General features: G+C 64.3%; 55 protein-coding genes and 1 tRNA gene. 29 read left to right on the top strand and 27 right to left on the bottom strand.

Annotation, left to right across the window (positions count from 1 at the left end; translation table 11 throughout):
- Positions 1 to 126 precede the first annotated feature (126 nt).
- From EKH81_RS03620 to EKH81_RS03610, 3 genes are all read left to right on the top strand, one after another.
- Positions 127 to 765, top strand: coding sequence for a helix-turn-helix domain-containing protein (locus EKH81_RS03620; protein ID WP_162224420.1), 639 nt, complete (start codon positions 127 to 129; stop codon positions 763 to 765).
- A 131-nt stretch (positions 766 to 896) separates the two neighbouring features.
- The gene (locus EKH81_RS03615) at positions 897 to 1,193 is read left to right on the top strand and encodes a DdfA family disk-determining factor (RefSeq protein WP_162224419.1); all 297 of its coding nucleotides are present in this window, start codon (positions 897 to 899) and stop codon (positions 1,191 to 1,193) included.
- 98 nt (positions 1,194 to 1,291) lie between these two features.
- Positions 1,292 to 2,854, top strand: a complete 1,563-nt coding sequence (locus tag EKH81_RS03610; RefSeq protein WP_162224418.1) for an amidohydrolase — start codon at positions 1,292 to 1,294, stop codon at positions 2,852 to 2,854.
- A gap of 20 nt (positions 2,855 to 2,874) precedes the next feature.
- On the opposite strand, the gene EKH81_RS19235 is transcribed toward EKH81_RS03610, so the two are convergent.
- A complete protein-coding gene (locus EKH81_RS19235) occupies positions 2,875 to 3,033 on the bottom strand; it encodes a hypothetical protein (protein ID WP_202935043.1) in 159 nt (52 codons plus the stop codon).
- A 163-nt stretch (positions 3,034 to 3,196) separates the two neighbouring features.
- Positions 3,197 to 3,877: a hypothetical protein gene (locus EKH81_RS03605; RefSeq protein ID WP_162224417.1), complete on the bottom strand. Its 681-nt coding sequence runs from the start codon at positions 3,875 to 3,877 to the stop codon at positions 3,197 to 3,199.
- A 201-nt stretch (positions 3,878 to 4,078) separates the two neighbouring features.
- On the opposite strand from EKH81_RS03605, the gene EKH81_RS03600 reads away from it, so the two are divergent.
- A complete protein-coding gene (locus EKH81_RS03600) occupies positions 4,079 to 4,402 on the top strand; it encodes a hypothetical protein (RefSeq protein WP_162224416.1) in 324 nt (107 codons plus the stop codon).
- Between the two features lie 6 nt (positions 4,403 to 4,408).
- Here the strand turns inward: EKH81_RS03600 and gpmI are convergent, their stop codons facing one another.
- Positions 4,409 to 5,983: a 2,3-bisphosphoglycerate-independent phosphoglycerate mutase gene (gene gpmI / locus EKH81_RS03595; RefSeq protein ID WP_162224415.1), complete on the bottom strand. Its 1,575-nt coding sequence runs from the start codon at positions 5,981 to 5,983 to the stop codon at positions 4,409 to 4,411.
- Between the two features lie 189 nt (positions 5,984 to 6,172).
- Between gpmI and EKH81_RS03590 the strand changes: the two genes are divergently transcribed.
- Positions 6,173 to 7,513 (top strand): KaiC domain-containing protein, encoded by a 1,341-nt coding sequence (locus EKH81_RS03590; protein WP_238392107.1) that lies wholly within the window; start codon positions 6,173 to 6,175, stop codon positions 7,511 to 7,513.
- A 177-nt stretch (positions 7,514 to 7,690) separates the two neighbouring features.
- On the opposite strand, the gene EKH81_RS03585 is transcribed toward EKH81_RS03590, so the two are convergent.
- Entirely contained in the window at positions 7,691 to 8,119 is a 429-nt protein-coding gene (locus EKH81_RS03585; protein ID WP_162224413.1) for a universal stress protein, read from the bottom strand.
- Positions 8,120 to 8,228: 109 nt separating this feature from the next.
- The gene (locus EKH81_RS03580; RefSeq protein WP_162224412.1) at positions 8,229 to 10,106 is read right to left on the bottom strand and encodes an ATP-binding protein; all 1,878 of its coding nucleotides are present in this window, start codon (positions 10,104 to 10,106) and stop codon (positions 8,229 to 8,231) included.
- Positions 10,107 to 10,334: 228 nt separating this feature from the next.
- Here EKH81_RS03580 and EKH81_RS03575 point away from each other — a divergent pair, with 228 nt between their 5' ends.
- Entirely contained in the window at positions 10,335 to 10,685 is a 351-nt protein-coding gene (locus tag EKH81_RS03575; protein WP_162224411.1) for a DUF7113 family protein, read from the top strand.
- A gap of 15 nt (positions 10,686 to 10,700) precedes the next feature.
- Here EKH81_RS03575 and EKH81_RS03570 read toward each other — a convergent pair whose 3' ends face one another.
- Positions 10,701 to 11,954 (bottom strand): DNA double-strand break repair nuclease NurA, encoded by a 1,254-nt coding sequence (locus EKH81_RS03570; RefSeq protein ID WP_162224410.1) that lies wholly within the window; start codon positions 11,952 to 11,954, stop codon positions 10,701 to 10,703.
- Between the two features lie 200 nt (positions 11,955 to 12,154).
- Between EKH81_RS03570 and EKH81_RS03565 the strand changes: the two genes are divergently transcribed.
- The 3 genes from EKH81_RS03565 (at position 12,155) to EKH81_RS03555 (ending at position 14,123) form a co-directional block, all read left to right on the top strand.
- Positions 12,155 to 12,898, top strand: a complete 744-nt coding sequence (locus tag EKH81_RS03565; RefSeq protein WP_162224409.1) for a DUF7537 family lipoprotein — start codon at positions 12,155 to 12,157, stop codon at positions 12,896 to 12,898.
- A 125-nt stretch (positions 12,899 to 13,023) separates the two neighbouring features.
- Positions 13,024 to 13,287 (top strand): hypothetical protein, encoded by a 264-nt coding sequence (locus EKH81_RS03560; protein WP_162224408.1) that lies wholly within the window; start codon positions 13,024 to 13,026, stop codon positions 13,285 to 13,287.
- On the top strand, positions 13,284 to 14,123 hold the full coding sequence (locus tag EKH81_RS03555; protein ID WP_162224407.1) for a PHP domain-containing protein: 840 nt from the start codon (positions 13,284 to 13,286) through the stop codon (positions 14,121 to 14,123). The genes EKH81_RS03560 and EKH81_RS03555 overlap by 4 nt, the downstream gene beginning before the upstream one ends.
- A gap of 9 nt (positions 14,124 to 14,132) precedes the next feature.
- On the opposite strand, the gene EKH81_RS03550 is transcribed toward EKH81_RS03555, so the two are convergent.
- The 3 genes from EKH81_RS03550 to EKH81_RS03540 form a co-directional block, all read right to left on the bottom strand.
- A complete protein-coding gene (locus tag EKH81_RS03550) occupies positions 14,133 to 14,999 on the bottom strand; it encodes a hypothetical protein (protein WP_162224406.1) in 867 nt (288 codons plus the stop codon).
- Between the two features lie 64 nt (positions 15,000 to 15,063).
- Positions 15,064 to 16,863: a S9 family peptidase gene (locus tag EKH81_RS03545; protein WP_162224405.1), complete on the bottom strand. Its 1,800-nt coding sequence runs from the start codon at positions 16,861 to 16,863 to the stop codon at positions 15,064 to 15,066.
- 196 nt (positions 16,864 to 17,059) lie between these two features.
- Positions 17,060 to 17,144: transfer RNA gene (locus tag EKH81_RS03540), tRNA-Leu, on the bottom strand.
- Between the two features lie 106 nt (positions 17,145 to 17,250).
- Between EKH81_RS03540 and EKH81_RS03535 the strand changes: the two genes are divergently transcribed.
- From EKH81_RS03535 to EKH81_RS03525, 3 genes are all read left to right on the top strand, one after another.
- Positions 17,251 to 18,045, top strand: a complete 795-nt coding sequence (locus EKH81_RS03535; RefSeq protein WP_162224404.1) for an inositol monophosphatase family protein — start codon at positions 17,251 to 17,253, stop codon at positions 18,043 to 18,045.
- Positions 18,046 to 18,116: 71 nt separating this feature from the next.
- Positions 18,117 to 18,575: an Lrp/AsnC family transcriptional regulator gene (locus EKH81_RS03530; RefSeq protein ID WP_162224403.1), complete on the top strand. Its 459-nt coding sequence runs from the start codon at positions 18,117 to 18,119 to the stop codon at positions 18,573 to 18,575.
- Positions 18,576 to 18,691: 116 nt separating this feature from the next.
- Positions 18,692 to 19,819 carry a DUF63 family protein gene (locus EKH81_RS03525; protein WP_162224402.1) on the top strand — a complete coding sequence of 376 codons (1,128 nt, stop codon included), beginning with the start codon at positions 18,692 to 18,694 and terminating at the stop codon, positions 19,817 to 19,819.
- A gap of 67 nt (positions 19,820 to 19,886) precedes the next feature.
- Here the strand turns inward: EKH81_RS03525 and tpiA are convergent, their stop codons facing one another.
- Positions 19,887 to 20,531: a triose-phosphate isomerase gene (tpiA, locus tag EKH81_RS03520; RefSeq protein ID WP_162224401.1), complete on the bottom strand. Its 645-nt coding sequence runs from the start codon at positions 20,529 to 20,531 to the stop codon at positions 19,887 to 19,889.
- A 68-nt stretch (positions 20,532 to 20,599) separates the two neighbouring features.
- Positions 20,600 to 20,797, bottom strand: a complete 198-nt coding sequence (locus tag EKH81_RS03515; RefSeq protein ID WP_162224400.1) for a hypothetical protein — start codon at positions 20,795 to 20,797, stop codon at positions 20,600 to 20,602.
- 336 nt (positions 20,798 to 21,133) lie between these two features.
- Between EKH81_RS03515 and EKH81_RS03510 the strand changes: the two genes are divergently transcribed.
- Positions 21,134 to 21,799, top strand: a complete 666-nt coding sequence (locus EKH81_RS03510; RefSeq protein ID WP_162224399.1) for a helix-turn-helix domain-containing protein — start codon at positions 21,134 to 21,136, stop codon at positions 21,797 to 21,799.
- Positions 21,800 to 21,881: 82 nt separating this feature from the next.
- Positions 21,882 to 22,256, top strand: a complete 375-nt coding sequence (locus tag EKH81_RS03505; protein WP_162224398.1) for a DUF7344 domain-containing protein — start codon at positions 21,882 to 21,884, stop codon at positions 22,254 to 22,256.
- A 43-nt stretch (positions 22,257 to 22,299) separates the two neighbouring features.
- On the opposite strand, the gene EKH81_RS03500 is transcribed toward EKH81_RS03505, so the two are convergent.
- From EKH81_RS03500 to hisC, 5 genes are all read right to left on the bottom strand, one after another.
- Positions 22,300 to 22,830 carry a multiprotein bridging factor aMBF1 gene (locus EKH81_RS03500; RefSeq protein ID WP_162224397.1) on the bottom strand — a complete coding sequence of 177 codons (531 nt, stop codon included), beginning with the start codon at positions 22,828 to 22,830 and terminating at the stop codon, positions 22,300 to 22,302.
- Positions 22,831 to 22,906: 76 nt separating this feature from the next.
- Positions 22,907 to 23,161, bottom strand: coding sequence for a hypothetical protein (locus EKH81_RS03495; RefSeq protein ID WP_162224396.1), 255 nt, complete (start codon positions 23,159 to 23,161; stop codon positions 22,907 to 22,909).
- Positions 23,162 to 23,249: 88 nt separating this feature from the next.
- Entirely contained in the window at positions 23,250 to 23,858 is a 609-nt protein-coding gene (locus tag EKH81_RS03490; protein ID WP_162224395.1) for a CDP-alcohol phosphatidyltransferase family protein, read from the bottom strand.
- Positions 23,855 to 24,379 (bottom strand): adenylate kinase family protein, encoded by a 525-nt coding sequence (locus EKH81_RS03485; protein ID WP_162224394.1) that lies wholly within the window; start codon positions 24,377 to 24,379, stop codon positions 23,855 to 23,857. The genes EKH81_RS03490 and EKH81_RS03485 overlap by 4 nt, the downstream gene beginning before the upstream one ends.
- Entirely contained in the window at positions 24,376 to 25,449 is a 1,074-nt protein-coding gene (gene hisC / locus EKH81_RS03480; RefSeq protein ID WP_162224393.1) for a histidinol-phosphate transaminase, read from the bottom strand. The genes EKH81_RS03485 and hisC overlap by 4 nt, the downstream gene beginning before the upstream one ends.
- 143 nt (positions 25,450 to 25,592) lie before the next feature.
- Here hisC and EKH81_RS03475 point away from each other — a divergent pair, with 143 nt between their 5' ends.
- Both EKH81_RS03475 and EKH81_RS03470 read left to right on the top strand, forming a co-directional pair.
- Positions 25,593 to 26,177: a hypothetical protein gene (locus tag EKH81_RS03475; RefSeq protein WP_162224392.1), complete on the top strand. Its 585-nt coding sequence runs from the start codon at positions 25,593 to 25,595 to the stop codon at positions 26,175 to 26,177.
- A 156-nt stretch (positions 26,178 to 26,333) separates the two neighbouring features.
- Positions 26,334 to 28,043, top strand: a complete 1,710-nt coding sequence (locus tag EKH81_RS03470) for an NADH-quinone oxidoreductase subunit D (RefSeq protein WP_162224391.1) — start codon at positions 26,334 to 26,336, stop codon at positions 28,041 to 28,043.
- A gap of 43 nt (positions 28,044 to 28,086) precedes the next feature.
- On the opposite strand, the gene sucD is transcribed toward EKH81_RS03470, so the two are convergent.
- Together sucD and sucC are read right to left on the bottom strand one after the other, a co-directional pair.
- Positions 28,087 to 28,956 carry a succinate--CoA ligase subunit alpha gene (gene sucD, locus EKH81_RS03465; RefSeq protein ID WP_162224390.1) on the bottom strand — a complete coding sequence of 290 codons (870 nt, stop codon included), beginning with the start codon at positions 28,954 to 28,956 and terminating at the stop codon, positions 28,087 to 28,089.
- Positions 28,953 to 30,095, bottom strand: a complete 1,143-nt coding sequence (sucC, locus tag EKH81_RS03460; protein ID WP_162224389.1) for an ADP-forming succinate--CoA ligase subunit beta — start codon at positions 30,093 to 30,095, stop codon at positions 28,953 to 28,955. The genes sucD and sucC overlap by 4 nt, the downstream gene beginning before the upstream one ends.
- Before the next feature lie 347 nt (positions 30,096 to 30,442).
- Between sucC and EKH81_RS03455 the strand changes: the two genes are divergently transcribed.
- Together EKH81_RS03455 and EKH81_RS03450 are read left to right on the top strand one after the other, a co-directional pair.
- Positions 30,443 to 31,012, top strand: coding sequence for a hypothetical protein (locus tag EKH81_RS03455; RefSeq protein ID WP_162224388.1), 570 nt, complete (start codon positions 30,443 to 30,445; stop codon positions 31,010 to 31,012).
- A 92-nt stretch (positions 31,013 to 31,104) separates the two neighbouring features.
- Positions 31,105 to 31,431 carry a DUF8000 family membrane protein gene (locus EKH81_RS03450; RefSeq protein ID WP_162224387.1) on the top strand — a complete coding sequence of 109 codons (327 nt, stop codon included), beginning with the start codon at positions 31,105 to 31,107 and terminating at the stop codon, positions 31,429 to 31,431.
- A 22-nt stretch (positions 31,432 to 31,453) separates the two neighbouring features.
- Here EKH81_RS03450 and EKH81_RS03445 read toward each other — a convergent pair whose 3' ends face one another.
- The 3 genes from EKH81_RS03445 to EKH81_RS03435 all read right to left on the bottom strand — a co-directional run bounded on the left by EKH81_RS03445 (position 31,454) and on the right by EKH81_RS03435 (position 33,146).
- Entirely contained in the window at positions 31,454 to 31,654 is a 201-nt protein-coding gene (locus EKH81_RS03445; RefSeq protein ID WP_162224386.1) for a hypothetical protein, read from the bottom strand.
- A 62-nt stretch (positions 31,655 to 31,716) separates the two neighbouring features.
- Positions 31,717 to 31,920, bottom strand: a complete 204-nt coding sequence (locus EKH81_RS03440; RefSeq protein ID WP_162224385.1) for a hypothetical protein — start codon at positions 31,918 to 31,920, stop codon at positions 31,717 to 31,719.
- A 32-nt stretch (positions 31,921 to 31,952) separates the two neighbouring features.
- Positions 31,953 to 33,146, bottom strand: coding sequence for a redox-regulated ATPase YchF (locus EKH81_RS03435; RefSeq protein WP_162224384.1), 1,194 nt, complete (start codon positions 33,144 to 33,146; stop codon positions 31,953 to 31,955).
- Between the two features lie 222 nt (positions 33,147 to 33,368).
- On the opposite strand from EKH81_RS03435, the gene EKH81_RS03430 reads away from it, so the two are divergent.
- Positions 33,369 to 34,628 carry a CDP-glycerol glycerophosphotransferase family protein gene (locus EKH81_RS03430; RefSeq protein ID WP_162224383.1) on the top strand — a complete coding sequence of 420 codons (1,260 nt, stop codon included), beginning with the start codon at positions 33,369 to 33,371 and terminating at the stop codon, positions 34,626 to 34,628.
- 25 nt (positions 34,629 to 34,653) lie between these two features.
- Here the strand turns inward: EKH81_RS03430 and EKH81_RS03425 are convergent, their stop codons facing one another.
- Positions 34,654 to 36,072: a cryptochrome/photolyase family protein gene (locus tag EKH81_RS03425; RefSeq protein ID WP_162224382.1), complete on the bottom strand. Its 1,419-nt coding sequence runs from the start codon at positions 36,070 to 36,072 to the stop codon at positions 34,654 to 34,656.
- 99 nt (positions 36,073 to 36,171) lie between these two features.
- Between EKH81_RS03425 and EKH81_RS03420 the strand changes: the two genes are divergently transcribed.
- Positions 36,172 to 36,588: a DUF8059 family membrane protein gene (locus EKH81_RS03420; protein WP_162224381.1), complete on the top strand. Its 417-nt coding sequence runs from the start codon at positions 36,172 to 36,174 to the stop codon at positions 36,586 to 36,588.
- Positions 36,589 to 37,020: 432 nt separating this feature from the next.
- Positions 37,021 to 37,551 carry a DUF5812 family protein gene (locus EKH81_RS03415; RefSeq protein ID WP_162224380.1) on the top strand — a complete coding sequence of 177 codons (531 nt, stop codon included), beginning with the start codon at positions 37,021 to 37,023 and terminating at the stop codon, positions 37,549 to 37,551.
- A gap of 445 nt (positions 37,552 to 37,996) precedes the next feature.
- Here EKH81_RS03415 and EKH81_RS03410 read toward each other — a convergent pair whose 3' ends face one another.
- Positions 37,997 to 38,257 carry a hypothetical protein gene (locus EKH81_RS03410; RefSeq protein ID WP_162224379.1) on the bottom strand — a complete coding sequence of 87 codons (261 nt, stop codon included), beginning with the start codon at positions 38,255 to 38,257 and terminating at the stop codon, positions 37,997 to 37,999.
- 205 nt (positions 38,258 to 38,462) lie between these two features.
- On the opposite strand from EKH81_RS03410, the gene EKH81_RS03405 reads away from it, so the two are divergent.
- The 4 genes from EKH81_RS03405 to EKH81_RS03390 all read left to right on the top strand — a co-directional run bounded on the left by EKH81_RS03405 (position 38,463) and on the right by EKH81_RS03390 (position 40,219).
- The gene (locus EKH81_RS03405; protein ID WP_162224378.1) at positions 38,463 to 38,774 is read left to right on the top strand and encodes a type 2 periplasmic-binding domain-containing protein; all 312 of its coding nucleotides are present in this window, start codon (positions 38,463 to 38,465) and stop codon (positions 38,772 to 38,774) included.
- 251 nt (positions 38,775 to 39,025) lie between these two features.
- Entirely contained in the window at positions 39,026 to 39,337 is a 312-nt protein-coding gene (locus EKH81_RS03400) for a HalOD1 output domain-containing protein (protein WP_162224377.1), read from the top strand.
- A 65-nt stretch (positions 39,338 to 39,402) separates the two neighbouring features.
- Positions 39,403 to 39,963 (top strand): hypothetical protein, encoded by a 561-nt coding sequence (locus EKH81_RS03395; protein ID WP_162224376.1) that lies wholly within the window; start codon positions 39,403 to 39,405, stop codon positions 39,961 to 39,963.
- A gap of 76 nt (positions 39,964 to 40,039) precedes the next feature.
- The gene (locus EKH81_RS03390) at positions 40,040 to 40,219 is read left to right on the top strand and encodes a hypothetical protein (protein WP_162224375.1); all 180 of its coding nucleotides are present in this window, start codon (positions 40,040 to 40,042) and stop codon (positions 40,217 to 40,219) included.
- 14 nt (positions 40,220 to 40,233) lie between these two features.
- Here the strand turns inward: EKH81_RS03390 and EKH81_RS03385 are convergent, their stop codons facing one another.
- The 3 genes from EKH81_RS03385 to EKH81_RS03375 form a co-directional block, all read right to left on the bottom strand.
- Positions 40,234 to 40,716: a PIN domain-containing protein gene (locus tag EKH81_RS03385; RefSeq protein WP_162224374.1), complete on the bottom strand. Its 483-nt coding sequence runs from the start codon at positions 40,714 to 40,716 to the stop codon at positions 40,234 to 40,236.
- A complete protein-coding gene (locus tag EKH81_RS03380) occupies positions 40,713 to 40,964 on the bottom strand; it encodes a hypothetical protein (RefSeq protein WP_162224373.1) in 252 nt (83 codons plus the stop codon). Before EKH81_RS03380 ends, EKH81_RS03385 begins: the two co-directional genes overlap by 4 nt.
- A 407-nt stretch (positions 40,965 to 41,371) precedes the next feature.
- Entirely contained in the window at positions 41,372 to 41,704 is a 333-nt protein-coding gene (locus EKH81_RS03375; protein WP_162224372.1) for a helix-turn-helix domain-containing protein, read from the bottom strand.
- A 589-nt stretch (positions 41,705 to 42,293) separates the two neighbouring features.
- Between EKH81_RS03375 and EKH81_RS03370 the strand changes: the two genes are divergently transcribed.
- Both EKH81_RS03370 and EKH81_RS03365 read left to right on the top strand, forming a co-directional pair.
- Positions 42,294 to 43,868 carry a spermidine synthase gene (locus EKH81_RS03370; RefSeq protein ID WP_162224371.1) on the top strand — a complete coding sequence of 525 codons (1,575 nt, stop codon included), beginning with the start codon at positions 42,294 to 42,296 and terminating at the stop codon, positions 43,866 to 43,868.
- Between the two features lie 82 nt (positions 43,869 to 43,950).
- Positions 43,951 to 44,322 (top strand): rhodanese-like domain-containing protein, encoded by a 372-nt coding sequence (locus EKH81_RS03365; RefSeq protein WP_162224370.1) that lies wholly within the window; start codon positions 43,951 to 43,953, stop codon positions 44,320 to 44,322.
- A gap of 77 nt (positions 44,323 to 44,399) precedes the next feature.
- On the opposite strand, the gene EKH81_RS03360 is transcribed toward EKH81_RS03365, so the two are convergent.
- Positions 44,400 to 45,779, bottom strand: coding sequence for a uracil-xanthine permease family protein (locus EKH81_RS03360; protein ID WP_162224369.1), 1,380 nt, complete (start codon positions 45,777 to 45,779; stop codon positions 44,400 to 44,402).
- Positions 45,780 to 46,110: 331 nt separating this feature from the next.
- Between EKH81_RS03360 and EKH81_RS03355 the strand changes: the two genes are divergently transcribed.
- Together EKH81_RS03355 and arsB are read left to right on the top strand one after the other, a co-directional pair.
- Positions 46,111 to 46,569: an ArsR/SmtB family transcription factor gene (locus EKH81_RS03355; RefSeq protein ID WP_162224368.1), complete on the top strand. Its 459-nt coding sequence runs from the start codon at positions 46,111 to 46,113 to the stop codon at positions 46,567 to 46,569.
- Complete coding sequence (gene arsB / locus EKH81_RS03350; protein ID WP_162224367.1) at positions 46,562 to 47,722, top strand: ACR3 family arsenite efflux transporter; 1,161 nt, start codon at positions 46,562 to 46,564, stop codon at positions 47,720 to 47,722. The genes EKH81_RS03355 and arsB overlap by 8 nt, the downstream gene beginning before the upstream one ends.
- Positions 47,723 to 47,833: the final 111 nt, after the last annotated feature.

Below are 47,833 nucleotides of genomic sequence, written 5' to 3'. Positions count from 1 at the left end.
TGTGGTGCCGACGGGGCCGGGGGGGGGGGCCCCCCCCGGGGGGGGGCGGGGCCCCCCCCGCGGGGGCCCCACGGCCGCGCTCGGTCGCCAAAACCTCCTTACGTAATCGCCCCGAACGTCACCGAAATGAGCGTCATCGCGGAGTTGGCGGTTCCCGTCGATGACTTCCCCCTCGGGCAGACTCTGTCCGCAACCCCGGAGATGCAGGTCGAACTCGAACGCATCGTCCCGACCGGAAACGGCGTGATGCCGTTCTTCTGGGTGTGGGGCGACGACATCGAGGCGTTCGTGAAGTCGGTCGAGACGAATCCGGGAATCGACCGCATCGCGGTCCTCGACCGGGTGGAAAACGGCGCGCTGGTCGAGGCGGTCTGGACCACCGAACCGGGCCTGATAGACGGCATTCTGGCGTCGGACGCCACCCTGCTGGAGGTCCGGCGACAGGACGGCATCTGGCTGTTCCGGCTCCGGTCGCCCGACCACGAGGCGGTCGCCGCCCTCCAGCAGTACTGCGCCGACAACGACATCGACCTCCGCCTCAACTGGATTCACACCCTCATGGAGTTCGAGGCGGGCGAGCAGTACGGCCTGACCGACGAGCAGCGCGAGACGCTTCTCCGGGCGTTCGAAGCCGGATACTTCGACGACCCGCGCGGGACGACGCTCGAAGCCCTCGGCGAGGAGTTCGGCATCTCGTCGCGAGCGGTCTCGAAGCGCCTCCGCCGGGGGCTTCGAAATCTGGTCGGGGCCGCGCTGGTCGAATAACGGAGTTCGAGACACGTCCGACGAGGCATTCCTTATAAACCCGTTCAGCAGCGAACCGTCGGGGGTAGGCCGGTCGGTACCGAACCTCCGGCGAGGACTCTCCGGCGGCTTTCGACCGTCCGTGGAAATACATGATAGAGAACGAAACGACAGGTCACAGTACCGAATCGACGCTCAGATACGACGTTGCGGACGGCGAACGCGTGAGCGAGGCCGTAATCGCGGCGGTCGCCGACGCGGCGAACGCCGACCCCGCGAGGATGGACCCCCTCGCGGACTTCGTGGACCCCGACGCGCTCGACGCCATCTTCGCCGACAGATACGACGGCACTCCGCGAATCGGCGGCACGACGAGATTCCCCTTCTCCGGCTACGAGGTCGAGGTGACCGACGGCCGGTACGTCACCCTCTCGGCGGTGACGCGGTAGGCCGCCGTTCACACCGTCCCGTCTATTTCGCTCGTCTCGACTTTCCTGCGGCCGCCGGTTCCCCAACGGTTATCGCCTTGCCACCGCACGTCTCGGGTATGACAGCGGCAGCAGACCTCCTACTCACGAACGCGGCGGTTCACACCCTCACCGACGGCGACGACACCGCGGAGGCGGTCGCGGTCCGGGACGGGGAAATCGTCCGAGTCGGAGACGCCTACGAACTCGACTTCTTGAACGGTGTCGAGACTGATGTCATCGACCTCGGCGGGCGCGTCCTCCTGCCGGGGTTCATCGACGCCCACACCCACCTCCGGAACGTCGGGCGGTCGCTCGTCCACGCCGACCTCTCGGCGGCCGAGTCGCCCGACGACTGCGTCGAACTCCTCGCGGACGCCGCGAACGAGGACCGCGACTGGATTCTCGGCTTCGGCTACGACGAGAGCACGTGGGACGAGTCTCGGTATCTCACCCGCGAAGACTGCGACCGGGTGAGCGAGTCCCGGCCCGTCGCGGCGTTCCGCGAGGACCTCCACACCGCGGCGGTCAACTCCGTCGCGCTCGACCGCCACGCCGACGCGATGCCCAACGAGGACGTCCAGACCGAGGGGGGCGAACCCACCGGCGTCATCGTGGAGGAGGCGCTCGACGTGCTCTACGACGCCATCGAACCCGACGCGGCCGAGACCCGAGACCTCCTCGAAGCCGCTCAGAACGACGCCAACAGCAGGGGCGTCACGGGCGTCCACGACATGGTCCGGAACTCCCGCGACCCCGAAGTGTACCGCCAGATGGAACTCGACGGCGACCTCTCGCTCCGGGTCCGCATCAACTACTGGTCGGATCACCTCGACGCGCTCACCGAAATCGGTCTCCGAACGAATCACGGGTCGGAGTTCGTCCAGATGGGCGGCGTCAAGACGTTCACCGACGGGAGCTTCGGCGGCCGAACCGCGAAGCTTTCGGAACCCTACGCCGACGCCCCCGAGGCCGAGAATGAGAGTGATACCGACGGTGACGCGACCGGCCAGTGGGTCGTCGCACCCGACGAACTCCGGGAGTTCGTCGCCGCGGGCGACGACGCCGGGTTCCAACTCACCGCCCACGCCATCGGCGACGAGGCGGTCCGGGAGGTGCTTTCGGCCTACGACGACACCGACGACCCCGGCGCGGCCCGCCACCGGGTCGAACACGCCGAACTCACCGACGACGACGCGCTCGACTACTTCGCCGAGTCGGGCGTCGTCGCGTCGGTCCAGCCCAACTTCCTCAAGTGGGCCGACGAGGGCGGCCTCTACGACGCCCGACTCGGCACCGAGCGCCGCGAGCGGTCGAACCGCTTCGCCGACTTACTTGAGGCGGGCGCGAACCTCGCGTTCGGGAGCGACTGCATGCCGCTCGACCCGCTGCTCGGCGTCCACTGGGCGGTCAACGCGCCCGCCGAGCGCCAGCGCCTCTCGGTCACCGAGGCGCTCCGCGCGTACACGCTCGGCGCGGCCTACGCGGGCTTCGACGAAGACCGACTCGGAACCATCGAGACGGGCAAAAGGGCCGACTTCACGGTGCTGGAGCGGTCGCCGTGGGAGCATCCCGACGACATCGAGAACATCGACGTGGCGCTGACCGTGGTGGACGGCGACGTGGTGTACGACCGTCGGTGAGACGACAGCGAAAAGGGCGGCTACTCGGCCTTCTTCTCGGGAGCGGACGGCGCGGGCGCGTCGTCGCCCGACGACCGGTAGAGATTGACGACGAGACCCGCGACGAACGCGAGTATCGCGCTCGCGGCTATCCAGACGAGGCTCGGGTGTCCGATTCCGACGTGAAGTGGCAAGAGCATACCGCGTTGTTCGGTCCCGGTCGAACAAATGCGTTCGGACTCGAATCGAGGGCTATCGGTTAGATTATAATCCATAGAGTTGGAACTTCTCTCCTTGAGCTACCAAATCCCTTCAGAGATACAAAAATAATAAAACGGTGTGAACAGACTGGTTCGTGCTATTCTACTTTTGCCACGGATTGTCGTGGGCTATATCATCACTGATTTCGTGGTCACCGCCCATGTGAACGTCCGGGACGAACGCGATGTCCGTAGTTGACGATGCGGAAGCATCGTAGCTGTTGGCGACGACGCCGTTGATCTGCGGCGAGTAGCCACCTTCCCAGTCAATGTACCCGTCTTTCGCGCAGACAGTGTAATTTCGACCGGTGAACAGCGAGAGAATGGCTGCCGCCGCGATGGCTGCCAACGAACTGATAAGGGCACCGACGGGGCCCGTTCCGAGATAGTACAAACCGAGGGCACCGATGGCTTCTGAAATTGTTGCCTTACCGACAACATCAGCAGGCTCACTCAGAGTAAATGTGATACCGTTGTACTGGTGACGGTAGTCACTGTCAGTCTTACAACCGCCGATGGTGCGGTCAATTTCCTTAGACCGATCAACGACTGACACGCCTGGGCCCTGCGTCGTCACGTCTTGTGTACTAACACTCTGAGTCTGAACGTCGGACCATTCGACATCAACCGTCTTTGTGTCTGATGCAGTGATTGACTCTATGTTGGTAACATCACCAACTGGTGTCTTGATAACTTGACCACCCTTGGACTCGTCAATCCGATAGATGGTGATTTCGTTTTCGCTTTTTGCTGTGTAGAGTCCAGATTGGCTATCTTCAGCCAACACAGAAAACTCGGGTCTGTTAGCCCGTGTCCCTTTTTTCTTTTCGCCTTTTGCGAGAGCCGTTCCAGTAAAACCAACCCCACCGATTGCGAGACCAGTCGTTTTTAATATTGTCCGCCGAATTAATTTTATTATAAATAATATAATATTATAATATTATATGGGGTAAGAGATTTATGCTTCTGGCGTGGATATCATGGTATGATAAAACGAGATATCTATCTATCCGCCATCTTAAGTATCGTACTTATACTACTTGGCAACTACTATATATGGACTACTTCTAAACATATCTCAATATTTTACCTGTTTTTAGCAATAATTGTTCTCCTTCTATCCATAAAAATCTCCCATTATTTAGGATTTTATTCGGAGCATCCACAGTTTGCAGCTACTACACCAATTCCTATATTAATAATGATAGTGGTTGCCACCCTCGAAAATGGTGAGAGTGCTGTCGCATCAATCGCTATTGGGAGTGGACTTGCTGGACTCTTCGCATTATTAGCTTTGTACCTAAAATAATCCCTTTTAGTTCAACAGCGTCCGGCCGGTCATCGCCTTCGGCTGTTCGACCCCGAGGAGTTCGAGCATCGTCGGCGCGATGTCACAGAGCGACCCGCCCTCGCGAACCGTCTTGCCGCCGGAGCGGTCGCCCTGCGTGCGCTCGGCGTCTCCGCGCGCAGAGCGCGCGGAGACGCCGTCCTCGTCCTCGGGTGCGAGATACACGAACGGGACCGGGTTGTACGTGTGGGCGGTGTGGGGGTCGTCGGGCGTCCCCATGTCGTCGGCGTTGCCGTGGTCGGCGGTCACGAGGACATGCCCGCCAGCATTTTCGATAGCGTCCACGAGACGGCCCAGTTGGGCGTCCACGGCTTCGACGGCTTCGACGGCGGCGTCGAAATCGCCCGTGTGGCCCACCATGTCGGGGTTCGCGTAGTTCAGCACCAGCACGTCGGGGTCGTCGCTCTCGACGACCGAAATCGCGGTGTCGGTGACTTCCGGCGCGCTCATCTCGGGCTTCAAATCGTAGGTCGGCACGTCGGGCGACGCCACGATTTCGCGGCGTTCGCCTTCGAACTCGACTTCGCGCCCGCCGTTCAGGAAGTAGGTCACGTGGGCGTACTTCTCGGATTCGGCGATGCGGAGTTGGGTCAGGCGGTTCTCCGAGAGGACTTCGCCGAGCGTGTCCTCCGGCTGGTGAGGGGCGAACGCCACGGGGAGGTCGAACTCGGCGTCGTACTCGGTCATCGTGGCGAGCAGAATCTCGGGCGGGTCGGTGTCGAACTCCCAGACGGGGTCGATGTCGGCCAGCATCCGAGTGAGTTGGCGCGCGCGGTCCGACCGGAAATTGAAGAAGAGCGCGCTGTCGCCGGCATCGAGTGCGGGACCGCCCGCCACGAGCGTCGGGTCCACGAACTCGTCGGTGTCGCCCCGGTCGTAGCTCCGCTCGACCGCTTCGACCGCGGTTTCGGCGGTGTGGTCGGCCTCGCGCTCCACGATGGCGTCGTAGGCGCGCTTGGTGCGCTCCCAGTTCTGGTCGCGGTCCATCGCGTAGTACCGCCCCGAGACGGTCGCCACGTCGCCGGTGCCCTCGCGGTCGATGACTTCCCGTAACTCCGCGAGGTAGCCCGCGCCGCTCTTGGGCGGGGTGTCTCGTCCGTCGGTGAAGGCGTGAGTCACGGCCTCGACGCCACGCTCGGCCGCCAACTCGATGAGCGCGTAGAGGTGCTTCTGGTCGGAGTGGACGCCGCCATCGCTGACGAGACCCAGGAAGTGGACCCGGCCGTCGTTCTCTCGGGCGTACTCGAACGCCGAGTCGATGGCCCGATTGTCGCCGAGTTCGCCCGCCTCGATGGCGTCGGTGATTCGGGTGTACTCCTGTCGAACCACCCGGCCCGCGCCGATGTTGAGGTGGCCGACCTCGCTGTTGCCCATCTGGCCCTCGGGCAGGCCGACTCGCCGACCCGACACCGTGAGGGTGCCGTACGCCCCGGTCTCGGCCAGTCGGTCGAAGTTCGGCGTTTCCGCGGCCTCGACGGCGTTTCGGCCGCCGTCGTCGCTTCCGAGTCCCCACCCGTCGAGTACGATGAGCGCGGCTTTCATATGCGTCACGTCGGCGTCGTTCCGTAACTACCCTTCGCTTGTCGTGACAGTGATTCCAATTGCGACGGCAACGCGCGGGCGCTCGAATCGCTCGCGATTCGAGCGCCCGCGCCGAGAAACATTCAAATGCGGGGGGTCCGAGGTGTTCCACATGACGACGCGCGCTCGACTCCCGCGGAGGTGGACGACGTGAGCGACGACGACTGGTTCGAGCGTGCGCTCCGAGAAGACGAGGACGACGAAACGGACGCAAAATCCGACGACGCGAAAGCGGAGTCGGGCGATTCGGAGTCCGAACCGGCGGCGAGCGACGCCGAAGCCGACTCGGAACTCGAAGCGGATGCGACGACCGACCTCAAATCCGAATCGGAATCCGAGGCGACGACCGAATCACCGAGCGAGACCGACGATTCGGATACCGCCGGGGATTCGACCGACCGCGGATTCTCCGATGAGGACTCCGCCCCCGACTTCGACACCGACGACGATTTCGACCCCGAACCCGACGACGGCGACGACGAACTGTTCGAGGACGACTTCGCCACCGCGTTTCAGAACGCTCCGAGCGGCGGCACCCCGAGCGGCGGGTCGAGCGCCGATTCGGACGCCGGATTCGGGATGGGGGAGGCCGGTGGGGACGACGACTTCGGAATGGGCGGCGGCGACGATTTCGGAATGGGCGGCGGCGACGATTTCGGAATGGGCGGTGGCGATGACTTCGGAATGGGCGGCGGCGATGACTTCGGAATGGGCGGCGGTGACGACTTCGGGATGGGAGGTGGCCAGCCGTTCGAGGAGACCGAGTTCGACGAGGAGGAGTTCGAGTCGGCGATTCCGCGCATCGACATCGGCATCGAAGGTCTCGACAGCATGATTCAGGGCGGGGTGCCCGAGCGGTCGCTCATCACGACCGTCGGGTCGGCCGGGACCGGCAAGACGACGTTCGGGCTTCAGTTCCTCCACGAGGCGCTCGAAGCGGGGGAGAGCGCGGTGTTCATCACCCTCGAAGAGAGCCGCGACCGCATCGTCAACACCGCGACTGAGAAGGGGTGGGCGTTCGACGAGTACGAAGCCGACGGGCGACTCGCGGTCATCGATTTAGACCCCATCGAGATGGCGAACAGTCTGACCAGCATCCGGAACGACCTGCCTCGACTGGTCGAGGAGTTCGGGGCGTCTCGACTCGTCCTCGACTCCGTCTCGCTGCTGGAGATGATGTACGACGACCGAGCCACCCGGAGAAACGAGGTGTACGACTTCACCAAGAGCCTGAAACGGGCGGGCGTGACGACGATGCTCACCAGCGAGGCCAGCGAGGACAGCGCCTACGCCTCCCGACACGGCATCATCGAGTACCTCGTGGACGCGGTGTTCATTCTGCGCTACATCCGGGCGGGCGACGACTTTCGAGAGACGCGACTCGCGGTCGAGATTCAGAAGATTCGGGACGCGAACCACTCCCGGGAAATCAAGCCCTACGCGATTACGAACGAAGGCATCAGCGTCTATCGGCAGGCGAACATCTTCTGAGACCACCTTTTTACGCCTCGGGTTCTCGGAGCGGTCGAACGTCGTTCGACCGCTCCGAGAACCGCTCGGCGCAAAAATCTGGACCAAAAAAGTCGCTCGCTTCGCTCGCGGTACAATCGGTAGTGCGCGCGCTTCGCGCGCTGTCTCGCTATTAGACCATCCTCCCGAAAAGTGGTCTTACCGAACCACCGTCACGGGCATCGTCGCGCGCCGGACCACCGTCTCGGCCACGCTCCCGAGCAGGATTCGGGAGACGCCCGACCGACCGTGACTCCCCATGATTATCTGGTCGAACTCCTCCTCGCCCGCGTACTCCACGATGACGCCTGCCGGGCGGCCCATCTCGGTCGCGGTGTCGAGGGTCGCGCCGTGTTCGTCGGCGGTTCGCTGGGCGTTCTCGAACAGCGCCTCGCTCTGCTCTTTGGCGTTCTCGTACCACTCCTGAGACCCGCCGGGCATCCCGACCGGCGCGTCGTACCCCGCGTCGATGGGGTCGAAGACGTTCAGCACGGTGATGTCGGCGTCGGGGAACTCGGAGAGCGCGTATTCGAGCGCGGTCTCGGACTGCTCTGAGCCGTCGATGGGGACGAGTATCGTCTTACCCATGCGCGAACGTACGCACGTCCGTTGTTTAAGTGTACAGGCAGTTCTCGAAATCTGAGAACTTCGGCGACTCGTTCGCGATTCGGGCGGCGCACGCGCCGCCCGAATCGCGTTACTCCCGACCGTGTTTCGTCACGCACTTCGGCAGGCCGGTGATTTCGACCGGTTCGGAGTTGTCCGGCGAGTAGACCACCATCTGGCCCTTCTCCATGTACGGCACCTTCCCCTCCAGTTCCGAGGGGATGTTGACGCTCTTGATGGCGTCCTCGTCACCTAGATTCAACACGACAGTGGTATTTATCTGCTTGAACACCGCGTCGTGGATGTCCTGGGGGTCTTGGGTGATGAGGAACAGGCCGAGTCGCTCCTTGCGGCCCTGCTTTGCGGCTTCGGTGAACTTCCCGATGACCTTCCGGGCCTGCACGCTGTCGGCGTCGGTCAGGAAGTTGTGGGCCTCGTCCATCCCGACCACGAGGGGCGTCTCCTTGATGCGGTCGTAGTGGGGCGAGTTCGACAGTTTCTGGTCTACGAGCAGACTCGACAGCGCCAGTACGACCACTTCGGTCGCCCGCGAGTCGTTGAGGTGGTAGGTCGGCACCACGGTCAGACCGCCCGCCCGCACGAACTTCTTTATCTGGTCGGTGATGGGCCGGGCGTCCTGGTCGAAGACGTTGCTGAACGTCGTGCTGATGACGCGGCGCTTGACCGCGTCGTAGGTGGCTTCGTGGACGCGCCCCGACTCGTCGAGTTCCTCGCGGAGCGCGGGGTCGTCGATGAAGTTCACGAAGTCGCCGTACGCACCCGACCTCCCGTACTGGTCGAAGAAGCGTTCGAGCAGCAGTTGGAGCGCATTGTACTGATTGTCGTTGAGGCTCGCGCCAGCGATGAGCCACGGTGCGCCCTGCACCATCGAGAACGGGATGGTGAACTCGACCTGCTCGGCGCGGTGGTGGCTGGCGTTGTAGTCGCTCCCGTCGATTTTCGGCACGAACGCCACGGTGTCCTCGTGGCCGCCGTGGGCGACTCCTTCTCGCTCCCACGCTCGGCGGTCGGCGTCGGTCACGTCTGGATTGTCGTCGTGCATCTGGGCGTACTCGTCCTGCGGGTCGAACTGGACGACGGCGGCCCGGCGTTCCGCGCCGTCCTCCATGTCGTACCGGCGCTCCTCGGCGAGGAACTGCCGGAGCACGTTCTTCGCGCCGTGGGTTTTCCCCGACCCCGTGCCTCCGGCGACGAGTGTGTGACGGAACACGAGCGGGTCGCCGTCGGCGTAGTCGTCCTTGAGTCGGTAGTCGATAGTCGGCGGTTCGGCGGCGGTCCGGACCTTCTCACCCCCGACCGAGAGGTGACCGAGAAACACGCCGTCCTCGGGCATTTTGAGGCCGGTCTTGATTTCGGCCTTGTCGTCGGCCTGCCGGACGACCGTCTTGGGCTTGGGTACGCGGTCGGTCATCCGGCGCTTGAGTTCGCCGTCGTCGGAGTAGAGAACCGCCACGGGTTCCAGCGTCGCCAGCAGTTTGTAGTCGGTCTCTTCGATGTCGTCGCGGCGCATCGCGCGCTTCGAGTGGATTTCGGTCGCGTCGTCCACGAGGTACTCCTGCTCGTACGCGAGTCCGGAAATCCGACAGAACAGCTTCTCGCCGTCCGGATACGGCGCGAGGAGATACTTGCCGACGCGCACGTCCTCACGGTTGTCCGCGGTCACGTACGCCCGGATGCGGGTGTCGTCGTCGTCCTCCCCGATTCGAAGGCCGTCGGCGGCCGAGAGCGTGCCGATGCCCCGGTCGGTACCGACCGGTTCGGGGTCCATCCGCTCGAAGCGGTCGTCGTCCGCAGTCGAACTCGCGACTGCGGAGTCGCCGTCAGCGGTGTTCGGTGTCGCGCCCTCGGAAGCGATGTCGTCGGCGTCGGGGGCGTCCGGAGTCGGGTCGTCGGCTTCGGAGGCGTCGGCGTCGCCCTCGAAGCTCTCGAAGTCGCCGAGGTCGGTCATCGTTTCCGGGCAATGCGCGCCTGCGACAAACACGTTTCCCTCCCGTCCGGTCGCGTTCGTCCGGGGTCGGTCTGTTCATACTGTCGGCTGTAAGTACGTGAGAATCACCGCCGGAGACTAGACGTTCCCTCGGCTCTACTCCTCGTCTTCTGCGTACTGCTATTCAAAGGATTACAGCCGACAGTATCAGTCGCACGCCTTTTACCTCCTGACATCCTATCGGCGTCCATGCTACTCATCCGTGGCGAAGCCGGAGGGACGACCCTGACCGGGACGCTGTACGAGCGTGGCGAGCGCGCGCCGCGGTTCAAGGGTGCGCCCGACGAGGACGCCCCCTACGTCTGGGTCTGCGATGAGTTCTATCAGGTCGAGAGCGGCGGGACCATCCAGAAGGTCAACGGCGAGGAGGTCAACGTCGCGTTCGAGACCCCGATGCCCCGCGGCTTCGACACGAAGGACCAGGCGACCGAGGCGGCCCGCGAACACGTCAGGACCCAGTTCGCGCGCATCGGCGTGGACCCCGTGGACGTGGAGCTAACCGTCGAGAAGTCCGAAACCGAGACCGCGGAACCGCAGTAACGGAGACGGCAATCGTCAGTAATTTTTCCCCCAGCGAATCGCGTTGTAGTTGTCGTCCAACTCCGTGTCGAGCGACTCCTCGAACGACTTGACGAGCGAACTCGCGCTCCCGCGGTCGATTTTGGCGAGTTCGTCGGCCTTCGAGATGGCGAGTGGCGGGCCGCGACGGGTCGCTATCTCCTTGAGAATCTGGCGCTCGATTTTCCGGCGCGTCTCCTCGTCCTCGGTGAAGGCGTAGGGGGCCTCGATTTTGAACACGAGGTCCCGTCGGGGGTCGTACACGATGCAGAACGTGACCCGGTACTGGTCGGGGTCGAGGGTCCGGTCGATGAGACCCTTTTCGGGGTCGGCGAAAAAGTCGTCGGCCCCCGCCGTCGAGACGAACCAGTTCGTCAGCGTGAGTTCGTCGGTCAGGCGCTCGTACTCGTCATCGACGAGCTCCCGGCGCTCTAACACCTGTGAGAAGAAGCCCGCGTCGTGGGCCCACGGAACTGGGCCAACTCCGTTCCGCTTGAGCGTTCGAATCACCGACTTCGCGGAGACGTTCTTGACGAACCCCGCGAGTGGAACGCCGCGCTCGACGAACGACTCGACCAGTTCGACGTAGTTGTCGAGGATTCGGCCGACGTGGTCGGATTCTTCGAACAGGCGAGTCAACACGGAACTCCGGTAGTACCACCGGAGGACGCCCTTCGGGTAGAGGGGACCGTCGAGCAGGAGGAAGTCCGAGACCTCGGCGGCGTGTTCGAGCGCGTGATGACTCTCCGCGAGGTAGAGCGCGAGCGCGTGGACCACGTCCTCCTCGTACTGATTTTCGGGAAGGTGGGTGTGGACGATTCGGCGTTCGCTCCCGTCGTTGTACGAGTCCCACTCGGTTTCGAACTTCTCGGTGGTGTCGTTCGAGTGGACCGCCTTCACCACGGTTCGACAGTCGTGGAGCGCGAGGTCCGAGGGCGTGGCGCTCATCGCGGCGTGGGCCACGTCGAGGACGAGACCGTTCTTGAACACCTTCGGGTTCAGGGTTCCGGAGTCGAGACCGTGAACCGTCGGAAATTCGGCTTGCGCGAGCGCCACGTCCTCGACGTTCACGCGCTTGCGAGCGAGGTCGTCGAGCGGTTCGAGTATCGGGCCGTCGTCGCCGTAGAGCGGGTCGAGGTAGTTCTCCCAGACGGTCTCGGCGAACTCCCGGTGGTCGCGGTCCTCGGCGTCGTAGTCGATGTGGTCGGCGAGGCCCGCGATGCCGTCGAAATGCACCGGGTCGAGGGTCATGGCCGAGGGGTTCGCGGGAGGGTCTGAAAAAGTGTTGGGTTCGACTCGGGAGATGGATTTAGGTGTATGGCGCTGTCGAAATCCTTCGGGTCCGACAGTAATTGACGTGAGCAGTTCGTGGTGCGAATTTCTCGGTCGTTCTTAACTCAAACAGGACTACCCACAAAGATATATAATTAGATATTCAACATTATTGTGCTATGACACGCCTGTCTCGACGTTCGCTCCTCCGGTCCGGTACTACGCTCGTGCTTGCAACGACGATAGCGGGGTGTTCCGGCGCTACTGACAGCATTGCGATGGCGAACGGCGATATTCCAGGTGTCGAAGACGGCGAAATCGTTGACCATCACACCTTCGCCAACGCTCATGGCGACCAACTCGCTACGCGTACCGGAACGCTTGAGTGGGCCAGAACATCTCTCGACCGCGAGACCGGCGACTCCGAGCGTCATACTGTATGGACTGTTCGCGTCGAAGGCAACCACGTCCATGCCGTCGTGTCCGGGCGAACGTTGATTGGAAAACCCGATGTAGACCGACTTGAAATCTATTTCAACGACGACTCGACCATTTTCTTGCGGACGCGAACCGATGGCGAATGGACGACAACTTCGGGTGAACCGCACGAGATAGCCCTCTCCAAAGGCAGTTTCACGGGGACATCACGACTCGAAGAGGCCAGTATGCGCAAGGTCGGTGCGGAAACCGTCAACGACGAGGAATTGTATCGGTTCAGCAACATGGAGGGGGGCACGGGTGATGAGGAAGTAGAGTGGTTCGATGTTCACGCGTTCGTCGATGAAGACGCACTCGTCCACCGTTACCAACAAACACTCGCTGGAACCGAACGGAACACGCACACGTCTGAGGAGTGGTATCTGACAGACCTCGGTTCGACGACTGTGGAACGACCAGACTGGGTTGCCGAAGCCGACGCGTAACCGTCGAGTGACGTAATGTATGAATGAGACTGAGAGACGTGAGTCGTAATCCGCGGAGTGACGAAACCGTGTCGTCCTCGAAAGCCCCGCCCGGTTATAAGGCAGTCCCGACCGAACGACGTGGTATGCTGAATCTCATCCTCGACGACTTCATGGTCGAACTCAAGGACGGAGCCATCAAGAACGTCGGTCCCTCGAACAAGACCGGGACTGCGAAACTGTTCGACGTGGAGACGGCCGAAGCCCGCGAGTTCGGCGACAAGCGCGTCAAAATCGTCTGCGAGGACGCCGAAGGAAACGAGGTGCAGGTCGCGCTGTTCCCCGAGCAGGTCCGGTCGCTCGCGCGCGACATCGAAGCGATGGAAGACGACAGCCCGGTCTTCGAATGACCGACGCGCCCCGGAGCGACGCCGCCGTCGCTCACGACTACCACGTCCACTCGAACTACTCCGACGGTACGGCCATGCCCCGGATGGTCAGGGCCGCGGCCGACGCCGGACTCGACGCCGTGGGGTTCGCCGACCACTGCAACGTCTCCGAGCGCGACCGGATGATTCGCGCGAAGTACGAGTACGGCATGACTCTCGACCGGACCTACCCGCTCCGGCGCGAGGGAATCGAGAGCCTGCGCGAGAGATACGACCTCGAAATTTACGACGCGGTCGAACTTGACTACGCGCCCGACGACGAGGCCGAAATTCGGGCGTTCCTCGCCGATTCGGGCTTCGACTACGCCATCGGGAGCGTCCACCGCGTCGAGGGCGAGAACGTCCAGAGCCACAGCACCTTCGCGGACCGCTCGGAGTCCGAACGCCGCCGAATCGTGGACGACTACTACGACGCGCTCGCCGACCTCGTGGAGTCGGAACTGTTCGAAATCGCGGCCCACGCAGACCTCATTGAACGCACGCCCGACCTCCGCGGGTACACCACCTCGGACCACTACGAACTGATAGCCGACGCCTTCTCGCGGTCCCGAACCGTCCCCGAACTCAACGCCGGACGCGCGCTCGGCGACTACGGCGCGTTCCACCCCGCGAGCGACTTCCGGGAGGCGCTCGCCGACCGCGGCGTCGAGTTCGTCGCGGGGTCGGATTCGCACGCGCCCGACGAACTCCGCGACCGGATTCCCGCAATCGAGGAGGCGTTCGACTCGTGGGGACTCGACCCCGCGAAGCTCGCTTCCGTCGAGAAGTCCGCGAGACTGAGTCCTGCCGAGGAGTGACGACTCGCGCTACCCGCCCTCGCCGAGGAAGCGATTCGTTCGGGCCGCGATTTCCGACCGAAACGCGCCGAAGTCGAGGTCGGCTGCGTCGTCGAACAGTCGGTCGTGCTGCTCGCGGACGATGTCATCGACCACCCGCTCGTAGAGCGCGTCGAACGTGACCGGGCGGTCGCGGTCGCGTAGTTCGCTTGCGATTTTCTCGAATCTGCGGTCGGTCGCGTACTGCTCTGCGAGGTCTTCGGCGGACGCGGCGCTCGGGAGCGCCGCGTCCGCCGAGCTATCGGGCGTCTCGGACCCCTCCGTCTGCTCGAGCCGAGAATGCGAGATTTCGGCGCGGTCGCCCGTCTTGTTCCGGACGACGACGCCCGCGGCCGGACCGTCGTACCAGTTCGACTCGGGAATCTCGTACTCTTCGGGGTCGAAATCGACCGCCCGGACCTCTTTCTCGAAGGCGTGTACCGGGTCGAGGTCGAGTCGCCGGTAGATTTTCTCGACCGAATCCGGCGGGAGGAACGCCCCTCTGCTCGCCGACCAGACGTCGAAGCCGAGAACCGACGGCGTTCGGTCCCAGTCGTAGTCGATTGTGCGCTTGTGCATCGCCGCGCCGAAGAAGACGACCGATTCGGGGTCGCCGACCGCCTCGCGGAGCGCCGTCCGGTCGAGGCGTTCGCGGACGTGCCGGACCGCGTGGCGGTACGCTTCGGGAACGTCGTCGCGGAAGACGCGAGTTCGGTCGCCGAACCGAATCAGCCCGGACTCCCGAAGCTGAAATCGAAGCGGTGCGCCGTCTGGCTGCTCCTGAATCCAGAGGTGGCCGCGCTCGAACAGGTCCGGCGGGGCGTCGTCGGCGCGGGGAACCGAGGGAAAGTCCTTCATCGCGGATAGGTCGTGTGGTTGGTCGGGAGCCGCCTTGAATGTGGCGCGAGGTATCCCCGCTCGACTACAGCCGTCGGTCGAGATACTCCTCTACGAGTCGGAACGACCGAATCTTCTGGTCGATGTCGGTGCTTCCGTGGCCCTCGTCGACCAGTTCCTCGTACTCGAAGTCGCCGTCTTCGCCTTCGGTCCAGCCCCGGTCTTCGAGCGCGTCCCGGAAGCATCGGGCCTGCGAGACCGGACAGCGCGGGTCGTTGACGCCGTGAATCATCAGGATTGGAGCCTCCATATCCTCGACGTGGGTGATGGGGCTTCGGTCGCGCCACAGGTCGGCGTTCTCGTCGGGGTCGCCCATCTGTTCTTCGAGCACGGCCTGGAAGTGGGGCATCGACTCGTCGTAGAGCGCGCGGAGGTCGGTGATGCCGACGCGGGCGACGCCCGTCGCCCAGCGGTCGGGTTCGGTCGTGAGCTGCACGTACGCGCTGTAGCCGCCGTACGACCCGCCGATGACTCCGATTCGGTCTCCGTCTATCCAATCTCTCGCCGCGAGCCACTCAGCGCCCGCGGCGATGTCGTCCTGCTCGCCGCCGCCCCAGTCGCCGTGGATTCGGTTCTTGAACTCTCGACCTCGTCCGAGCGACCCCCGGTAGTTCGGCCGGAGGACGGTGTAGCCCCGATTCACCAGAAACTGGGTGTACACGTCGAACTCCTTTTGCGTCTGGGAGTGCGGGCCGCCGTGGACTCGGACGAGCGCGGGAGAGGGTCGCTCGCCCGAATCGTAGAGGAGTGCGCCGATTTCGAGTCCGTCCCGCGATTCGTAGGTGACGTACTCGGCCGAGACGAACGAGTCGGGGTCGATGTCGCCGTACTCGGCGTCGAGCAACACGTCCCGGTCGTCGGTCGAGAGGTCGTATCGGTACAACTGCTTTCGGGAGTCGGTCGTCGCGTGGGCGACGACGAGCGAGTCCGAGGAGCGAAACACGTTGTCCGGAAATCGCGGAAACGACGCGACGCCATCGGGGAAATCGAGTTCCCGGCCGCCGCCGTCAGCGTCGTACAGAACCGGGACGACGCCCGCGTCGCGCGTCCGGGTCGCGACGAATCGCGACCCATCGGGCGAGAACTCCACGGCCTTCTCCTCGTAGTCGCCCGACCCGTACCACGTCACCCCGTCGTCGCGGAGGTCGTACACGCCACATCGCCCGAGGTCTTCGGTGTTGTCCGAGACTAGCAGGCGGTCGCCTTCGGGACCGAACGACGCGGGGTAGACCTCCGACCCTCGGTCGCCGACCGGGAGCTTTCGGGGATTCGACCCGTCGGCGGCCGCAACGTAGGTGTCCTTGTTTTCGAGGTCCTCGGACTCGTTGGTCGCGTACGCGACTCGGTCGCCGTCGGGTGAGAACACGGCGACGAGGACCGGCCGCTCGTGGGCGGTCAGCTTCTCGACGCCGCTTCCGTCGAGCGCGCACCGGTAGAGGTTCATCTGCTCGTCGGCGTCGCTCGTGAACAGCAGGTGGTCGTCGCTCACGTCCTGCAGGAGACACTGGCCGTCGAGACCGACTACCTGCTCAACTACGCCGTCGAGACCGATGGCGTGGATGTCGTTCTGCTCGTCGCCGCCCTCGTCGCGGTGGAAGAACACGCGGTCGCCGTCGGGTCCCCACTGGATGTGCCAGCGCGCGCTCCGGGGGACCTCACCGTCGCTCACTTGTCGGATTTCGCCTGTTTCGGCGTCGATGACGTGGAGTTCGTTTCGACCGCTTCCGTCCCAGTAGACCGCCACGCGCTCCCCGTCGGGTGACGCAGTCGGGTGGTAGAACTCGGGAAGGCTCGCTATTTCAGTCAGCGGGAACTCCTCGCTCATACGAACTAACTCCTGTCTGATTTGTTAAAATTTTGGATTTCTTGCTGGCGGATGACCGAAGAAACTACGAGTGAACCGTCTCCGAACGTAACGTCGCGTCAGAATTTGCGAGGGGAAGAGCGCTCCGAAGCGGTCTTCCCGCACTCGTTTGGCGCGGTTGGCCGCGCCGTTCTGCGTGGCAGAGCCACGCGGTGAGTGCGAGGGAAGGGATTCGAACCCTTGGACCCCTACGGGAGCGGATCTTGAGTCCGCCGCCGTTGGCCTAGCTTGGCTACCCTCGCACGCGACCGTGAGTTAGAGCGAATCGCTTTAATATCCTGCGTTTGGCGGTCGGGGACTGCTACTCGAATCGACAACCCTTTTCTGTTCACACCCCACTGGCGCGACATGAGCAACGACGCCGACCGTCTCGCGGTGGTCCAGCGCGCGGCGGCCGCCGGGAGCGAAGTCGCGGCCGCCCACTTTCGACAGGGCATCGACGTGGAGACGAAGTCCGGCAAGACCGACGTGGTGACCGAGGCCGACCGGGCGGCCCAGCGCCGGGTCATCGAGGTGGTGACCGAGAAGTTCCCCGACGACGCAATCGTCGGCGAGGAGGAGGACGAACGCAAGGCGGTGCCCGAGACCGGCGACGCGTGGGTAATCGACCCTATCGACGGGACGAACAACTACATCCGGTCGATTCCGATGTGGACGACGAGCGTGGCGGCGGTCCGGGACGGCGAACCCATCGCAGCCGCGAACGTCTGTCCTGCACTCGGCGACACCTACGTCGCGGACTCGACGGGCACACGACTCGGCGGCGAACCGGTGTCGGTCAGCGACCGCACCGACCCCGAGACGTTCACGGTCGCACCGACCATCTGGTGGGACTTCGACCACCGCGACGAGTACGCCGACATCTGCCGGGAAATCGTCGAGCGATTCGGCGACATGCGCCGATTCGGATGCGCGCAGATAACCCTCTCGATGGTGGCTTCCGGGGCGCTGGAGGGCACCGTGACCAACGTCGCACCAAATCCGTGGGACTCGGTCGCTGGCGTCTACATGGTCCGGCAGGCCGGTGGCGTCGTGACCGACCTCGACGGAAATCGCTGGCGACACGACAGCGAGGGACTCGTCGCGTCCAACGGCGAAGCGCACGACGAACTGTTAGCCACCGCGAAAAGCGTCGGGAAGTAAGGGACAGAAACCCCCGACCCCGTCGAGGTGAATTCTAAGGATATATAGGCTGAAAGAATTTGATGTTAGGTATGGAACTCGATGAGACCGACTACGCGATTATCGAAGCGCTCCAAGAGGACGCGAGGACCCCGTTTAGCGAGATTGCGCGTCGAATTAATATGTCGAGCGCGACCGTTCACGACCGCGTCAACCGGATGGAAGACGCTGGCGTTATCGAGGGCTATCACGCGAAGGTCGACCCGAAGATGCTCGATTACGACATCTCCGCAGTCGTGGGTCTGCAGGTCGAGCAGGGACAGGAACAGGACACGCTCGACCGACTCAGGGACATCCCGGGCGTTCAGGAGGTCCACCTCACGACCGGGTCGTGGGACGTGATGATGAAAGTGTACGCCGAGGACGCGGACCGACTTCGAAAGCTGATGTTCGAGAACGTCGCGCAGATGGACGGATTCGCGCGGTCTCAAACGATGGTCATTCTCGGAACGTCGTACGAGACGCAGGAACTCCCCATCGAAGTCAAGTGACCGTCGTTCGACGGCGACCGCAGGGGCACGGAACCTCGCGCGCGCCAGCCTCGATTTCGGCGGGGATTCCGACCGATACCGGAACCGTAAAACCGCCCGGTTACACCACGTAAGGTATGAGCACCGCAGTCGAGAGTATGGACCCCGAGCGCCTGTGGGGCGGGACGGTCGTGGCGCTGCTGGCCGCGCTGGTCGGCGGTGCGCTCGTGTTCCCCGACCGAGTCTACTACGGTTTCATCTGGCACTACTTCTGGGGTCCCGTGTTGGCCGACGCCAAGAGCGCGACGTGTGCGGTCTACGCCGACGGTTCGACGACGTACCTCTACGACACCGCGGCGTGTCAGGCCGCGGCCGAACCGGTCGCGTACCCCGGCTACACCGTCGTCTCCGAAATCGGCTACGCGCTCACGCTCCTGCTCGCGCTGGTCGGCGTCGTGTTCCTCCTCCGCCGACTCGACGTGGGCCAAGACCGCGGGCTGTTCTACGCGCTGTTTCCCTACATGCTGGTCGGCGGCGCGCTCCGCGTGGTCGAGGACGCCTTCGACGGCCTCTCGGCCGCCGAAGCCGCCATCACGTTCCCGTGGAACACGCTCATCATCAGCCCGGTCATCTACTTCACGATGTTTGCGATTACGCTGGTCGCGCTCGTGGTGAGCGTCAGACTCGCCGATTCCGGCCGGGTGTCGAGCTACACGTACCCGGTGGCGGCCATCGGAACCGCGCTGTTGGCCGCGATTCTCGGCTATCTGGGGTTCCTCGCGTACACGACCGAGTACGTCGAGTTCTACCCGCAGATTGCGGGGGTCGTCCTCGCGGCCTCGACCGTACTCGCCGTGCTGATTTGGTGGACCGTCGAGCGCTACGCGCCCGAAATCAACCGCGGCACGCGAGCGATGGGCATCGTCGTCCTCTGGGCGCATCTCGTGGACGGCGTGGCCAACGTCGTGGGTCTCGACTGGGCGACCGAACTCGGCCTGCCCGCCGACCTCGTGCCGAAGCACCCGGTCAACCGGGCGTTAGTACAGGTGGGCGAGCAGTTCCCCGAGGCGGTCCAACACTTCATCGGGACGGCGTGGCCGTTCCTGCTCGTGAAAATCGTCGCCGCGGTGTTCGTCGTCTGGGTGTTCGACGAGCAGATTTTCGAGGAGAGTCCGCGCTACGCGATTCTGTTGCTCATCGCAATCGTGGCGGTCGGACTCGGTCCCGGAACGCGCGACATGCTCCGGGCGACGTTCGGGGTCTGAGTTCCCGGCGGATTCTTCCACCCGGAGTCGAATTCGGTCTCAAAATCGCGTCCGTCCGTCGCTAAATCTACAACGGCGCGACCAGATTCTCCAGCGCCGCCTTGGGGTCGTCGGCCTTCGCCACGCCGCTCGCCAGCAGGACGCCCTCCGCACCCAAATCCTGGGCCGAGGTCAAGTCCTCGCCGGTCGAGATGCCAGCGCCGCAGTAGACCGCCACCGAGTCGTCCACCGACTCGGCGGCCGCCACCGCGTCGGTCACGACGTCGGGGTCGGCCTGACTGACCGGAGTGCCCGTGCCGATGAGTTCCGGGGGTTCGACCGCGACCGCGTCCGGACCGAGCGCGGCGACCGCCGCGATTTGGTCGGGGTTGTTCGCACAGGCGCACGTTTCGAGACCTGCGCGCTCGGCCGCGGCGAGCGCGGCGTCGATGTCCGCGAGCTTCAGGCGGCGCTCGGAGTGGTTCAGCAGGGTTCCGGTCGCGCCCGCGTCGGCCGCGGCCTCCGCGAGCGTCGAACCGGTGTGGCTCCCGTGTTCGACCGGGCTGACGTGCTGTGCCCACGTCTCGACGCCGGTGTCGGCGACCGCCCGGAGGTGGGCGGCCTGCGGCGCGACCGCAATCGGGACGCCCGACTCGTCGGCCACGTCGCGGGCGGCCGTCGCGATTTCGACCGGGTCGCACGGGTAGGCTTTGAGATTGACGACGGTTTGCATGTTCGAATCGTCCGCCGGGCGCGACTAATAGATTGCGAGACCGGAAGCCGTTGCGAGTCCGCTCGAAGTCAGTCCTCGTCGTCGGTCGCCGGAGGCGGTTTCTCGACCACCGTGACGACCACGTCCCAGTCGGGAGTGCCGTCGCCGTTGCGGAGTTCCCATCCGCCTCGGACGGGAACGTCGTTTTCGTGTGCTGTCCGGAAGAGCGCTTCGAGCGCTTTTTCGAACATCTGTTCGGTCGTAACGTCGTCTGAATTCGTGGTCATGGTGTCCCCTTCGGCCGTCGAAACGAGCGACTCGCGGAGGCCAAGCGAATACGCCACAGTACAAAGGGGACGCCAGTTCACCCACAGGGTAATGCCGAGGCAACTTCGCGATTCGGAATCGCCGTTTCTGTTTATAAAGGGGGCCGTAGGCTTAAGTATCTGGTGCTGATTTCGGAGTTTTTGCATGGTATACCAGGGTAGTCTGTATCCGGTGGGGGACGGGCCTTCAGTGTCGTGATTCGGACGCACTTTCGAGCTAAATCAGCCATTTTACTTGGTACACCAAGCCCACCTGCTTTGTTCGTGCATTGTCTACCAAGTCGTACGAAGACTACTATGAGTGTGATTGCTGAACTCCGGATTCCGGCCGGGGATTTCGAACTGGGGAGGGTACTGGAGGTGGTCGGGACCACGACGGTCGAACTCGAAACGATGGTTCCGGCCGGCGAGAAGGCGGTTCCGTTCTTCTGGGTATACGAGGCCGACCGCGCCGACTTCGAGGAGAGCGTACAAGACCACCCGAGCGTCGAGAATCTCACGGAAGTCGATACGGTGGAGGGCCGGACTCTCTACGCGCTCGACTGGACGCTCGAACGTGACCTCGTGTTGGAAGGGGTGATGGACCAACAGGGCCAGATACTCGCCGCGACCGGCACGTCGTCGTTCTGGGAGTTCGAACTCAGATTTCCGTCGCACGACGCGCTCGCGGGGTTCAAACAACACTGCGCGGCCGCCCACATCTCGCTCGACCTGCGACGGATTTACAATCCCACCAAACCGGACGCCGGACCGTGGTACGGGCTGACCGCGCGCCAGCGCGAAGCGCTCTTGCTCGCGGTCCGGGAGGGCTACTACGAGATTCCGCGGGGCCGCTCGACCGTCGAAGTCGCCGACATGCTCGACATCTCCGACCAGGCCCTGACCGAGCGACTCCGGCGCGCGATAACCACGCTCGTCGAAAATTCGCTCATGCTCGACGAGAGCGACGTGGCCGCCGAATGAGACGACGGCCAGCACGCGCACCCTCGCACACCAAGCTAAACGGGTATGAGCGTGCCGGTCCATTTGTTACTCGGTAAATGTGATGCGTAACGACAATACTCTCGGTAGCAATGGCACCCTGACTGACGCATCGCTCGACGTCCTCTTCGACTCGCTGTCCCACGAGTATCGGAGGCGACTCCTCTATCTCCTCTCGGACACCGACGAGCGAGTCGCGGTCGAGTCGCTCGCCGAGCGACTCGCCGCGACCGAACTCGACGTATGGAACGACGACCCCGCCAGAGTCGCCGCGGCGCTCCGTCACCAACACCTCCCGAAACTCGCCGACGCGAACCTCGTCGCGTACGACCCCGGCGCGCGGACGGTGGCCTATCGAAGCAACGGCGACCTGGCGACGTTTCTGAACGCGGTGGCAAAAATCGAGACGGGGGCGTCCGAAGACGCCGACATCGAGTGATAGCGATTGCCGTGACTCGTTACTGCTCGGCAGTCACGAGGAGTCAGTCCTTGCGCTTCACCACGTCGCCGAGAGTGTAACTCCCGGTGGAGTTGCCGCCGCTCCACTCCTCGTCGTCGGCGGAGCCACCCTCGGTCAGCGTGATGTCGAGTTTGCTTTCGAGTTTCTTGCGGACCTCGTCGCTCGGGAGCATGCTCCCCTGTTCGAGTTTCCGGATGAGGCTCGCCTTCTCGCTGAGGCTTTTGGCGAGGTCCTCCTGACTCAGGTCGGCGGCCTCACGCGCGTTCCGAATCCGGTCGTCGTAGTCCTGGGCGATTTCGTCCATGTCGTCGAACATGTCCGAGCGCCGCGACCGCGAGGAACTCGACGCGCCCGACGAACCCGTCGCGCCCGACCCGGAACTCGAACTCGACGACGACGAAGTCGAGTATTTCGTGGACGTGGACCCGGCGTCTTGGGTCTTGACCTCGGTTCCGAAGTCGGCACAGTTGTCACAAACTTCCAACTCGGCACCCTCGACCTTGATGGTCGTGGGCGACCCCGTCTCGGCACCGCACATCTCACACTGAACCATACCCGGAGGTAGTCTGTCCCCGCTCTTAAATGACACGCCGCGAGCGGCGTCCCGACACCGCGTTTCGGGTCGATTCCTACGGAATTCGGTCGTCGTTGCGCTTCGACCGTAGGTAGCCGAACCCCTGTTCGATTTCGTCGCTCCGCTCGAAGTACTTGAGAATCCGGCGACACTTCTCTCGGGACAGTCGCGTCTCCCTGCTCAGTTCGAACAGCGAATCGACTTCCTCGGCCGTTTCGAGGAACTCGTCCATCGTGAGGTGGCTGTTGGCCGGAAGGATATCTTCGAGTTCGACGTTGATTCCTGATTCACCTGGTCTTTCATTACTCATGGCACGTCCTCGTCCGTGCTTCGTTTCAACGAGAGAGAGGGTGAAAAAGATAACTGAATCGAACTGTTCCGTGAGACAACTCGAATCGTCAGGCGAGACTCCGCCACGAGTAGTAGAACCGCTGGAGCGCCGTGACGTGACCCACGACCGCGAACACCACGAGGAGCCACGAGACGACCGACAGACCCGCGGGCGTCGCGGTCACGACCGACGCGAGCGCGCCCGTGAAGCCGATGAGCGCGAGTCTGTCGGCCCGGCCGAGCAGGCCGCCGTACACCCGGTCGAGACCGACGGCTTGGGCCTGCGTCCCGAGGTAGGAGGTCATTAGCACGCCCGTCACGGCGGCGAGACCGAGCGCGAATCGGCCCACGCCAGCCGCGAGGCCCGCGATAATCACGATGTCGGCGTATCTGTCGAGCACGTGGTCGAGCAGGTCGCCCGCGAGCGAGTCGGTGCCGAGTTCCCGCGCGAGCGCGCCGTCGAGCAGGTCGAGCCACCCGTTCAGAAAGACGAGCAGCCCCCCGACGAGATACCAGATGGGGTCGGTGCCGCCGAGGTAGAACGCGCCGCCCGCGCCTCCGGCCAGTACGAACGCGACCACGCTGACCACGTCGGGGGTCACGCCGAGTCGGACCGACGCCGAGACGAACGGCCCGAGCAGGCGGTCGGCGACCGGGCGGAGTTGGTCGAGGGTCATAGGTAGTCGAGGAAGTCAACGTCCCCGGCGCTCGGTTCGCGCTCGCCCGCGAGGACCGCCGAGATGTCGGCGGCCACCGCGTCGGGCGAGCGGTCGGTCGTGTCGATTTCGTAGACGCGCTCGACGCCGTGTTCGCTTACAGCCTCCGAGAGAATCACGTCGAGGGCTTCGCTTTCGGCGTTTTCCCGCGCTTTCGCTTCGGACTCGCCGCGCTCGCTGAGCCGGCGTTCGAGTTCCTCGGGGTGACACCGGAGGACGACCACCCGGTCGGCGTCGAGGTGGTGAGCGAGGTGGGATTCGACCAGCAAATCGCCGCGGTCCGCGAGTCGCTCGCGGACCGCCTCAAGGTCGGCCACTAAACTGTCGCGGTCCTCGTCGCGCTCGTTCCAGAGGTCTTCGTCGCGAATCAGGTCGTTGAGGTGGACGACTTCGAAGTCGCGGTCGAGGCGCTCGTCGCCGACGAGCGCCTCGATAGCCGTAGTCTTGCCCGTTCCGGGCGTGCCGGTGACGGCGACTCTCACTCGGCCAGCACCTCGTTGCACTCGGCGACCGCCGTTCGAGTCTCGGCCTCGGTCCCGCAGGTGATGCGGACGCACTCGGGGAGACCGAAACTCGTGCAATCGCGGACGATGATACCCCGGCGCTGGAGTTCGTCGGCGACGGCCGAGCCGTCGCCGACCTCCGCGAGCACGAAGTTGGCGTGGCTCTCCCACGTCGGCGCGTCGAGATTTTCGGCGATGTACTCGCGCGCCCACGCCGCGGTCTCGACCGTCTTCTCGGCGTGGTCGCGGTCGTCGAGGGCGGCGAGTCCCGCCCGGCACGCGATTTCGCTCGCGGCGAAGGGGGTGTTTACCCGACCGTAGGCGTCGGCCCACTCGTCGGGCACGATACCGTACCCGAGCCGGACGCCCGCGAGACCGTACACCTTCGAGAACGTTCGGAGGACCGCGATATCGTCGCGACCTTCGAGGAGTTCGACCGCGCTCGGGGCGTCGGCGAACTCGCCGTAAGCTTCGTCCACGACGACGAGCGTCTGGTCGTCTGTCTCGTCGGCGATTGTCTCGACCGAGCCGAGCGAGAAGCGACCGCCGGAGGGGTTGTGGGGGCTGGTGAGGTAGACGACGCGCTCGCCGTCGTAGGCGTCGAGGACCGTCTCGGCGTCGAGCGCGAAGCCGTCGTCCTTCGAGAGTTCGTACTCGGCGACCTCGCCGTGGTGGAAGCGCGCGCTCATCCCGTAGTAGGCGAAGCCGGGCGTCGGCACGAGGACGGTGTCGCCGGGTTCGAGCGCGGCGCGAGCCAGATAGTCGAGGACGCCGTCGCCGCCGTTTCCGAGCCAGACTTGTTCGGGGGCGACCGACCATCGGTCGGCCAGCTTCTCGCGGAGGTCGGCGTGGGACGCCTTCGGGTAGGAGTTGGCCGACGCGGCGGCCTCCCGGATGGCCTCGACGGCGGCCGGACTCGGGCCGAAGGGGTTCTCGTTCGACGCGAGTTTCACGAGGTCGTCGGGGTTCAGCCCGAGTTCGCGGGCCACCTCCTCGACGCCCCGTCCGGCCTGATACACGGTGTGTGCAGAGAGGTCCCGTGGTTCCATGTCCGGGAAGTGTGTGCGCCGCGCCTTAAGAGTGCCCAACTGCGCCGAAGAAGCGCTTCTCGCCGCCGTCGGGCGATTCTGTCAGCCTCCGCCCAGTACACCTAAGGAAAGTCGCGGCGAGTAGTTCGACGGGGGAGAGACTAATGACACAACAGAATCCGAACCGAGAGCAGTGGCGCAACCGCGACCAAGAGAGCCAACAGGGGAGCCAGCGAGACCGGTACTCCTCAGGCGGACGAGAGCGAGGACGAAGCCAGCAGCAGGGCCAGCAAGGTCAGCACGGACAACACGGTCAGCAAAAACAGCAGGGTCAGCATGGCCAACAGAGTCAGCAGGGCCGCCGATACGGAAGTCGGCGGAGACGCGGCCAGCAGGGCCAGCAAGGTCAGCAAGGTCAGCAGAGTCGCCACCAGCAAGGTGGCGAAGGAGGTCGGTATCAGCAGTCGGGCCAACAGCACCAGCAATCCGGCCAACAACAGGGCCAGCGCGAGCAGAACCAGTACGGCGGAAGCTCCGAGGGGAGTTTCAGCCCGGTCCAGCAGACCGCGATGCGCGGCGAGAGCCAGCAGGGCGGCGAACGCCACTCCCAGCAGGGCCAGCACGGGAGCCAGCAGGGCCAACAGCACGAACAGGGCCAACAGAGCCAGTCGCAGGGCCGGGGCTACGAGGAACAGCGCCACGGCGGCCGGGCGCGCGGCCAAGAGCGCGAGCAGACGCCCCAGTACTGAGCCCGACGACCCGATTCCGCGCTTTTTTCGACGGACCGTCAGAAGATGACAAGCGGTAGTCCTATTGCCGTCAGTCGGGTACTCCAGACGGGGGAATGGGGGCGCGTACGCGACAGTCGAGGACCGCCGAGTCGCGCTACCCCCGTGTGAGTTACAATGAGCGAGACATCGGAATCAGAACCGGGAGTAGCCGAACAGACGCAGGTCGAGCACGTCGATTTCGACGCACTCGAAGCCCTGCTCGGCGACCGGGTGACGAGCAGGGAGAACCACATCAACGCCGAGGGATTCGTGATACGACCGAACGAGGTCCAGTCGGTCCTCGGGACGCTCAAGCGGGAGGCGGGGTTCGACCACCTCTCGCTTCTGACTGCCCAGGAGTACGCCGACCGCTACGAGAGCATCTACCACCTCACGAAGTACGCCGACCGGAGTCAGGAACTCAGCGTGGTCGTTCCGGCGGACAAGGAGAACCCGGTCAGCGAGTCGGCCGCGCCGATTTACAAGACCGCCGAGTGGCACGAGCGCGAGGCGTACGACCTCGTGGGTATCGAGTACGTGGGCCACCCCGACCTCCGGCGGATTCTCCTGCCCGAGACGTGGCAGGGCCACCCCCTCGGCCTCGATTACGACCAAGACAAGCCCCAAATCGTCACCCTGAAAGAGCACGTGAATCCACTGACCGACACCCAGCACCGGACCGAATCCCAGTCGAAAGCGGACGAGAATTCGAATTCGGGGTCGGACACGATGTTCCTCAACATCGGGCCACACCACCCAGCGACCCACGGTGTCCTCCACCTCAAGACCGTCCTCGACGGCGAGCAGGTCGCCGACGTGGAACCAGACATCGGCTACCTCCACCGATGTGAGGAACAGATGTGTCAGGACAAGAACTACCGGTACGAAATCATGCCGTACCCCGACAGGTGGGACTACACTGCCAACATGCCCAACGAATGGGCGTACGCCCGGACCGCCGAGGCGCTGGCCGACATCGAGGTGCCCGAGTACGCCCAAATCCTCCGGACGATGGCGGTCGAGTTCGGCCGCATCATGGGCCACATGCTCGCGCTCGGGACGTTCGCGCTCGACGTGTACGGCGACTTCACCGCCATCTTCATGTACTCGGTTCGGGACCGCGAAATCGTCCAGAACATCCTCGAAGACCTGACGGGCCAGCGCATGATGTTCAACTACTTCCGACTCGGCGGGGTCGTCTGGGACCTGCCCGAACCCCGCGAGGAGTGGTTCGACAAAGTCCGGGACTTCCTCGACGAACTCCCCGAACACGTCGAGGAGTACCACGACCTGATGACCGGCAACGAAATCTTCCAGAAGCGGACGGTCGATACCGGCGTCATCAACGCCGAAACCGCCAAGGCGTACGGCTGTACCGGCCCGGTCGCTCGCGCGTCGGGCATCGATTACGACCTCCGGCGCGACGACCCGTACGGCTACTACGACGAACTCGACTGGAACGTCGTGACCGAACCCTACGGCGACAACTACGCCCGCCTGCTGGTCCGAATGCAGGAGGTCGAAGAATCCGCGAAGATAATCGAACAGTGTCTCGACCTGCTCGAAGACTGGCCCGAAGACGAACGCACCATCCAGAGCAACGTCCCTCGAACTATCAAGCCCGACCCCGACACCGAAGTGTATCGCGCAGTCGAAGCCGCGAAGGGCGAGATGGGCGTCTACATTCGGTCGGACGGTACCTCTCAGCCCGCTCGGTTCAAGATTCGGAGCCCGTGTTTCAACAATCTCCACTCGCTGGAGGCGATGGCGACCGGCGAGTACGTCCCCGACTTGGTGGCGTCGCTCGGCAGTCTCGACATCGTGTTGGGGTCGGTGGACCGATAAAACCGCAGAACGAGAGAAACGGAAAACGGAAGAAACGAGCGCGCTACAGGAAGTCTTCTATGTGGTCGGCGACCTCGTTGGGGGTGTCGCCCACCGGAACGCCAGCGTCGTTCAGCGCGTCGATTTTGCTTTCTGCTGTGCCGGTGCCGCTTCCAGAGACGATGGCTCCGGCGTGACCCATGCGTTTGCCCGGCGGCGCGGTCCGGCCCGCGATGAAGCCAGCGACCGGCGTGTCCATGTTCTCCGCGATGAATTGAGCGGCGTCTTCTTCGTCCTCGCCGCCGATTTCGCCGCACATCACGACCGCTTCGGTGTCCTCGTCGGCCTCGAACAGTTCGAGGGCGTCGATGAAGTCGGTCCCGATGATGGGGTCGCCGCCGATACCGATGGCGGTGGTCTGGCCGATTCCTCGGCTCGTGAGATTGTCCACGACTTGGTAGGTCAGCGTCCCGGAGCGCGAGACGAGACCGACGTTACCCGATTCGAAGATGTTGCCCGGCAGGATGCCGAGTTTCGACTCACCGGGGGTGATGATGCCGGGACAGTTCGGGCCGAGAAGCCGCGTATCGACTTCCGAGAGGCGCTTGTTGACCTTCGCCATGTCCTGGGTCGGAATGCCCTCGGTGATGGCGACCACGAGGTCGAGCGGCGCGTCGAGCGCCTCGAACACGGCGTCCGCGGCGAACGCGGGCGGGACGAACACGACCGACGCGTCGGCATCCTCCTCGCGCGCGGCCTGCTCGACGGTGTCGTAGACCGGCACGCCTTCGACTTCTTGGCCGCCCTTGCCGGGCACCGCGCCAGCCACGACGTTGGTGCCGTACTCCATCATCTGCTGGGTGTGGAACTTCCCTTCGCCACCCGTGATGCCCTGTACGACGACTCTGGTGTCCTCGTCGACTAGAATACTCATGCTTCCACCTCCGCGTACTCGACCGCGCGCTGAACCGCGTCTTCGAGGGTCTCCTCGACCGTCACGAGTTCGTCGTTCAGAATCTCGCGACCCTCCTCGGCGTTGGTGCCCGCGAGTCGGACGACCACGCGCTTGGGAATCTCGTCGAACTGTTCGAGCGCGGAGTTGATACCCTTCGCGACCTCGTCGCCCCGGGTGATGCCGCCGAAGATGTTGAATACGACCGCATCGACGTTCTCGTCGGAGAACACCATGTCGAGCGCGTTCGCCACGCGGTCGGCCTTCGCGCCGCCCCCGATGTCGAGGAAGTTGGCGGGCGACCCGCCGTAGTAGTCCACGAGGTCGAGCGTCGTCATCACGAGACCTGCGCCGTTACCGATGATGCCGGTGTTACCCGAGAGCCGAACGTAGTCGAAGCCGTACTCCCCGGCCTTGCGTTCGAGGTCGTCCTCGTACGTCTCGTCCTCCATCTCGGCGAGGTCCGGCTGGCGGAACAGTGCGTCGTCGTCGATGTTCATCACGGCGTCGGCGGCGACGACCTCGTCGTCCTCGGTAATCATCAGGGGATTGACCTCGATGTCGCTCGCGTCGCGGTCGTCCCAGAGCTGAAACAGCGTCGAGAGGACGGAGGCCACGTCGGAGGCGACTTCGCGGGGGACTCCGGCGTCGTAGACGACCTTCCGGGCCTGATAGCCGTGCATCCCGAACGCGGGGTCGACGTGCTCGCGCGCGATGGCGTCGGGGTCCTCCTCGGCGACTTCCTCGATGTTGACCCCGCCCTTGGTCGAGACCATCGCGACCGGCTCGCCCTCGCCGCGGTCCATCGTGACGCCGACGTAGAGTTCGTTCTTGAAGTTCACGGCCTCCTCGACCAGCACCTCCTCGACGGTGTAGCCCTTGAGGTCCATACCGAGGATGTCCTCGGCGGCCTGTTCGGCCTCCTCGCGGTCGTCGGCGAGCTTGATGCCCCCGGCCTTTCCGCGGCCGCCGACGTGTACCTGTGCCTTCACCGCGACGGGATAGCCGATTTCCTCCGCGGCATCGACGACCTCGTCTACGGACGACGCCAGCGCCGACGCTGGCGTCGGAATTCCTGCATCGGCGAAGACGCGCTTCGCCTGATACTCGTGGAGTTTCATGCGTTCGAAACGGCGTTCGCCGGTCGCTTAAATCCCGTCGATTCGTTGCTAAAGCGGGCGTCGTCACCTGCTGTCTCGTCGGGTAGTGCTCGCTGTGACACCCAGTATTGTCCCCCGTGACACCTTACCGGGTTTTGAAATACCACGCGCTCACCAGACTCGCGGCGGCAAACGCGACCAGAACGGACGCGAAATCTGTCCGCATCGTGTCGAACGCAATCGCGGCACTGAGCGCACTGGAAACCGAAAGCAGGACGAGCGCGACCCATCTGAACTCCTCCACCGGTCCCAACTGCTAAGGAAATAGGCGATATACATTGAAACGAGAGTGGCGGCGCTCACAACCCATGACTCAGGAACGCTTCGAGACGGAAACGATACGTCGCGATACGACCGTTGACGTCGAACGCCCGGTCGAACTCGGCACCGACGGGACTCCCGTCGAGACCGAGACGCTCGGTCTCCCGGCCACCGAGCGGGTCGAGGTGGTGACGTGCGAACGCTACCCCGGCTACTGCCCGCGACGTGACGGCTACGTCCCCATTGAGGAGGCGGTCGTGGTCGGAGTCGATACGGTCCATCGGGCGACCGGCACCGAGTCGGCGGTCGCGCTGGCGTACTGCCCGGAGTGTGCGGCCAGCGAGTTCGACTACGTTCGCGAGCGTGACGACCCCGAGACGAGGGACCGAGCGCGCCGCGAGCGATACGGCTACGTCTTCGGGCCGGACAGGCGGTCGGGAATCGACCGGGTGCTGTCCGACGACGCGAAGTCCGCGGCGCGCAAGGCTTTCGGCGCGCTCGCGGCGTTCGCGGCGGTCGGCGCGCTCTCGGCGATGGTGGGGGTCGGCGGACTTCTCCTGTGGGGACTCCTCGCGGCCGCGACCGTCGCGGTCGCGATGCGAGTCGCGTCGGCGTAGTCGCGATTCGAACCCTGGCGTGTTTCGCCGAATCGTGCAGGTGTCGCGGGAAAAACGATTAGTAGCCCGTGGTTCGAGTACCCGGACGAGAGATGGGACGAAGTATCGGGCTTCCGGGCGACTGGCTCGGTCGCCTCCTCTACGCGTTCCAACTGGTCGCGCTTCTGCTGGTCCTGCTCTTCGTGGCGCTCCCCTTCGATGACTTCGCCAGCGTCCTGTTGGCGTTCTTGTTCGCGTCGTTGGTGACCGCGACGGCCGTCGGCGTGTGGCGGACGACCACCGACGGCGACGGTCGAACCCACCTCGGGACGGCCGAGGACATCACGTACGACCCGTTCGCGGACCCCGGACAGGCGGCCAAAGACAGGTGGGAGAAGGCGGTCCGTCGGCTTCCCGGAGGGGACGACGACCGGGACTGAGCGCCGGGTCGTCGTTCGAATCTCACTCCTCGGCGTAGAATCGCACCAGTCCGCAGTCGGGACACCGCCGGGGCGACACTTCCAACGCCTTCGCCACCCCGACCGCGGCGAGCACGCCGTCCTCGTCGGTTTCGGTTCGGACCTTCAGGTCGCCCTGCCCGGTGAACAGGTCGGCTTCCGCCAGCGTCACCCCGCAGTCGGGACACCGCGCGTCGTCGGCCATACGGTCTGTGGTCGCCGCTGCGCGAAAAACATGTCGGTTAGTCGGTAATGTGCGCTCCGGCGTCACTCCTCGGCGTAGAGGCGGACGAGTCCACATTCTGGGCACATCCGGGGCGACACGTCGAGCGACTTGTTCACCCCCAGCGACCCGAGCAGACCGCCAGCTTTCTCGCCGGTCTTGACGCTGAGACCGAATCCGTCGCCGGTCTGAATCTTGGTTCGCTCCATCGTCACGCCACAATCGGGACACCGCGGGTCTACGTCCATACCCGCAAAGAGGCGTTCCCGACTCTTAAATCTCAGTTCGTGGAGACTATGTCAATTACGTCCCGACCGTCGAGTTCGGTGTTCGCGCCGACCTGCCGGTTGGTTCGGCAGTCGATGCCGTGAAGGAAGCCCTCGCCCAAATCGGAGTGGATGTGGTACGCGAAGTCCTCGGCGGTCGAACCCTCGGGCAGGAGGAAGCAGTCGGGCAGGACCTCGCCGCGTTCGTTGCCGAGTCCGTTCGCGCCGCCGGGGAAGATGGGCACCATGCCGAGTTCGTCGAACAGCGCGGTTTCGAGCGCGCGCTGAACGCCGGTGCCGTCGTACTCGGCCACGAACGATTCGATGGCTTCGAGTCCGGCGCGCTGTTCGTCGGCGACCTCGCCCACGATTTCGAAGTCGGAGTCGCCGGGTCGGTACTCGACCGCGCCCTGTTCGTCGGCGTTCTTGAGCGCCTTCTCGGCGTGGGCGCTGACCGGGACGAACGTGAGGTGGTCGTAGTCGGGGTCGCTCGTTATCTCCTCGAAGTTGGCCTGCGCTTCGGGCGTGTCCATCTTGTTCGCGGCGATTACCATCGGCTTGGTCACCTTCCGAATCTCGCGGGCGAGGTCCTCGCGGTCGGCGTCGTCCCACGTCTCGGGGTCGAGTTCGAGGTCGAGCGAGAGGATTTCGCGCTTGATTTCGTCCTTGTTGATTCGGAACGCGCTCATCTGTTCGGCGAGTTCGATTTCAATCTCGTCGTCTTCGCCGTCGTAGCCCGATTCGTAGCGCGTGATGCCCTTTTCGAGCACTTCGAGGTACCACATGTCGAGTTCCTCTTCTAGGAACTCCACGTCCTCGCGGGGGTCGTGGTCCTCGACGGGTTCGCCTTCGAGGTCGGTCGTGCCTGAGAAGTCCACGACGTGGACCAGCACGTCGGCCTCGTTGAGGTCGGTGAGGAACTGATTTCCCAGCCCTCTCCCCTCGTGTGCGCCGGGGACGAGACCCGCCACGTCCACCAGTTTCGCGGGGACGAATCGGGTGCCGTCCTCGCAGAAGCCGACGTTCGGGGTGCACTCCTCGTCGAACTCCGGGGCGGCGCACTCGACCCGGACGTAGGCTTCGCCGACCGAGGGGTCGATTGTCGTGAAGGGGTACGCGCCCTCGGGTACGTCGTTCATCGTTGCCGCGTTGAAGAACGTCGATTTGCCCACCGAGGGCTTGCCGACGAGACCGATTTTGTAGCTCATTACACCGTGGGTGGCGTCGGCCAACTAAAACACCTGCTAAAGCCGAAAGCGGGCGTGAGAGCGTCCCACGCCCCGATTTGCCGTGGGTAGTGATACCACGAACCGCCGTCGGGCTTTTTGACGGTTCGCGTCGTGAGATGGGTAGATGGGGTTGGAACTGCTGGCGATTTTCGAGACGAGACGGGGGACTGCGGACGGTGAACAGACGAGGGGGAATCGAACGTGAGTCAGAAAACGACGAGCGCGAGCGTTCGCGCGCGAACGCTCGCGCTCGCTGGCGCGGCGTCGTTTCTCCTACAAACCGCGCTCTACGCCGTCCTGAAGGCGCTCTCGCGATTTCGGACCCGCGACGACTCGCTGTGGGCGTTCGGCGCGCGCGGCGGCGAGGCGTTCGCCGACAACTCGAAGTACCTCTACCTCCACGTCGCGGCCGAACACCCCGACGTTCGGGCGGTCTGGCTCTCGAAGAATCGAGAAGTCGTCGCCGACCTGCAGGACCACGGCTACGAGGCGTACCACTGCCACTCGCTCCGGGGTCTGCTCGCGAACCTCCGGGCGGGCGTCGTCTTCCTCACGCAGGGCCACCGCGACCTCCTCATGCCGTGCTGTGCGGGCGCATTCACGGTAATGCTCTGGCACGGAGTTCCTCTCAAGCGCATCTCGTGGGACGCCGAATTCGTGCGCGACCCCGCCCCGATTCAGGCCGCTCGCGCCTACATAGCCAGGGAGTTCGACCTGCTCACGATTCCCGGCGGGGGCGTGGCCGACCCGTTCGAGTCGGGGCTTCGAATCCCCCGCGACCGGATGGTCGCCACGGGCTACCCCCGGAACGACGCGCTGTTCGGCCCGATTCGGGGCGAGGAGGTCGGCACCGACTCGGCGGCGCTCGCGCGCGTTCGGGACCTCGCGGAGCGCCATCCCGTCGTCTGCTACCTGCCGACCTATCGGGAGGGCGAGGAGACCGTCGCCGAGAATCTGGACGCCCGGGCGCTCGACGACCTCTTCGCCGACCGAGACGCCTACCTCGTGGTCAAAACCCACCCGAAAGAGCGCCTCGACCTCCCCCCGGACCTCTCGCGTATCGTCCACCTTTCCGAGAAAACCGACGTGTACCCGCTTCTCCGAGAGACCGACGCACTGCTCACCGATTACTCGTCGGTGTACTTCGACTACCTCCTCCTCGACCGTCCGGTGGCGTTCTACCCCTTCGACCGGGAATCGTACACCGCCGACCGGGGCTTCTACTTCGACTACGACGAGGTCGTGGCGGGTCCGGTCGCCAGCGACTTCCCGGAACTCCTCGACGCGCTCGGGCGGGCGCTCGACGCGGTCGAAGCCCCCGACTCGGACCCCGACGCCGACCGCCGGAGGGCGGTGAGACGGGCCGTCTTCGACGCCGAGACTCAGGAGCAGCGTCGGGCGGCCGCGGTGTGCGATGTGGTCGAAGCGCGACTCCGAAAAGAGAACTCGGACACCTCGTAGAGGTCGAGTGAGCGCGGCGGCGACTTCAGTCGCCGCCGCGCGCTCGCTCGAACATCGCTATCGCCGCCTCGCGGCGCTCGCCGTGGTCCACGATTGGCGCGGGGTAGTCCGGCGCGAGGTCGTCGCGCTCGGCGGGGTCGAGGTCGGGCCAATCGTGGATTTTTTCCGGAGGCACGTCCCGGAGTTCGGGGATGAACTCTCGAATGTACTCGGCGTCGGGGTCGTAGCGTTCGCCCTGCGTCGTCGGATTGAAGACGCGAAAGTAGGGTTGGGCGTCGGTACCGGTCGAGGCGGCCCACTGCCACCCGCCGGTGTCGTTGGCGGTGTCGTGGTCCGCCAGTTTCTCGCGGAACCACGCGTACCCCTCGCGCCAGTCGAGCAGGAGGTCTTTCGCGAGGAACGAGGCGACTATCATCCGGACGCGGTTGTGCATCCACGCCTCCGCGCGGAGTTGGCGCATCCCGGCGTCCACGATTGGGTAGCCAGTCAGGCCGTCCTTCCACGCTTGCAGGCCGTCGGGGTCGTCGCGCCACTCGATTGGCTCGTCGTAGTCCTTGTAATTGTTCACCGTCACGTCCGGGCGCGCGTCGAGGACGTGGGCGTAGAACTCCCGCCACGCGAGCTGGCGCTGGTAGGACTCGACCGCCTCGCGCTCGGCGTCGGTTTCGGCCCTCTTTTCGGCGTCTCGAATCGCGGTCCAGACCTCTCGAATCCCGACCGTCCCGAACTTGAGATGGACCGAGAGCCGCGAGGTTCCCTCTCTGGCGGGGAAATCGCGGTCCTCGTCGTACCGAAAGACGGCGTCTTCGCAGAATCCGGCGAGTCGCTCGCGGGCGGCCGCGGTGCCCATCTCGGGCACCGCGGCCTCGGGCGCGTCGAATCCGAGGTCCGCGAGCGAGGGGAGGGGTTCGGTGGCGAAATCAGGGAGAGCGTCAGCGTCGGCGACTGTCTCCGAGTCGGGCGCGTCGAACGGTGCGTCCTTCTCGCGGTCGAGCCACTTCTTCCCGAAGTAGGTGAACACCGAGTAGTGGTCGCCCGCGTTGGTCAGAATCGACCCCGGTTCGTGGAGGAGTTCGTCCTGAAAGTCGGTCACCGAGAGTCCGGCGTCGTCGAGCGCCTGCCGGGTCTCGCGGTCGCGCTCGCGTGCGAGACCCGAGTAGTCGCGGTTCCAGCGAACGCCGTCCGCGCCGCATTCCTCGGCGAGTCGGGGGAGTTCCTCGCGGGGGTCGCCGTGCGCGACGACCAAATCGCTCCCGCATTCGCGGTACGACTCGCTGAGCGAGTCGAGCGCCGCGAGGAGGGCCGCGGTTCGGGGCGGCGAGGCGTGGTCGAGAACCTCGCCGTCGAAGACGAAGACGGGGAGCGCCGGGTCGTCGGACGTCGCTTCGGCCAGCGCCCGGTTGTCGGCGACCCGGAGGTCTCGGCGGTGCCAGTGAAGGTGCATACCTCGGTGTGGGGTCGCGGCGATTGTCAAACGGTGGGGTCGGGTCGGTGAAGTTATACCGGAATTATTAAATAATTTTGTCGTCAGTTACTCTCTCACATGACACGAATCCTCAAGACTTCGGGATTCCTCGGCTTGACGGTGATGATGCTCGTCGGACTGTATCAGAACATGCTCGTCGCGTCGCAGGGGGCCGCGCCAGCGTGGATGGTCGGCGGGCACGCCCATCTCGGCGTGCTGTCCATCCTCGCAATCGTGATGGGATTCGCGGTGGACGCACTCGGCGTGGCGGGGCGGATGCGCTCGGCGGTGACGGGCCTGTACGTCGTCGGCCAGTGGTGTCTCCCGGTGACGGTGTGGCTCGCCGCCGGATTCGGACTCGCCTTTCTCCACCCGACCGCGTTCCTCTGGGGACTGTGCCTCATCGCGGCGATGCTCCTGATGGCGTACCACACCGCCACCGCGACGGGCGGCGCGACCGGTCGCCCGCGTGCGGGCGCTCCGGCCGACGACTGAGCGCCGTAGTGCTTATTCGGTTCTCACCAGTACGGAGTCGTCCAACTCCGCGTACCTTCGGGAATGTACTGTGGATTGTTATATCTTGGCGCGCGTTAGACGTGCTTGGAAGCGAACGCTCGGTTGGTCAACCGCGGTGGGTGGGACTGAAAGGGGCCGCCCGGTCGCGCTCGTCTTGGTCGTCTCAGCGACCCCTATCTGCGCGGACGGTGCTGAGAGCGCAGATATGTCGCTGAGCGACCGCGACCGGGCCGGGGCTTTCTGGCTGTTGTTGATTCCTAGATTTTCTGGAGTGCGTAGCGACCGGGCCGGGGCTTTCTGGCTGTTCTCTGCTTTCGATTTGCCGTTCGCATCGACGACACCGAACTCACAACCTCGCACCCGCCAATCCCAAACGCAATCGGGAAAAGTCGCGCACACCTACACCGGTCCATGACCGACGAGATTCCCGAAACCGATTTCGACGCAGACTCAGACCCCGAGGAGACCGAGAAGACGAGCACGTTCCTCGTCACGAACGCCGACGAGGACTCGGCAGTCCTGAAGGACGTACAGAGCGGGCAGGTCCACACCCTCTCGTCGAATCCCGGCGTCTCCGAGACCGACGCGGTCGAGGCGACGGTCGCGCCCGACCCGCCGATGAATCTGACGTGGTCGGTGGTCGAGGTCGAGGAACGCCGGAGCCTCTCGACCGAGGAGAGCGACGAACCGCCGACGGTTCACGAGCGCGAGATGGCGGCCGAGCAGGAGGTGGGCGAAGTCAGGCGAACCGAGCGCGCCGGGACGGGCGAGATTCACGTCCTGACGGTGCCGCCCGAGGACACCGACGACGCGGTTTCGGACGTGCTCGACGACGAGGGGACCCTCTCGCGGGCGGCGCGACTCGGCGTTTCGCGGGTGGAAGTCCGGACGGGCGAAGGGGAGTCGGGCGAAGGCGTAGTGAGCGTTCGCTACATGCCGTAAGTCGAGGCGAGTGCAGTTCGGAATCGAAACTGAAGACTGACACTCGGCTGACCATCCCACGAAAACGCTCGCCCGACCAATCCACAGGGTGGGACTGAAAGGGGCCGCGCGCTCGCGCTTGTCTTGGTCGTCTCCTCGGCCCCTATCGCGGGCCGGGCAGTGCGGAGAGGCCCGCGATATGTCGAGGAGCGACCGCGAGCGCGCGGGGGCTTTCTAAAACGTCACGGCGGAGTTTTCGTAGAAATCGAGAATAACTGTTCTGACAGCGAGAAGCTAGCTACTCCCGGTACATATGAGACCGCACCGCACCGCCACCGCAAGCCACACCCTCCCCAACCGATTGCGCTTCTCGGCCTTCGGCCTGCGATGCTCATCCCTCGCACGGACGATGGCGTGGCACGAGGCCACGCCAGCGCGCGCCGGGGTGAAAATCAGCTCTGCGCGGTCAGGAATCGTCGGGTTCCAAATCGTCAGCGTCCAGTTCCTCGTCCAGATACTCTCGTCCGAGGTCACTCAGCCGATAGTAGCCACCTTCGTGTTTTTCCAGCAATCCGTATTTCGCTAACTCTAGACATCGCTGGCCCGCGTAATTTCGATGCATGTCGATATTGCGTGCAATGACCGCAGGTGGAACCTCACCGGCGTCGCGAGTGTACTCCAAGATAGCGTCGTCCGCCGGTTTCATCCACTCTGCACGCTGGCGCATGGCCGGAAAGCGGGGAAAGAACCGGATAACCCCTCCGATGCAACGGAGAAAGTTAGCAAACGTCTCTGAATATATTTGCGTTTAGTATGATTAAAGTTGGCATGCAAACTACAGGTGAGTACGGAAGTCCCTCTCGCGCTTCGGTCCGACGACGAAAACCCGGTCGGTACCGAGGGCCGGGCCGGGAGGCTTCCGGGAGCCACCCATGACAGGTACCGACCGGACCGATTGGGAACGCATCGTTCGCCAAACGCTCTGGCAGTCGCTCAGCCGACTCGCCGACGACACCCAGCGCACGACCGAGGAGGTCGCCGACAGCCTCTACTGGGGCCACGACCTCGACGCCGAACAGGTCGAGCGCATGCGACAGGCCGTGTTCGACCTCCAGTACGCCACCGAGGAGTACCTCGCGCGCCTCTGTGCGGACACCGAGGCGTGGGCGGACAACGACGACCGAACGCCCTCGTGGCACCCCACCGACGAACTGCCCTACGACGACAATCGCGACGACGAGTGACTGCTCGCGGTGTCGCGCCCGAGTAGTCCCGCACTCGGGCGCGACCGTCGGCGCGGTTGCGAGCGAGCGACCATATTTCCGCCACTCAAATTAATGAAATATCGACAACATATATCGCGGTCGAGCGCCAACGTCCGACCGATGAGTGACCGCCCTCCCGCCCTTGACGGCCCGGACGACTGCATCAGCGCCCCCACCGCCAGCGCCACCACCACCGACCGAGAACCGCGCCCGCGAACGGGAGCGGTTCGATGACCGGCGAGTCGTCGGATTCCGCCGACCGGCGGCAGGTCGAGCAAGCACGCTACGACCCCGAGAGCGACCGCGAACTCGCCACCGTCGTCGTCTTCGCCATCGCCGACGCCAAGGGCGTAGACCCGCTCGACGGGACAATGCCGCCGCTCTACGACACCATCGACGCCGAAGCCCTCGAAGACACCTTCTTCGGTTCCACCGCCCCCAACACCGACCGCGAGGAACTCGGCGTCGTGTCGTTCCACTACGACGGGTACAGAGTCGTCGTCCGGAGCGACGGCTCGATTCGAGTGACCGAATCGCGGTGATTCGCCGCCGATTAGAAGCGTGTCATTCCCCAATCTTTATGTCACGGAACTCCGAAACATCTGGTATGGCAGAAGACACGCAAATCCGTGACTGTGACGACATCGACGAACGACCCGCCGACGCGGACCCGAAGACCAACGGCTACATCGAGCGCACGATTCTCCACTGCATGGCCGATAGAAGCGACGTGGCCGACGGGAGCGACGAGTCGTACGCGCCCGCGACGGTCGGCGACGTACTCGACGCCATCGCGTCGGTCATCGAGCGCGGCGACTACGCCAACGTCGGCCCGAAAACTGCGACGACCGGCACCGTCCGAAAGTCCACGATTCGGCGGGCGCTCACGCAGTTACGCGAGAAGAATCTCGTCCAGCGCGTCGAGGACCTCACGGAGTCCGAGCGCACGAGCGACCGCTTCGACCTCGGGACGCTTCGGGGCGACCCCGACGACGTGACCAACTACGCCCGGACCTCCGACGACGCCCGCGTGACCGACTGGATTTTGACCGACGACGGACGCCACGAAATCGACCGCCTCGATGCGCGCTACGCGGCCGAACTCGACGAACTCGCCGCGCGCTACGGCCGCCCGCGCGGCGAGACCACCGACCGAATCGACGCCTGAGCAGGATGACCGAGCGCCCGGCCGCCCCGACGCCACGACGAAATGTTTTTGACACCTCAGGAAGCTCTCACGAAGTATGCTCGCCGACTCGGTTCAGCGGTTCGCAATCGCCATCGTCGTCTTCGGGGGCTTTCTGACCCTCAGCAACGCGACCGGAGACTACGACGGCGGCCTGTTCTCGCTCGGCGTTCCCATCATGCTGTTCGGCCTCGCTTCGGGATTCGTCGGGGTCGCGATGGCGCTCGACGGACTGTGAGGAATGTTGTTGGTTCACGTGGTACGACCGCGCTCGTCGAGTAGTTCGATGCCGCGCCTGACGACCGCGTCGGTCACGAAGAGGCTAGTCTCACGCTGGAGCGTCCGCATGAGCGAGGCTGCCTCGTCGCGGTCGAGTCGCCCGCGAGAGTGGCCGAGTGCTATAACGCCGATTGAGCCGTGAACTTCGACTCCCGTCTGGGCGGCGACTTCTCGGGCGGCTAAATCATCAGTGAGCAGTACTGCGTCGCGCTCTTTCGAAACGGCGAGCGCCGACGCTTCACCGGGGTCTAACTCCTCGTCCTCGATGCACGTCATTGTTGTAGTGACGAGTTCGTACTCGATACTGTCGAGACCGTCAGGAAGGCCACCAACTTCGAGTTCGTCGTAGACGACCTCCGGAAGGTACAGTTGGTCGACCTCTGCGAGAAGCGCGAGCGACTCGATTTCCGCTAAGTGAATTATTGGCCCCGCGTCAGCAACTGCGACGAGACTCACGCATTGAGACCCCAATCGACATCCTGCTCCACGACCTCACGCTCACGCTCCGCACGCTCGACCTTCGACCGGCCGACCTGCTCGACCGCCTGCTCGCGGTCGAGTGTTCCTTCGAAGTACTGGGAGAGAACGATATCCTCCCAGAGCGTTTCCAGTCCCCGTTCGAGCGCCTGCTCGAAGACCTTCGATTCGGGGACGTCGCGCGCTTGGGCAATTTCTCGCACTCGGTCCGAAATCTCTGCCGACATACGTCGTAGTCGTGCGCGAAGTTATTTAAACCTCGGCTCGACCCTCCGTCCAATCTCCGGAGCGATTGCCCTCCTCAAAGACTCACGCACAGACCCTCGGATTCGCTGTAGTCATATTCCTATCAGAAATTTCAGGTTCATTCACTGTAACTCCCCATCATGACAGATGGACGTACTTCGCTCGATGCGTATTATATACAGTCGATTCAATCCGCAATCGTCTCGATACCGTTCGCGATTATGGCGGCACCCCTTTTCGAGGACGATAATGCGGCATTCTACTTCGTCTTTATATCCATCTCATTCGTGCTGTACTCCTTCATCTCGCTACTCAGAGCCGGAAGGCATCGGAACTCCGTTTGAAACTGTCCTGAATCCGTATTAACAGTGTTTAGCGAAAGACAAAATCACTCGCCTCTCGACGAGGCGGGGTATCGGTCGGGGCGACGTGCCGCCTGTGCGCGCTCGATTTCGTCCTGCTTGTCCACTCGCGCGTAGACCTCCTGCCAGTGTTCTCTCACGAAGACGTTGTTCCGGTCGAACACGTCGCGGGCGGTTTCGGTGATTCCGTAGAATTTACTCGGTTGACCCTTGGTCCGTTCGCCCGGAGGGAACTCGACGACTTCGACGATTTCCGCGTCGGCGAGCGTCTCTACGTGCTGGCGGATGGTCGCCCGGTGGAGGCCAGTGGTGAACTCCAGTTCTTTCATCGACGGCAGACCCTCGGGATGAAGAGCCATACCGTTACATTTGGTTGAAAGAAACGATGTGACGATGGCCGACGAACACCTTCACACTCTCATCGAAGACACGCTCAGGCCGAGCGAGCGCCGTGTGCCATCGTTGACTGTTTGGGTCTCCAGCGGTTCGTGGCTTTCGGGCGCTCGTGATGTCTAGGTGAAGGAGGCGATTCGGAATCGCAGTTACGATAGCAAAGAACAGCCAGAAAGCCCCGGTCACATCAGTCTGAGCCACAAAATCGACTGCAAAGAACAGCCAGAAAGCCCCGGTCACATCAGTCTGAGCCACAAAATCGACTGCAAAGAACAGCCAGAAAGCCCCGGCCCGGTCGCGGTCGCTCCGCGGGATATTTCCGCGCTCTCCGCACCGCTCGCGCGGAAATACTGGCCCGCGGAGACGACCACGGGCCTGCGGCCCGCGACCGGGCCGCCCCTTTCAGTCCCACCCGACGTTGAGTGTGTCACCGGCCGTTTTCCGTGGTTTGTGTCACCGACCGTTTCCCGGCGAGCTGTCCCACCGAATCACTTCCGAAAAACACGTCCCGTGAGGAGCCAACGCTTAATGAGCCACTGGCCCTACGCCACACCAATGGACCTGTTCGGATACCGAACGTCGAAGCCCGAGGTCGCGGTGTTCGTCTCGGGGGTCGCGAGCATGGGCCTCGAAATCCTCGCGGGGCGAATCGTGGCTCCCCAGTTCGGCAGCAGCATCTACACCTGGGGGAGCATCATCGGCGTCTTCCTCGCGGCGCTGAGTTTGGGCTACCACCACGGGGGCAAGCGTGCGGCGTTCAGCGCGACCAACGCCAAGATGTCCCGGCTGTTTCTCGGCACCGCGGCGTACGTCGCGGTCCTCATCTTCGCGGGCGACATGCTTCTCGCCGGGGCGTCGGGCTTCCCGCTCCCCGCCCGGTTCGCGTCGCTTCCGGCCATCACGCTGCTGTTCGGGCCGCCGACGTACCTCCTCGGGTTCATCAGCCCCTACGCCGCCGAACTCTCGGCGAAGGAAGGCATCGGCGAGGCGTCGGGTCACGTCTACGCGCTCGGCACCATCGGGAGCATCGTGGGCGCGTTCGGCACGACGTACTTTCTCATCCCGGCGCTGAGCGTCGAACGCATCGCGCTCATCTTCGGCCTCCTTCTGGTCGCGACCGCGCTGGGGCTTCGACTCCCCGCGATTTCGCGCCGGTCGGGATTCGCCATCCTCGCGGTCGCACTCCTGCTCGTCGCCGCGACGGCCACGCCCTCGTTCGGCTACTCGGTCCGAGGCGAGACCGTCTACCAGACCCAGACGCCGTATCAGGAACTCGAAGTCGCCGACCTCGGCGACACTCGGACGCTGTATCTCGACGGCCAGCGACACAGCGCGATGGACCTGAACGACCCCGACCGCAACGTCTTCGAGTACACCCGGTACTTCCACTTGCCCCACCTCGCCACCGACGACATCGACCGGGTGCTGTTCATCGGCGGCGGCGGCTTCACCGGTCCGAAGCACTTCGCCGAGGAGTACGACGTGACCGTGGACGTGGCCGAAATCGACCCCGAGGTCATCGACACCGCCGAGCGCTACTTCGGCGTCGAGGAGTCCGAGAAGCTGAATATTTACAACGAGGGCGGCCGCCAGTTCCTCCGGGACGCCAACGAGACCTACGACCTCATCGTCCTCGACGCCTACAAGAAGGACAAGGTGCCGTTCGAACTCACCACGGTCGAGTTCATGGAGTTGGCGAACGACCGACTCTCCGAGGAGGGCGTCCTCTTTGCGAACGTCATCTCGGCCCCGAGCGGTCCCGCCTCGAAGTTCTACCGTGCCGAGTACAAGACGATGAGCCGCGTCTTCCCACAGGTGTACAGCTTTCCGACAGCGGGCGGGAGCGTCGTCCAGAACGTCGAGATGATGGCGACGAAAGACGAGACGCGACTCTCCGAATCCGACTTCCGGGAGCGCAACCGCGAGCGCGACACCGCCGTCAATCTGAGCGACGCGGTCGCGAACTACCAGTCGCCGCCCGAGACCGACGACGTGCCGGTCCTCCGCGACGACCACGCGCCGGTCGATAGCCTGCTCGACCCGATGGTGGGCCAACGGTACGTGGTCGAAGAATCTGAGTCGAACGCGAGTGAAACGAACGCGGCCGAGTCGGTTCGAGTGGTGGCGTAGGCCGGTGTCTTCGACCGGAGTCACCGATGGGTCGCCGCCCGGAGCGCCACCGATATATCGTTCCGGTTCGGAATCGTGACTCGTGAGCAAGATACGCCCCGAGGAACTCGACGAGCGGCGGTCGCGCGGCGACGACCTCGTGATTCTCGACGTTCGGCCGCGAGAGGACTACCAGGCCGGGCACATCGACGGGAGCCAAAACGCCCCGGTGTACCGCGACCTCGCGAAGGGCGACACCGAGGCTCTCGAAGCGCATCTGGACGAGATTCCGACCGGCGCGGAAGTCGTCACCGTCTGCAAGAAAGGCGTCGTCGCGCGGAAGGCGACGAGCTATCTGAGCGAGCGGGGCCGCGAAGCGGCCACGCTCGCCGGGGGAATGTGGGGGTGGCGACAGTACGAGAACGGGACACTGCTCTACCGGCTCTCGTCGTGGGTCCGCAACTTTTTGGGGTGACTGACCGATTCTGCGCTGACTGACCGCCTCGCGGCGACTGCCCGACGAGTCGGGCAGTCGCCGCGATGCTGTCCTCCTCAGTCGTCCGTCGAGACCGGAGCCTCGCCCGCATCGACGGGCGTCTCGGGCGGCGCGTCGAACAGCGGACTCTGCTCGCCGGGGGTCAGGGTGTTGAGGACGAGCGCGGTCAGGGCGGTCAGGACGACCGGCTGACCGAAGAAGGTCTGGGCGGCGCTCGGAAGCCCCTGAATCGCGTCGGGGCGGGTCGCGATGCCGAGACCCAGTCCGAGCGAGACGGCGACGATGACCATGTTCCGGCGGTCGAGGTCCACGTGGAGGAAGATGAGGCGCGCGCCGCTCGCGGCCACCATCCCCGCCATCAGCAGGACTGCACCGCCGAAGACGGCGCTCGGAATGGTGGCGACCGCCGCGCCCACCTTCGGGCTGAGACCGAGGAGCGCGAGGATGCCACCCGCGACGCCGACGACGTGGCGGCTCATCACGCCCGTGAAGTTCACGATGCCCGCGTTCTGCGAAAACGACGTGACCGGGAACGCCGCGAACACCGAGCCGAGCGAACTCAGGAGTCCGTCCGTAAAGAGGCCGCCGCGAAGTTCCTCGCTGTCGGGGTTGCGGCCCTCCGCGGCGGTGATGCCCGACATGTCACCGACCGTCTCCATCGCCGAGACGAGAAACAGGAACGCGAAGGTCACGATTGGGACGGGTTCGAACGAGAACCCGAACGCGCCGGGTCGCGGAACCGCGAACCACGCCGCGTCCGCGACCGGCGAGAAGTCCACGAGACCGAGCGGGAGCGCGACGACGTAGCCGACCGCGAGACCGACGAGCGTGCTGAGAAGCCGGGTCACGCCGTCGGTGAACAGATTCAGCGCGACCGCGACGAACAGGACGAGCGCGGCGAGACCGACGTTGTGGGTCGCACCGTAGTCGGCCGCACCCACGCCGCCAGCCGCGTAGTCCATCGCGACCGGGACGAGGTAGAGACCGATGATGATTACCACGAGTCCGGTCACGAGCGGCGGGAAAAAGGGCTTGATGCGCTTGAACTGCCAGCCGATGAGTCCCTCGACCGCGAAGCCGGTGACGAGAATCGCGCCGAAGACCGCTCCCAAGCCGTAATCGACGCCGATGCTCGACGCCGCGCCGACGAACGTGAAGCTCGTCCCCATCACGATGGGGAGTTTCGCGCCGACCGGGCCGACGGTGTACGCCTGCAGAACCGTCGCGAGTCCCGAGAACAGCAGGACCATCTGGACGATGTAGGCGGTGTCGCCCGCGCTCAGGCCGACCGCGCCCGCGACGATGAACGCGACAGCGGTCGCCGGAACTATCATGACCGCGACGTGCTGTAGCCCCAGCAGGAGCGACTTCGGCCACGGCGGTCGGTCGTCGAGTTCGTATTCGAGGTCTATCTCGCCGTCTGTGTCGGTTGCCATCCTATACCCCCGACAAAGCGAGGGTTATCAGATAATAGTTTCGCGTTCGAGCGCATATTTGGTCTCGAAAATCAAAAAATATGCATAATCATGGATTACTCGTAGGGGCGCTTCGGTGGCTATCGCTCGGTGACACCGACCGGAGAGCGCCAGCGAGCCGGGAGGTTCGGAACGCCCGACTATTATTTCCGAGATTGGTTTAGAGAATCCACAACTACAGACCTCGACTTTCCCGACGAGGTGGCTCCTTTTTCTCGCTTACGGAGATATTTCCGCGATATCCGCGCTCACATCGGAAGCATTAATTGAGCATCTATTCAACTCACTTTCGATGGCACACGCAACCGAGCGACTGGAGCGATACCTCGCCGACGAACTCGGCGAGTGTCGAAACGAAGATGTCGAACGCCGCCTCGACGAACTCGGGACGCTCGAAGCCGCGGTCGGCGCGGACCGGGTCGCCGCCGAACTCGACGTGCTCTCGGCGCTCGCCAACGAGACGCGCTACACGCTCGTCCGGGTCCTCGTGGCCGCGGGCGAGGAACTCTGCGTCTGCGAACTCAACGCGGTCGTGGATGTGACCGAGAGCGGTCTCAGTCACGCGCTCTCGGCGCTCGTGGATTCGGGTCTCGTCTCCGGTCGGAAAGACGGCCGCTGGAAGAAGTACCGCGCGACCAACCGCGCTGTCGCGCTCGTCACGGTCCTCGACGGGAGCGTGAGCGTCAGCCGAGAGAGCGACGACCGAGGGAACGACGACGGAGAGAGCGACGATGGAGGGAGCGATGAGTGACGCCGCCCACGACCACGGTCCGGACTGCGGCTGTGAGAGCTGTGGCGACCCGCGCTCGATGGACTTCCTCAATAAGTACCTCACCGTCTGGATTTTCGGCGCGATGGCGGTCGGCGTGGGTCTCGGCTTCGTCGCGCCGTCGGTGACCCAGCCGATTCAGAATCTCCATCTCGTGGAAATCGGCCTCATCCTCATGATGTACCCGCCGCTGGCGAAGGCCGACTACTCGCGGCTCCCGACCGTGTTCCGAAACTGGCGGGTCCTCGGCCTGAGCCTCGTCCAGAACTGGCTCATCGGCCCGACGCTGATGTTCGGGCTGGCGGTGTTCTTCTTCAGCGGTCTCGTCCCCGGACTCCCGGCCCGTCCCGAGTTCTTCCTCGGACTCGTCTTCATCGGGATGGCCCGGTGTATCGCGATGGTCCTCGTCTGGAACGAACTCGCGGAGGGTTCGACCGAGTACGTCACCGGACTAGTCGCGTTCAACAGCCTCTTTCAAATCATCACCTACGGGGTGTACGTCTGGTTCTTCGCGCTTGTCCTGCCCCCGCTGTTGGGGATGGAGGCGCTCGTCGCCGGAATCACCACTTTCGACGTGACTCCGGTGCAGGTGTTCGAGGCCATCGTCGTCTTCCTCGGCATCCCGTTCGCGGCCGGGTTCCTCACCCGGTACGTCGGCACGCGCGCGAAGGGCGAGGAGTGGTACGACGAGACGCTCGTCCCGAAAATCGACCCCCTGACGCTGGTCGCACTGCTGTTCACGGTCGTCGTGATGTTCGCCACGCAGGGCGAGAACATCGTCGCCGCGCCCGGTGACGTGGTGCTCATCGCCATCCCGCTGACCATCTACTTCGTCGTGATGTTCCTCGTAAGCTTCGGGATGGGCCGGGGCATCGGCGCGGACTATTCGACGACGACCGCCATCGGCTTCACCGCGGCGAGCAACAACTTCGAACTCGCAATCGCGGTCGCGGTCGCGGTGTTCGGCGTCGGGTCGGGCGTGGCGTTCACCACGGTCGTCGGCCCGCTCATCGAAGTTCCGGTGTTGCTCGCGCTCGTCAACGTCGCGCTGTACTTCCAGCGGAAGTTCGACTGGGGCGGCTTCGACACCGGCAGTCTCGATTCGTCGGCCTCCGGGCCGACGACCGACGACTGAAAACTGGCGACCGACGACTGGGACAAAGTACCGTGCGAGAGCAGGCGGGGGGGGGGGCGCGCCGCCCCCGCGGGCGGCCCCCCCCCCCCGCCACCCGGGGGTGAAGCCGGG

Source organism: Halorussus amylolyticus (assembly GCF_004143485.2).
In the GTDB taxonomy this organism is placed as follows: domain Archaea; phylum Halobacteriota; class Halobacteria; order Halobacteriales; family Haladaptataceae; genus Halorussus; species Halorussus amylolyticus.
This window is presented reverse-complemented; position numbering and strand designations above follow the sequence as displayed.

Excerpts from the sequence above, each read along its gene's own strand:
- EKH81_RS03620 (WP_162224420.1), top strand. The coding sequence starts at position 127 with ATGAGCGTCATCGCGGAGTTGGCGGTTCCCGTCGATGACTTCCCCCTC.
- EKH81_RS03615 (WP_162224419.1), top strand. The coding sequence starts at position 897 with ATGATAGAGAACGAAACGACAGGTCACAGTACCGAATCGACGCTCAGA.
- EKH81_RS03610 (WP_162224418.1), top strand. The coding sequence starts at position 1,292 with ATGACAGCGGCAGCAGACCTCCTACTCACGAACGCGGCGGTTCACACC.
- EKH81_RS19235 (WP_202935043.1), bottom strand. The coding sequence starts at position 3,033 with ATGCTCTTGCCACTTCACGTCGGAATCGGACACCCGAGCCTCGTCTGG.
- EKH81_RS03600 (WP_162224416.1), top strand. The coding sequence starts at position 4,079 with ATGATAAAACGAGATATCTATCTATCCGCCATCTTAAGTATCGTACTT.
- gpmI (WP_162224415.1), bottom strand. The coding sequence starts at position 5,983 with ATGAAAGCCGCGCTCATCGTACTCGACGGGTGGGGACTCGGAAGCGAC.
- EKH81_RS03585 (WP_162224413.1), bottom strand. The coding sequence starts at position 8,119 with ATGGGTAAGACGATACTCGTCCCCATCGACGGCTCAGAGCAGTCCGAG.
- EKH81_RS03580 (WP_162224412.1), bottom strand. The coding sequence starts at position 10,106 with ATGACCGACCTCGGCGACTTCGAGAGCTTCGAGGGCGACGCCGACGCC.
- EKH81_RS03575 (WP_162224411.1), top strand. The coding sequence starts at position 10,335 with ATGCTACTCATCCGTGGCGAAGCCGGAGGGACGACCCTGACCGGGACG.
- EKH81_RS03570 (WP_162224410.1), bottom strand. The coding sequence starts at position 11,954 with ATGACCCTCGACCCGGTGCATTTCGACGGCATCGCGGGCCTCGCCGAC.
- EKH81_RS03565 (WP_162224409.1), top strand. The coding sequence starts at position 12,155 with ATGACACGCCTGTCTCGACGTTCGCTCCTCCGGTCCGGTACTACGCTC.
- EKH81_RS03560 (WP_162224408.1), top strand. The coding sequence starts at position 13,024 with ATGCTGAATCTCATCCTCGACGACTTCATGGTCGAACTCAAGGACGGA.
- EKH81_RS03555 (WP_162224407.1), top strand. The coding sequence starts at position 13,284 with ATGACCGACGCGCCCCGGAGCGACGCCGCCGTCGCTCACGACTACCAC.
- EKH81_RS03550 (WP_162224406.1), bottom strand. The coding sequence starts at position 14,999 with ATGAAGGACTTTCCCTCGGTTCCCCGCGCCGACGACGCCCCGCCGGAC.
- EKH81_RS03545 (WP_162224405.1), bottom strand. The coding sequence starts at position 16,863 with ATGAGCGAGGAGTTCCCGCTGACTGAAATAGCGAGCCTTCCCGAGTTC.
- EKH81_RS03535 (WP_162224404.1), top strand. The coding sequence starts at position 17,251 with ATGAGCAACGACGCCGACCGTCTCGCGGTGGTCCAGCGCGCGGCGGCC.
- EKH81_RS03530 (WP_162224403.1), top strand. The coding sequence starts at position 18,117 with ATGGAACTCGATGAGACCGACTACGCGATTATCGAAGCGCTCCAAGAG.
- EKH81_RS03525 (WP_162224402.1), top strand. The coding sequence starts at position 18,692 with ATGAGCACCGCAGTCGAGAGTATGGACCCCGAGCGCCTGTGGGGCGGG.
- tpiA (WP_162224401.1), bottom strand. The coding sequence starts at position 20,531 with ATGCAAACCGTCGTCAATCTCAAAGCCTACCCGTGCGACCCGGTCGAA.
- EKH81_RS03515 (WP_162224400.1), bottom strand. The coding sequence starts at position 20,797 with ATGACCACGAATTCAGACGACGTTACGACCGAACAGATGTTCGAAAAA.
- EKH81_RS03510 (WP_162224399.1), top strand. The coding sequence starts at position 21,134 with ATGAGTGTGATTGCTGAACTCCGGATTCCGGCCGGGGATTTCGAACTG.
- EKH81_RS03505 (WP_162224398.1), top strand. The coding sequence starts at position 21,882 with ATGCGTAACGACAATACTCTCGGTAGCAATGGCACCCTGACTGACGCA.
- EKH81_RS03500 (WP_162224397.1), bottom strand. The coding sequence starts at position 22,830 with ATGGTTCAGTGTGAGATGTGCGGTGCCGAGACGGGGTCGCCCACGACC.
- EKH81_RS03495 (WP_162224396.1), bottom strand. The coding sequence starts at position 23,161 with ATGAGTAATGAAAGACCAGGTGAATCAGGAATCAACGTCGAACTCGAA.
- EKH81_RS03490 (WP_162224395.1), bottom strand. The coding sequence starts at position 23,858 with ATGACCCTCGACCAACTCCGCCCGGTCGCCGACCGCCTGCTCGGGCCG.
- hisC (WP_162224393.1), bottom strand. The coding sequence starts at position 25,449 with ATGGAACCACGGGACCTCTCTGCACACACCGTGTATCAGGCCGGACGG.
- EKH81_RS03475 (WP_162224392.1), top strand. The coding sequence starts at position 25,593 with ATGACACAACAGAATCCGAACCGAGAGCAGTGGCGCAACCGCGACCAA.
- EKH81_RS03470 (WP_162224391.1), top strand. The coding sequence starts at position 26,334 with ATGAGCGAGACATCGGAATCAGAACCGGGAGTAGCCGAACAGACGCAG.
- sucD (WP_162224390.1), bottom strand. The coding sequence starts at position 28,956 with ATGAGTATTCTAGTCGACGAGGACACCAGAGTCGTCGTACAGGGCATC.
- sucC (WP_162224389.1), bottom strand. The coding sequence starts at position 30,095 with ATGAAACTCCACGAGTATCAGGCGAAGCGCGTCTTCGCCGATGCAGGA.
- EKH81_RS03455 (WP_162224388.1), top strand. The coding sequence starts at position 30,443 with ATGACTCAGGAACGCTTCGAGACGGAAACGATACGTCGCGATACGACC.
- EKH81_RS03450 (WP_162224387.1), top strand. The coding sequence starts at position 31,105 with ATGGGACGAAGTATCGGGCTTCCGGGCGACTGGCTCGGTCGCCTCCTC.
- EKH81_RS03445 (WP_162224386.1), bottom strand. The coding sequence starts at position 31,654 with ATGGCCGACGACGCGCGGTGTCCCGACTGCGGGGTGACGCTGGCGGAA.
- EKH81_RS03440 (WP_162224385.1), bottom strand. The coding sequence starts at position 31,920 with ATGGACGTAGACCCGCGGTGTCCCGATTGTGGCGTGACGATGGAGCGA.
- EKH81_RS03435 (WP_162224384.1), bottom strand. The coding sequence starts at position 33,146 with ATGAGCTACAAAATCGGTCTCGTCGGCAAGCCCTCGGTGGGCAAATCG.
- EKH81_RS03425 (WP_162224382.1), bottom strand. The coding sequence starts at position 36,072 with ATGCACCTTCACTGGCACCGCCGAGACCTCCGGGTCGCCGACAACCGG.
- EKH81_RS03420 (WP_162224381.1), top strand. The coding sequence starts at position 36,172 with ATGACACGAATCCTCAAGACTTCGGGATTCCTCGGCTTGACGGTGATG.
- EKH81_RS03415 (WP_162224380.1), top strand. The coding sequence starts at position 37,021 with ATGACCGACGAGATTCCCGAAACCGATTTCGACGCAGACTCAGACCCC.
- EKH81_RS03410 (WP_162224379.1), bottom strand. The coding sequence starts at position 38,257 with ATGCGCCAGCGTGCAGAGTGGATGAAACCGGCGGACGACGCTATCTTG.
- EKH81_RS03405 (WP_162224378.1), top strand. The coding sequence starts at position 38,463 with ATGACAGGTACCGACCGGACCGATTGGGAACGCATCGTTCGCCAAACG.
- EKH81_RS03400 (WP_162224377.1), top strand. The coding sequence starts at position 39,026 with ATGACCGGCGAGTCGTCGGATTCCGCCGACCGGCGGCAGGTCGAGCAA.
- EKH81_RS03395 (WP_162224376.1), top strand. The coding sequence starts at position 39,403 with ATGGCAGAAGACACGCAAATCCGTGACTGTGACGACATCGACGAACGA.
- EKH81_RS03390 (WP_162224375.1), top strand. The coding sequence starts at position 40,040 with ATGCTCGCCGACTCGGTTCAGCGGTTCGCAATCGCCATCGTCGTCTTC.
- EKH81_RS03380 (WP_162224373.1), bottom strand. The coding sequence starts at position 40,964 with ATGTCGGCAGAGATTTCGGACCGAGTGCGAGAAATTGCCCAAGCGCGC.
- EKH81_RS03375 (WP_162224372.1), bottom strand. The coding sequence starts at position 41,704 with ATGGCTCTTCATCCCGAGGGTCTGCCGTCGATGAAAGAACTGGAGTTC.
- EKH81_RS03370 (WP_162224371.1), top strand. The coding sequence starts at position 42,294 with ATGGACCTGTTCGGATACCGAACGTCGAAGCCCGAGGTCGCGGTGTTC.
- EKH81_RS03360 (WP_162224369.1), bottom strand. The coding sequence starts at position 45,779 with ATGGCAACCGACACAGACGGCGAGATAGACCTCGAATACGAACTCGAC.
- EKH81_RS03355 (WP_162224368.1), top strand. The coding sequence starts at position 46,111 with ATGGCACACGCAACCGAGCGACTGGAGCGATACCTCGCCGACGAACTC.
- arsB (WP_162224367.1), top strand. The coding sequence starts at position 46,562 with ATGAGTGACGCCGCCCACGACCACGGTCCGGACTGCGGCTGTGAGAGC.